We start from the raw sequence: 57671 nt of genomic DNA, 5'->3' as shown, positions 1-57671 counted from the left end.
GAACCCGGCAAGGCTGCGGGCATTGCCGTGCCCATTGGCTGCAGGCTGCTCCATACGACGCCACTCAGGTTTGTTGGTACTGGTCATGATAGACGGCGGATTGGTGAATGCCCGAGTACTCATGGAGGAGGGCTCGTTCATCATGGTTTTCAACAACCGCTGGGCCGACTCATCCCCCATCGTGCCCTTGGTGCGAGCGATATGGGCGACCCGGTAAAACTCGTCATCAGCCAGGCCGACATGAAAGTCCAGCCCCAGCGGCCTGGCGGTGCGCGCCATGATCGACTGGCCCGCACTGCGACCGTCGGCGCGGCGAATCAACTCGCCCACCAGCCAGCCATAGGTGATCGCGGCATAGCCATGACCTTCGCCCGGCGTCCACCAGGGTGCTTCGGCGGCCAGGGCATTGACCATGGTCTGCCATTCATACAAGGCTTCGGCCGGCATCAGTTCACGCAATGCCGGCAAGCCTGCGCGATGGCTCAGCAACTGGCGCAAGGTCACGGCTTCCTTGCCCGCAGCAGCAAACTCGGGCCAGTAGCGAGCCACGGGGGCATCGAGTTCCAGCTTGCCCTCTTCCACCAGTTGCAGCGCGGTGACGGCGGTAAAGGGTTTGGTGCATGAAAACAGATTGGCAATGGTGTCTGTATGCCACGGCTGTTCGCCGTCCTTGTCTGCCGTACCCGCCCACAGGTCGAGTACGGTTTCGCCACCGATCTGGATGCACAGCGCCGCGCCGCGCTCTTGCGGATCATTGAAAAGATCGGCAAATGCCTCGCGCACTGTTTCGAACTTGAGGTCGTGAAAACCCTGAATCTGCACCCGCACCTCCTGGTTAAAGCATGGCTCTACAAGGCGTGCATTGTTCCAGCACCAGTAGGATTTTGAAACAGAGCAACGCGCTCTGGGCGCACAATTTTTGTGCGCTGCGGAGTCGGCGGGCAAAGTATCAGTACGGGAGTGGTTTTTTTGTGAAAAAAGGCAAAACACGCATCGCAACAATCTCGTAGCAGCTGACTCGCGAAGCGAGGCTGCGTTCGGCGGCGCAGCCGTCGTAAAACCTGACTTGCGGGTATAACTGACATACCACAGGGTCTGATTTCGCGACGGCTTCGCCGCCGAACGCAGCCTCGTTCCTACGGCAGCTGCTACTAAGCGTGTGTTTACAGCGCGGCGTAGACCAAAGGCGCCAGTTTCTGCACCCGTGGGTCCATCAGCACATGGCTGCCCATCGTAGTGGTGACGAAGCCGAAGCTCACGTCACGCTCAGGGTCGGCAAAGGAAATCGGCCCACCCAGCCCCACATGGCCAAATGCTTTTGGCCCCATGCGATGGGACGCTCCCGGGTCTGCCGGTTGCTCCATCATGCAGCCCAGGCCATAGCGCATGGGCCGCAGCAGCGTGCGATCCATGTCGTTACTGTGCTCGCGGGTGAATTCTGCGACCAGCTCAGGTGCCACCAGGCGCCCGCCCAGCAACGCGCTGTAAAAACCGGCCAGGCCATGAGCCGTACCGTGGCCATTGACGCCGGGCTGGCGATAGGTCCACCAGCGCGGGACGGCGGTTAGCCGTGAAGAAATGGAAGGGTTGGTAAAGGCCAGGGTCGCCACATGCTCGGGCTCTTCGACCATGACGGCGCGCAAGTCCTGGGCGTACTGGTCGCCTACCCGCCCGTCTGCACGCTCGAAAAAGGCAATGCGGTGGAAGTGCTCGGCATCAACGCCCATATGCACCTCCAGGTTGTTGGGTTCGGAAATTCGCTGGCGAATAAAGGTGCAGGGGTCGCGACCGTCGGCCCGGCGAATCAGCTCGCCAATAATCCAGCCATAGGTGGTAGCGCCGTAGCCGACGTCGGTACCCGGTTCCCACCACAAGGGCTCGGCCGCCACGACGTCGGCCATTGCATCCCAGTCGTACATGATGGGTGTGCGACTGGGCAATCGCAGCGCCGGGATACCGGAGGTATGGCACAACACCTGGCGCAAGGTGATGTGCTGCTTGCCGCCCTGGGCAAATTCCGGCCAATAATGGGCAACGGTCTGGTCCAGCTCCAGCTTGCCCTCTTCCACCAGCATCAGCGCCGCGATGGCGGTGAAGGGTTTGATGCAGCAATAGGTGTTTACCAGCGTGTCATGATGCCAGAGCTTGTTGCCCTCCAGATCCGCCACGCCCGCCCATAAATCGACAACCGTTTCGCCGCCGACCTGCACACAAACCCCGGCTCCACGCTCCTGAGGATCATCAAAGATCGCCTCAAAGGCTTGCTGAACGGCTTCGAACCCACTTGCACACTTTCCTTTCGCTTCCATCTCGAAGACTCCATTCAGTAGGAATGGAAGACCTTAGTTTTAAAGTGGGAATTGAACAGGAAGAACGCCCCGATGGGCGACGAAATACACCGCCGCCTATCGGGTCGGAAAATCAGTGCCCCTTACCGGAGTGACCGCCCGCATGCCCTGTGCCAGAGCGCCCGCCGCTGCCGTCATCGGTTGCATGCACCGGGGCTTTGACTGACTTCTCGGCCTCGGCCTGGGCCTTGGCGGCCTCCTGGCCCAGTTGGTCGAGGGCCTGCACGTTGGCCTTGCGCACGCTGTCGACAAAACCGGTAAACGGCAAATCGGTGATGCCGATCAGGCCGAAGTGACCGTTCTCACCATCGAGCAAGCGCCCGGTGACTGGCTGGTCCAGGTACTGGAACCAGTGAACGCCGACAATTGACGGTTCTGCCACCGCCTGCTTGAGGAATTTGCTGTAGGCAGGACCACGTGCCTCTTCATTGGCCACCTCAGTAACGCCGCCCCAAAACGGGCCGCGGTCTCGGGAGCCGAAGTTGAACTCGGTAATCATCACCGGCTTGTCCAGTTCGCGCAGTTTGGCGAAGTCATAGCCGTCCTGCGGTTGCAGGGTGTAGAAGTTAAAGCTCAGTACATCGCAGTACCTGGCACAAGATGCCACGGCCTCGGGGGTACTGACGGCAAAGCGCCCGCCCAGCAACAAGTGGTTGGGAGCATGCCATTTCAGCGAGTCGGCAATGGTCTTGAAGTAGGCATCGGCGAAGACTTTCTGGAAGTACTGGTAATCCGCTTCGATTTCCGGGTGCTCGGCGTTGGGCAGCGGCCCTTCGAAACCCGGGTCTTCCATCAGTTCCCACGCCGGGATTTCAACACCCCAGGCCCTGGACAGACCCTGCTGGTTGCGATACTTGTCGCGCAGTTGCTTGAGGAAGGCACGCTTGGCGGGTACGTCAGTGGTCATGCGCAAAGTGCCCAGGGCCAACGCATAGCGCGACTTTGCATCATTACCGGGGCCGGCCCAGGCCAGTTCGTTGTCGGCAAAGTAGCCGATCAGCCAGGGGTCATCGCGGTGGTCGCGGGCGGCAATGGCCACGGCGCGCTCGGTGGCCATTGCAAAACGCGGATCAAACGGGTCGGGCATGCCGCCCCACCAGTCGGTACCGGTGCTGATGCTGGTGTAGTCACCGACAATCGACAGCGGCAGGGTGTAAGGGACGCGGTCATTGAGGCCCAGCTCGGGATCGCTCCAGTTGCCGATGGTGTTGAAGCCCCAGGCCTGTAGACGGTCCAGGGTACGAGTTTGCCAACGCTTGGCATCAAAGGCTTGCGCCGCACACGGGCTGGCAGGTTGAGTGGCCGCCCCGGGGGCGGCATCGGCACAGGGGTCGCCGTAAATCCGTTGCAGGTTGGCGCCATAGAAGTCGTACCAGCGCCCGGCATCAAAGCCACGCCCCTGGGTCGAGGCATTGCCGCTGTTGTTGTTCGCCTTGCCGTAATAACTGGCCAGCGGGGCGCCGTCATGGGGCAAATCGGTGAACATCCATTCGCGGCCAGCCACATAGGTCTGGCTGTCATTGGCCGTCACGGCATTCAGGCCCAGGGAGTAGAACGGGTGGCCTTCGGGGGTAATCAGGTTCCAGCGGCCATTGCGCTTTTCCGTGCGGAAAAACCCGGTCGCCTCGAACCCGGCACCCTTGAGCCAGCCGCCGTACTTGTCCTGGTCGGCACGCCCGGCCAGCCAGCCCTTGAGTTGCTGCTGTTCTTTGGCGGCCGCGGCCTTGAGCTGTTCGTCATTGGCAACACGCTCCGGCCACCTGGCGCGGGTCGACTGGCCATAGCCGTCGACGATAGCACCGTACACCGCCTTGATGACGCCCTCACCGTCCTGCACGCCAAAGCGCTCCAGCAGAATGCTTTGCGCAGCGTTCGGCTGCGGTATCGACAGGCTCACCGAGACCACCTGGCTCAGGTCGATTTCACCCTGGCTGCTGGCCAGCAGGATGCGCTGGCCATCAAGCGTCATCGGCATCGGTGGCCCGGCGCGCATGCCCAGGCTATGGGGCGAGTTGGCTTTCAATGGCAACAACAGGGTTTGCGCCGGGCCGGCAGGCAGGTCGACCCGGCTGGTCAGGGTTTTGCCGTTGCTGCTTTGCACGGTCACGTCGAGCGTCAGCGCCCAGTTCATGGCGTTCTGAATACGCAGGGTCATCATCCCCGACTGCGACCAGTCCCACACCCCGGTTTGCGGCGTCAGGCGCAGGCTGGGCGCAACCGCCGGGTTGAAGGTGACGCGACGCAGCACTTCGCCTTCGGCCGTTTGCTCCGCATTGTATTGCGGCAAGCTCGCATCCGTGGTCGCCACTTGCACCACATCGGCGGGGCGAACGAAATTGAACAGGGTTTGTTGGCCAGCCGGCGCCGCCAACAGCGGAGTCGTGACCAGCAACGCAAAAACAGCAGACAGCGAACGGCGAATCATATGGATCTGGTTCTCCCAAACGGCCGAAAACCGGCCTGTGAGGTGGTGAAAGTCAAAGCATAGACAGCAAAGCCGGCGATAACGCCGACTCGCACTTAAGAAATTTCGCGCCGGAACGGCGGCAGCGCATTCAGGATCGCCTTGCCATAGCGCTGGGTGACCAGGCGCCGGTCCAGCAAGGTGATGGTGCCGCGATCCTGTTCGGTACGCAGCAGGCGCCCGCACGCCTGTACCAGCTTGAGCGAGGCATCGGGCACCGAGATCTCCATGAAGGGGTTGCCGCCTCGGGCTTCGATCCACTCGGCCAGCGCCGCTTCAACCGGATCATCGGGCACCGAAAACGGGATCTTGGCAATTACCACATGCTCGCAGTAGGCACCGGGCAAATCCACGCCTTCGGCAAAACTGGCCAGGCCGAACAACACGCTGGACTCCCCGCCATCGACCCGCGCCTTGTGTTTATTGAGGGTTTCCTGCTTGGACAGGTTGCCCTGGATAAACACTTGCTTGCGCCAGTCGCGCTCCAGGCCGTCGAACACGTCCTGCATTTGCTTGCGCGATGAAAACAGTACCAGCGTGCCCCGCGACCCCTCGACCAGGGCGGGCAACTCACGAATGATCGCCGCCGTGTGGGCGGTGGCGTCACGGGGGTCGGCCTTGAGGTCCGGCACCCGCAGCACACCTGCATCGGCATGGTGGAACGGGCTTGGCACCACGGCCGTCACAGCGGCCTTGGGCAGGCCCGCACGCATGCGGAAGCGGTCGAAGGTGCCCAGCGCCGTCAGCGTGGCCGAGGTGACAAGCACGCCGTAGGCCACGTTCCACAAATTGCGACGCAGCATTTCGGCGGCCAGGATGGGGCTGGCGTTGACCTCGATATCAAACAGCGAACCGCTTTCAGCCAGGGTCAGCCAGCGCGCCATCGGCGGGTTGTCCTCCGGGTCTTCAACGGTAAAGGCGGTCCATAACTCCCAGTTGCCCTGGGCACGGGACAGCAAACTGCCAAACAGCGGATACCACTCCTCAGCCTGGTTGCTGGTGATGCCGATATTGACCTCACCGTCCATGCCGTCCTTGAGAATTTCGGTCAGGCGAGTGAACAGGTCAGTCAGGCGCGAGAAGCCTTTTTTCAGCTCGATGCCCATTTCACGCAAGTGATCGGGAATCAGGCCACCAATAAAGCGGTGGCGCGGGCGTTCGCGGCCTTCGGGCTCTTCACCGACCTTGAAGTCGGCAATTTGCTCACAGGCACTGAACATGAACTGTTGCTGGGCCTTGATCTCCTTGGCCAGCTCCGGCACTTGCTCGAGCAAACGCCCCAGATCGCCCGGCAACGGGTGCTGGGCCAGCAGTTTGGTGAGGTTCTTGGCGGTTTGCTCCAGCCAGTCGGCGGTGGAGCGCAAACGGGTGTAATGGGCAAAATGGCCAATGGCCTTGTCTGGCAGGTGATGGCCTTCGTCGAACACATAGACCGTGTCACGGGGGTCGGGCAATACCGCGCCACCGCCCAGGGCAAGGTCAGCCAGGACCATGTCGTGGTTGGTGACGATCACGTCCACCTTGCTCATGCCTTCGCGGGCCTTGTAGAAGGCGCACTGGCCAAAGTTTGGGCAATGGCGGTTGGTACATTGGCTGTGATCGGTGGTCAGGCGCGCCCAGTCCTGATCCTCAAGGGCCTGTGGCCAGCTGTCGCGGTCGCCGTCCCACTTATTGCCGGCCAGTTTCTCGATCATGCTGGTGAACAGCTTCTGGCTGGCTTCATCGACTTCGATCTTGAAGCCTTCTTCTTCGAACAGCTGCGCCGTCGCGGTTTGCGCGTGGCCCTCTTGCAGCAGCATGTCGAGCTTGGACAGGCACATGTAACGCCCGCGCCCCTTGGCCAGGGCAAAGCTGAAGTTCAGCCCGCTGTTGCGCATCAGGTCCGGGAGGTCCTTGTAGACGATCTGCTCCTGCAGGGCGACCGTCGCGGTGGCTACCACCAGCCGCTTGCCTGCGGCCTTGGCCACCGGAATGGCGGCCAGGCAGTAAGCCACGGTCTTGCCGGTGCCGGTGCCCGCTTCTACGGCGACCACAGCCGGGTCGCCACTGCGGTGGTTTTCTTCGTCGGTGTCGATATCGCCCAGCACCTTGGCCACTTCAGCGATCATCAAACGCTGACCGTAACGGGGCTTGAGGCTCTTGGATTCGAGAAAACGCGAGTATGCGCCCTGGATCTGGGTTTTGAGTTCGTTACTAATCATGATTCTTCGGGCGCAAGAAACGCTGGATAAATTTTCAGTGGTTCGAATGGCCGCTATCATACCCCGCTAATTCATCCCGCGCCGAACGGAGTACCCCAATGACCGCTTTTGCCCTCGCCTACAGCCTGCATGTTCTGGCCGCCCTGATCTGGGTGGGCGGCATGTTTTTCGCCTGGATGATCCTGCGCCCGGCCGCTATCACGGCCCTTGAAGGCCCGGCACGGTTAAAACTGTGGGTAGAAGTGTTTCAGCGTTTTTTTGTGTGGGTGTGGATCGCGGTAGTGGTTTTGCCGATCAGCGGTGTGGGTCTTCTGCAAATGCGCTTCAACGGTTTTGAAACGGCGCCACGCTATGTGCAGATCATGATGGGCTTGTACATCGTGATGGTGGCGCTGTTTATCCGCATTCAATCGCTGCAGTTGCCTGAGTTGCGCAAGGCCGTCGAAGCCCAGGAATGGGCGGCGGGTGCAGCGGTGATGGGACGGATTCGCCGGCTGGTGGGGTGCAACCTGATTGTGGGGCTGGCGCTGGTGGCAATTGCGGCGGCACGGCCGAGTTTTTGAGCAGGGCTCGGATTCTATAGGCGCCGCGAAACCTGTGGGAGCTGGCTTGCCTGCGATGGCATCACCACGATTTGTCTATCAGACCGCGTCGCCTGTATCGCGAGCAAGCCCGCTCCCACAAAGAGAGCGAGAAAGCTACAACCGCTGGATAGTCACTGCACCTGCCGTACCCGCTTCCCCCGGCTGCCCGGCCAGGCCAGGCTTGCCGGACTTGCCCCCATCGGTGCGATACACCACACAGCCCTTGGCCTTGCCGCCGGCACCTGCGCGTCCAGCCTCGCCCGGTTTACCACCTGCGCCGCCGTCAACCCGCACACTGACCTGCTCGGCCGGATAGTCGCGAGGCAGTTCAACCCGCACCTGCCCACCTGCCGCACCCGGCTGCCCGTTGCCACCATTGTCGCCATTGGCTCCGGAGCCCGCCGCGCCCCAGGTGCAGCCTGGCTCTTCGCCATTGCCGCCATCAAGCCCGGCAAACCCCGGCGCGCCCGTACCGCCACGCGCGTCGATGGACAACTGCGGCGCTTGCAGTGATTCGATGCGCAGGTTCAGGTCCCGCGCTGGCCGCGCAGGCTTCTCGAAGGTTCCGCTGGCGCCGCGCGCATTGATCTGGCTGCCTTCGCCCAGATCGGCACGCGCCACCCGCAGCTCGATGCCGCGCTCGGCAGGAACAATGGTGATACGGGCTTCACGGCCCAGATGCAACTGGTCGATCTCGACCCGGGTAATGCCGGCCGGAATCAATAACGTGCCGTAGTCGGCCACATCGAGTTTTTCCAGGCGCAATGCACTGGCGTTCGCGGGCAGGCGCATCATCGAGTTGGCTTCAACCGAGACCACCTCGGCGTGAGCAAAAGGGCTGCACAAGGCAGCCAACAAACATAACTTACGCATGGCTGGCATCTCGTTCGTGGGAGGCAGAAAGGCTGTGGGCGTGAAAAAAACCAAACACAAGAATCAACAGACGGTCACGCCAGGGATGGCGACGGCCCTGCAGGCGGGTCGTGTAGAACAGCACCTCAAGCACATGGGTCAGCAGCAACAGGCTGGCAACCAGGTTGACCAACACATCGAACGGGTTGATCAACGGCTGGTACAGATTGCTCAGCACCACGGCCCAAAAAATCAGGGTCAATGCCTTACCCAGCCCCCAGAGCACCTTCATATATCCGCCTTTAGCCTGTTCTTTGAGCGCACATTAACGGCTTGTACAAGCAAGGCGCCATAGACCGTCATAAAAAGATTCGCCGCGATTTCGTCATGCCAGGACAAAACCGCGGCGGCCCCAGGCTCAACGAATGATCAGAATCTCGGTACGCCGGTTCTGGGCGCGGCCCTCGGGGGTCTGGTTGCTGGCCACAGGGTTCGACTCACCGCCACCCTCCACGGCAATAAACTGGCTGCGCGGCACACCGCTGTCGATCAGGTACTCGACCACGGAGTGAGCGCGTTCTTTGGACAGCTTCAGGTTGTAGGCTTCGTTGCCCACGCTGTCGGTGTAGCCGGTAACCTTGAGGCGGGCATTGGCAGCGTCCTTTTTCAGGCGGGCGGCCAGGGCATTGAGTTTGTCCTTGTCGGCAGCCGTCAGGCGGGCGGAATTGAACTCAAAATTCACATCACGCACGACGATGAGTTCTTCCTTGATCACTACCTTTTCAACCACGACCACCGCCACTATCGGACAACCCGTCGCGTCGACTGCCACGCCTTTAGGGGTGTCGGGGCATTTGTCGCGACTGTCCATGACGCCATCGCCATCCGCATCGCCATCACCGTGAACCCAGCAGTACGCCGCCGCCATGCCGGCACCAAACAAGGCCCCGCCCCCGGCCCAGGCCGAGCTGTTTATCGCGCCCAACGCCGCCCCGCCCACGCCGCCGACTGCGGCACAGGTGGGCCAGTCGGTTTTTTGCAACCCGGCACAGCCCGTTAATACACTGGTGAGAACAACCAGAGGTACTGCTGTTCTGATGATGCTCATAAAGGGGTCTCTCCTGAGGGTCGGCGTTTGGCCGATGCAACGCGAAGTAAAGACTGCGCTCAGGGTATGCGCCAGCAAAGTGACCGTAGCGGCAACAGCCCACTAGGCCGCGCGGCTTGCGCAGGCTAGTCTTGGACGCTCCAAGTGAGGACCTTCAATGACCCCCGGTATTTCTACACGCACGCCCCAGCAAGCACTGGCGGCATTGCTTGATCGTTATGCGCCACAGCGCCTGCTCGTGGTCGGTGCCGGCAACTTCCCGGCCCTGGCCGCCTTTGAGGCGGCACACCCCGAGGCGCAGGTGGCCCGCGCCGCGCCCGGCCCGCTGCCCGCAGACCTGGCAGCACAGCGCTTTGACCTGGCACTGGTGATCGACTGCCTGGAACACTTGCCCAAAAACAGCGGGCTGCAATTGCTGGGCGGCATTCGCAACCTCAATGCCAGCCGCCTTGCCGTGCTGGCGGATCTCACAGCCTGCAATTGGAAAGAAACCGACTTTTTCGCCCTTGCCCTACAAAGCAATGAGCGTTTTCAGCGTGACGACCAAGTACTGACACTCTTTACTTATGACTTGCGCGAGTACAAACAAGTACCCGACTGGCTCAATGCCAGGTTTTGGGCCAACCCGGAAAACTTTGGCAAGTATTGGTGGTAACCCGATGAGCACATCCATTTGCCCCTGCGCCAGCGGTAATCTGCTGGACGCCTGTTGCGGCCACTACCATGCAGGGCACCCGGCCCCCAGCGCAGAAACCCTGATGCGCTCACGCTATAGCGCCTATGTACTGGGGCTTGTCGACTACCTGGTGGCCACTACGCTGCCTGTGCAACAAGCCGGGCTGGATCGCCAGGCTATGGCCGACTGGAGTGCGCAAAGCACCTGGCTGGGCTTGACTGTTGAAAGCAGCGAAGTGTTCGGCGGCCAGCCGGAACACGCCTTTGTGACCTTTACGGCGCGCTGGCACGACGCCAATGGCGAGCACAGCCACCGCGAGCGCTCATCCTTTGTGCAAAGCGCCGGGCGCTGGTATTTCATCGACCCCACCGTGCCGCTCAAGGTCGGACGCAACGATGCTTGCCCATGCGCCAGCGGGCTGAAATTCAAAAAATGCTGTGCCGGCTTTTTCGGCCAATAGGCTGAACTCTGAGGGTTAAACAATGGACGCGCGGGCTCGAACAATAAAAACCATCGCCCTGGCCATGCTGCTGACGGTGTCGGGATGCACCTCCTGGTTCGACTCGGCCGACAAGGACCCGGACGTACACCTGGTCAAGGTCGAGCTGGTGCAGGCCAAACTGCTGGAGCAGCGCTTCAAGCTGCACATGCGGGTCGACAACCCCAATGACTCGACACTCACCGTGCGCGGCCTGAGCTATACCGTGTATCTGGGCACCATCAAGCTGACTGAAGGCGAGAATGAGCACTGGTTCAGCGTGCAACCCAAAAGCAGCGCCGACTATGTGATCCCGGTGCGCACCAACCTCTGGCCGCAGGTGCGCCCGCTGGTCAAATTGCTTGAAACACCCGACCAGCCCATCCCCTACCGGCTCGAAGGCACACTGCAAACCGGCCTGTTCTACGGTTACGACGTGCACCTGACGCGCAAAGGCGAGATAATCCCCGGCGATTTTATTCCAGAGTGATTGAGCAATGACCCAACAACCCCACGTTCATGGCCCCGACTGCAACCACGATCATGATCATGGCCACACCCATGACCACGATCACGGTCATGTACATGGCCCGCATTGCGGCCATGCACCTCAGGAGCCTGTGCGCAACGAGCTCAAAAACGTTGGCCGCAACGATCCTTGCCCGTGCGGCAGCAGCAAGAAATTCAAGAAGTGCCACGGCGCCTGATCCCTCGGGACGCTGTGCAAACGCCGCACTTGCCTTGAGCCAGTGCGGCGTTTGTGTTTTTGCTTCATGAAAAAACCGCCTCACAAGCCATGAGCGGCTTTCATCCGACGCGCTTTTGGGAGTAAAACTGACAGCCCACAGTCGACAAGCGCCACTGTTGGCCGTCAGTCGCTGGGTGAACATTCCCTTCTGGAGCCCTTCATGATCGATCTTTATTACTGGACCACGCCCAACGGCCACAAAGTCTCATTGTTTCTTGAAGAAGCTGGCCTGCCCTACAAGGTTCATCCGATCAATATCGGCAAGAACGAACAGTTTGCTCCGGACTTTTTGAAAATAGCCCCCAACAACCGCATCCCGGCCATTGTCGACCAGGCCCCTGCCGACGGCGGCGAGCCGCTGTCCTTGTTCGAATCCGGGGCGATCTTGCTGTACCTCGCGGAAAAAACCGGGCAATTCCTGCCCAAGGACCTGCGCGGTCGGCAAATGGCCCTGCAATGGCTGTTCTGGCAAATGGGCGGCCTGGGGCCAATGGCCGGGCAAAACCATCACTTCAACCGCTTCGCGCCGGAAAAAATCCCGTATGCGATCAAGCGCTACACCGAAGAGACAGCTCGTTTGTATCGTGTGTTGAACAAGCAGCTGGAAGGCCGCGAGTTTGTTGCAGGCGCCGAATACAGCATCGCCGACATGGCAATTTACCCGTGGATCGTGCCCCATGAATGGCAGGGTCAGAACCTGGATGACTTCCCGGCGCTCAAGGCGTGGTTCCAGCGGGTCAAGGCGCGTCCGGCTACAGAGCGTGCCTACGCACTGGTGAATAAAATCAACCCTATGTAGCCCCTGGCGCAGGCTGCGATGGGTCGCGCAGCGGCCCCGGGATTTTAAAGCCCCCGCGGACCTTGTCGCAGCCCGCGACAACGCCTGCAGATAGCGCTTGCACGGTGTCATCGGCCTCACTAACGTAGCGGCTTTCGATGACACCACCCCCGCAGGAGCTTTGCCATGGCCTCGCCAGCCCTTATTCACTATCTACCTCGGTTCGGCGTTGCCGCGGCAATGGTCAGCCTGCTGGGCCTGACCGGTTGCCAGATAAACAATCCTGCTTCTGAAAGCCTGGTGCCAGCCTCCGGCATGCAACCGCTCAAGGGCCTGGCGCAGAATGTATCGGTACGCCGCAACAGCCAGGGCATGCCGCTGATCGAAAGCAGCAGCTTCCATGACGCCCTGTTCACTTTGGGTTATGTGCATGCCGGTGACCGTATCAGCCAGATGGTGCGCTTGCGCTTGCTGGCCCAGGGCCGACTGGCCGAACTCAACGGCGTCGACGCCCTGGAGAGCGACCGGTTGATGCGCACCATCAATCTGAAAAAGAGCGCTGATGAGCTTTATAAAAGCGCATCCCCTCGCCTGAAAAAGTTTTTCGAAGTCTACGCCCGCGGGGTCAACGCCTACCTGTTCCGCTACCGCGACAAACTGCCGGCCGATCTGGCGCAGGCCAGCTACAAGATCGAGTACTGGAAACCCGAGGATTCGGCGCTGATTTTCAGCCTGTTGAACTTCGGCATGTCAGCCAACCTGCAAGAAGAGCTCAACGCCCTGGCACTGGCGCAAAAAGTCGGCACCGACAAACTGCCCTGGCTGATGCCCACCTACCCCAACGAAGCCTTGCCCGCCAGCGAAGCCGACAAGCTCAAGGGCCTGGCCCTGGGCAGCCAGCTGCAAGGCTTGAGCGGCGTGACCCAGGCCCTTGAGCAGGTCAAACAACTGAGCCTGCCAGGCGTTACGGCATCCAGCGACTGGGCTATTGGCCCACAGCGCAGCCGCAGCGGCAAGAGCCTGCTGGCCAACGATATCCATCAGCCCATAGGCGTGCCTTCGGCATGGAGCTATGTGCAGATTCGCGCCCCTAAATACCAGGCGGCCGGGGCAACCATTGCGGGCTTGCCAACCCTGTTTGCCGGCTTTAACGGCAAGGTGGCATGGGGCATGAGCCTGGCGATGGGCGATAACCAGGATGTATTTCTGGAGAAGCTCAAACGCCAGGGCAGCAACCTGTACTACATGGCGAACGGCAAGTGGCTGCCGGCGACAGTGCGCAACGAAACCTTTTTCGTCAAAGGCCAGCGCCCGATTCGTGAAATCGTTTACGAAACCCGCCACGGGCCGTTGCTCAACAGCGCCCTGGGCAGCCCCAATGCCCTGAACAGCAGCCTGGGGCTTGCCCTGCAAACCCCGGACCTGCAAGGCGACAAAACCCTCGACGCGTTTTTTGACCTGTCCCGTGCGCAGAACAGCGAAAAAGCCTCGGATGCCAGCCGCGAAATCCGCGCTGTGGCACTGAACCTGCTGTACGCCGACGCCAGCCATATCGGCTGGCAAGTCACCGGACTGTACCCCAACCGCCGCGAAGGCCTTGGCCTGTTCCCGTCACCGGGCTGGGAGGGTCGTTATGATTGGGAAGGCTACGCCGACCCGATGCTGCATCCCTACGACCAGGATCCGGCCCAGGGCTGGCTGGGTACCGCCAACCAGCGTACAGCCGCTTATGGCTACGGCATGCAGCTGTCCAACTCGTGGCTGTCCCCTGAGCGCAGCGAGCGCCTTGCGCAACTGGCGGGCAGCGGCAAGCAGGACGCCCGCAGCATGATTGCCATGCAGTACGACCAGACCACCCTGTTCGCGGCCAAGCTGAAAACCATGTTCACTGCTCCCGGCATGGCCCAGCCGCTCAAGCAGGCCATCGCTGCCTTGCCCGCAGCAGACCAGGCCAAGGCCCGCGAAGCCCTCGGCCGACTGCTGGGCTTTGACGGCAAACTCAGCCCCGGCTCAGCGGATGCTGCGCTCTATGAACTGTTTTTGCAGGAAAGCACCCGGCAGATTTTCCTTGATGAACTCGGCCCCGAGAACAGCGCCAGCTGGCAGGCCTTTGTGGCCAACAGCAACCTGTCTTACCCGGCCGTGGCCGATCATTTGCTGGGCCGCGAAGACAGCCCTTTCTGGGACGACACCCGCACCGCGCAAAAAGAAGACAAGCCAGCGATTCTGGCTCGCACCCTCGCCGCCGCCATCAGTGCCGGTGACAGCCTGATGGGTAGCGATCACAAGGCCTGGCAGTGGGGCAAACTGCATCAGTACCTGTGGCGCAACGCCAGTGGCCAGACCGTGCGAGGCCCGGTCATGGCCGGCGGCGATCACACCACCCTTAACACGGCGGCCTACAACCTCGCCGGCACAAACTTCGCCGTCACGCAGATCCCGGCCATGCGCATGATCATCGACTTTGGCCAGGTCGAACCGATGATGGGGCAAAACAGCACCGGCCAATCGAGCAACCCGGCCAGCCCGCACTACATCGACGGCATCGACCCGTGGCTTAAAGGGCAGTACATCAGCTTCCCGATGCAGCCGCAAAACTTCGACAAAACCTACGGTAAAACCCGCCTGACCCTGGTTCCAGGCAAGTAAGCGCCAACCACTGGCAGCCCTCTCCTGCACAAAATCGGGAGAGGGATTATGCTTGCTGATACGGCGTAATTCTTTAGTTGCATGACACCCATCATGGGCCTGGATTGGGGCGATGGGCTCGCGCACCACTGCCTGGCCAGCCCTCCTGGCCCACAAGGACGTTTCCATGCAGCGACATCAAATTCACCCCTTGCTGGCACCGGTTCCAGGCACTGAACGGCTGATTCACAGCTTTCATTACGGGCCCGCCCGGCCACGCGGCAAGATCTATATCCAGGCTTCGCTGCATGCCGACGAGTTGCCCGGGATGCTGGTTGCCTGGCACCTCAAGCAGCGCCTTGCAGAACTGGAGGCGGCCGGGCGCTTGCTCAGCGAGATCGTCGTCGTGCCAGTGGCCAACCCGGCTGGCCTCGAGCAGATATTGATGGATATCCCGCTGGGCCGCTACGAACTGCAAAGTGGGCAGAACTTCAACCGCAACTTCCTGGACCTGAGCACGCAGATTGGTGACGCCCTTGAAAGCCAGCTCAGCGACGACCCCGCACACAACCTGCAGTTGATCCGCCGCCAGTTGCGCGAACTGCTCAGCGCCCAAGTGCCTGGCACACAACTGCACTCGCAACGCCTGACCCTGCAAACACTGGCCTGCGATGCCGATATGGTGCTGGACCTGCATTGCGACTACGAAGCCGTCGTCCACCTGTACACCACGCCGCAAGCCTGGTTGCAGGTCGAACCGCTGGCGCGCCACCTGGGCGCCCAGGCCAGCCTGCTGGCCACGGATTCCGGCGGGCTGTCGTTTGATGAGTGTTTCACCCTGCTGTGGTGGCAATTACAGCAACGTTTCGGCCATTGCCACCCTATCCCCCAGGGCAGCTTTTCCGTGACCGTGGAGTTACGCGGCCTGACAGACGTCAACCACAGCCATGCGCAGCACGATTGTGAGGCGCTGATCGATTACCTGATTGATTTTGGCGCGATTGACGCAGAGTCCAGGCCTTTGCCCCCCCTTCTCTACCCTGCAACGCCCCTGGCCGGCGTAGAACCCGTGGCCACGCCTGTGGGCGGGTTGCTGGTCTTCAATGCCAGGCCCGGGGACTATCTCTGCGCTGGCCAACTGATAGCTGAAATCATTGACCCGATCAGCGACAAGCTCACGCCGGTGTATTGCTCCAGCGCAGGGTTGCTCTACGCCCGCTCTCAAAGGCGAATGGCCACCGCCGGCATGGTGATTGCCCATGTGGCAGGCCGTGAGGCCTACCGCAGCGGCTATCTGCTATCGCCTTGAGGCCATGACAGGCTCAGGCCACCGGAGCAGGCGGAGGCTCATCAGGCAGCGTCGGCACGCCCGGTTCGGGTTCGATCGGTTGTGGGGTATCGGGGTCAGGCTGGCCGGGGATGCCACCTGCATGCAACTGGGGAAAGGCCAGCAGGGACCACGCCAGCAGCCCTACCTGGTTGGGCTCAAGGTTTGCCAGTTGGGCGCGGATACTCGGATCAATCTTCATGAGGCACTCCTGAGCGATGATCCGGCTCGCTGGATGCGTAACCGGAAATACACTCCATAGAGTGCATTTTCGCTCAAGAATTCCCGCTGTTCGTCAGGTGCGGGGCAAGGTCACGCCGCGCTGGCCCTGATACTTGCCGCCACGATCCTTGTACGACACTTCACACTCTTCGTCAGATTCGAAGAACAGCATTTGCGCCACACCTTCATTGGCGTAGATCTTGGCCGGCAATGTAGTGGTGTTGGAAAACTCCAGGGTCACATGACCTTCCCACTCAGGCTCAAGCGGCGTCACGTTAACGATGATGCCGCAACGCGCGTAGGTGCTTTTACCCAGGCAGATGGTCAGCACGTTGCGAGGAATACGGAAGTATTCAACGGTGCGCGCCAGGGCGAAGGAGTTGGGCGGAATGATGCACACGTCGCTGGTGACATCGACAAAGCTGCCCGCATCGAAATTCTTCGGATCAACGGTCGCCGAGTTGATATTGGTGAAGACCTTGAACTCGTTTGCGCAACGAACGTCATAGCCGTAGCTCGATACGCCGTAGGAAATCAGACGGTTCTCGCCTTCTTCACGCACCTGACGCTCGACGAAAGGTTCGATCATGCCGTGCTCTTGCGCCATGCGGCGAATCCACTTGTCTGGTTTGATGCTCATGGCGGGTGTCCTGAATAGCGAGGTAGAAAATTCTGTTGGGCATCTTACCGCCCCCCAAGGCCCGGTTCAAAAATCTGCGGCAAAAATATCGAAAATAGCCTTGGATCCCCTGAATACAGGGTGTGAGGGTAACCGTCAGTCACGTTTTTAGAGAAACCTTCGCAAAGACCCTTTGCACGTTCTGAAAAAAGCGTTAAGGTGGCGCCACTGTGTTGCTTGTGTCACTGAGAATCTCTACACGATATGTTGAATTTCGATCCAACCATCTCCAAGAATTTTTCCTGCTCTTTGCACTCAGTCTCGGCCAGGGCTTTTCCTGCGTCGCAGTTATCTTTGTTCAAGGAGTTACACCATGTCTAATCGCCAAACTGGTACCGTTAAGTGGTTCAACGATGAAAAAGGCTTCGGCTTCATCACTCCACAATCCGGTGACGACCTGTTTGTTCACTTCAAAGCAATCCAATCCGACGGCTTCAAAAGCCTGAAAGAAGGCCAACAGGTTTCTTTCATCGCTACTCGCGGTCAGAAAGGCATGCAAGCTGAGGAAGTTCAAGTTATCTAACTTGTACTGATCCAGTAAAAAACCCCGCCCTCAAAAGCGGGGTTTTTTTATGCCTGCACATTTGTAGCAGTTGACGAGCAGTGCGAGGCTACGTCCGAGTGCGAAGCGCTCGCAAAACCATTCAGCCTCGGTGTTTCAGCCATATCCCATGCATCGAATTAACGACTGCTGCGCAGCCGAACGCAGCCTCGCAGAGCTCGTCAGCTGCTACGAGGCCTTGCGCCCTGTTAAATATCAGTCGTCGCTGGTCGTAATGGTCGGCATCGCCTGCGAAGCCGCCTCCTGCAGGACAATACGCGCCCCCACCTGACGGGCCAGCTCCTGATAAATCAAGGCAATCGGGCTGTTCGGATCGGCAACCGCCGTCGGCTTGCCGTTATCGGCCTGCTCGCGGATTTCCATCGACAGCGGCAACGAGGCCAATACCTCAACGCCATATTGCGTCGCCAGCTTCTCCCCCCCCCCCTCGCCAAACAGATGCTCGGCATGACCGCAGTTCGAACAAATATGGACTGCCATGTTCTCCACCACGCCCAACACGGGAATGTTCACCTTGCGGAACATCTCGACACCCTTGCGCGCATCCAGCAAGGCCAGGTCCTGCGGCGTAGTCACAATCACCGAGCCAGTCACCGGGACTTTTTGCGCCAGGGTCAGCTGGATATCGCCAGTGCCCGGCGGCATGTCGATGACCAGGTAATCGAGATCATTCCAGGCCGTCTGCGTAACCAGTTGCAACAATGCCCCCGAGACCATCGGGCCGCGCCAGACCATCGGCGTGTTGTCGTCAGTCAAAAAGGCCATCGACATCACTTCAACACCGTGGGCCTCTATGGGCACGAACCACTTCTGATCACGGATCTTCGGCCGCGTACCTTCGGCAATACCAAACATCACGCCCTGGCTTGGTCCGTAGATGTCTGCATCCAGGATGCCCACCCGCGCGCCTTCACGCGCCAGAGCCAGCGCCAGGTTGGCGGCTGTGGTGGACTTACCGACCCCGCCCTTGCCAGAGGCAACGGCGACGATGTTTTTCACATTCGCCAGGCCCGGAATTTGCGCCTGCGCCTTGTGCGCGGCAATCACGCAGTTGATCTCGACCTTGGCCGAAGTCACGCCATCCATGTTCTCAATGGCCATTTGCAACACTTGCGCCCAACCGCTCTTGAACAGGCCCGCGGCATAACCCAGTTCAAGCTGAACACTGACGCGCTCGCCCTGAACCTCAATGGTGCGCACACACCCGGCGCTGACCGGATCCTGGTTCATGTAAGGGTCGGTGTATTGGCGAAGGACGGCCTCCACCGCTGCGCGATTGACTGCGCTCATGAGCAACTCCCGTAAAGACTGAGTAAAACAGGCCGCTATCGTACCTGTAATAAACCACCCGCAGCAGGCTTTTGAGTCGGTCAAAAACAGCACAAACAATCAGATACACCGCCACGGGGTGAAATATATTGCCCGGCGCTTTATAGTGGCCGACCACCGTCTCATCAAGTAGCCGAGCCCCATGTCCGAGCCACGCAATATCTTAGTCACCAGCGCCCTGCCCTATGCCAATGGTTCCATTCACCTTGGCCATATGCTTGAGTACATCCAGACTGATATGTGGGTGCGCTTCCAGAAACTTCGCGGCAATCAGTGCACTTATGTCTGCGCAGACGACGCCCACGGCTCGGCCATCATGCTGCGCGCCGAGAAAGAAGGCATCACCCCCGAACAGCTGATCGCCAACGTCCAGGCTGAACACAGCGCCGACTTTGCCGATTTCCTGGTCGACTTCGACAACTTCCATTCGACCCACGCCGAAGAAAACCGTGAGCTGTCGAGTGCGATCTACATCAAGCTGCGCGAAGCCGGGCACATTGCCACCCGTTCGATCACCCAGTATTTCGACCCGGAAAAGAAAATGTTCCTGGCCGACCGCTTCATCAAGGGCACCTGCCCGAAATGCGGCACTGAGGATCAGTACGGCGACAACTGCGAAAAATGCGGCGCCACCTACGCGCCAACCGACCTGAAGAACCCGAAGTCGGCGATTTCCGGCGCCACCCCGGTGCTCAAGGATTCCGAACACTTCTTCTTCAAGCTGCCCGACTTCGACGCCATGCTCAAAAGCTGGACGCGCAGCGGTGCCCTGCAAGATGCCGTCGCCAACAAGATCGCCGAATGGCTGGATACCGGCCTGCAACAGTGGGACATCTCCCGCGATGCACCGTACTTCGGCTTCGAGATTCCTGACGCACCCGGCAAATACTTCTATGTCTGGCTGGACGCGCCAATCGGCTACATGGCCAGCTTCAAGAACCTTTGCGCACGCCGTCCTGAACTGGACTTTGACGCGTACTGGGCCAAGGACTCCACCGCCGAGCTGTACCACTTTATCGGCAAGGACATCGTCAACTTCCACGCCCTGTTCTGGCCAGCCATGCTCGAAGGCGCGGGCTATCGCAAGCCGACCGCCATCAACGTTCACGGCTACCTGACCGTTAACGGCCAGAAAATGTCCAAGTCCCGCGGCACGTTCATCAAGGCCCGCACCTACCTGGACCATTTGGCCCCGGAATACCTGCGCTACTACTACGCCTCCAAGCTGGGTCGTGGCGTCGACGACCTGGACCTGAACCTGGAAGACTTCGTTCAGAAGGTCAACTCGGACCTGGTGGGCAAAGTGGTTAACATTGCCAGCCGCTGTGCAGGCTTTATCCACAAGGGCAATGCCGAGGTCATGGTCGAGGGCAATGCGGCTCCCGAACTGACCGAAGCCTTCCTGGCCGCTGCACCCAGCATTGCCGAGGCCTATGAAGCCCGCGACTTTGCCCGGGCCATGCGCGAAATCATGGCTTTGGCCGATCGGGCCAATGCCTGGATCGCCGACAAGGCGCCGTGGGCAATGGCCAAGGTCGAAGGCAAGCAAGCGGAAGTCCAGGCGGTATGCGCCCTGGGCATCAACCTGTTCCGCCAGTTGATCATCTTCCTCAAGCCGGTCCTGCCCGTACTGGCCGCCGACGCAGAAGCGTTCCTGAATGTTGAACCACTGATTTGGGACGACCACAAGACGCTGCTGGCCAATCACTCGCTGAACGCCTTCAAGCCACTGCTGACCCGTATCGACCCGGTCAAGGTCCAGGCTATGACCGACGCTTCCAAAGAAGACCTGGTCGCCAGCCAGACCGACACCGGCAGCGCTGCGCCACAAGGCAATGGCGAACTGGTCAAGGAGCCGCTGGCCGCAGAGATCGAGTTTGATACCTTTGCTGCCGTGGATTTGCGCGTAGCGCTGATCCTCAAGGCTGAAGCGGTTGAAGGCGCCGACAAGCTGCTGCGCCTGACCCTGGATATTGGCGACGAGCAACGCAACGTGTTTTCGGGAATCAAGAGTGCCTACCCGAACCCGGCCGAGCTCGAAGGTCGCCTGACCATGATGATCGCCAACTTGAAGCCACGCAAAATGCGCTTCGGCATGTCTGAAGGCATGGTGATGGCTGCCGGCCCTGGCGGTGAAGAAATTTACCTGCTCAGCCCGGACAGCGGCGCCAAGCCTGGTCAACGCATCAAGTAACACCGCCCCTTTGCACCGTCTGGTGGCCTGCAGGCCACCAGACGCTGTTGATCAGTAGCCGCCCTTCCCGTCATGCCGGATAATCAGCAGCATTACCAAGCTGAATGATCCTGCACGCATGCTTGACCGTAACGCCCCCTATTTATCTCTGCGCATGTTGAGCGTCGCCCGGTTGCGACCCGCTGTAACTGGACTGATCACACCATGAGCCTGATTCAACGTATTGATGCATTATTGCCGCAAACTCAATGCGGAAAATGCGGCCACCCCGGCTGCAAACCTTATGCGCAAGGCATTGCCCAAGGCGAAGCCATCAACAAGTGCCCGCCTGGCGGGGCCGAGACCATCGCTGCACTGGCCAGCTTGCTCAGGGTTCCCGTGCTGCAACTGGACACTGAGCGCGGCCAGGCCCCGGCGCAAGTGGCCTATATTCGCGAGGCCGAATGCATCGGCTGCACCAAATGCATTCAGGCCTGCCCGGTCGATGCCATTCTTGGCGCCGCCAAGCTGATGCACACCGTGATTGTCGATGAATGCACCGGCTGCGACCTCTGCGTAGCGCCCTGCCCGGTGGACTGCATTGAAATGCGCCCGCTGCCTGCCAATGTCACCCCGATTGTCGGTGGCCTCGCTCAAACTGCAGGGCAGTTCAGCGCCCGCAACCAGAAACGCGAGCATGCCCGCAGACGCTATGAGCGGCGCGACGAACGTATGCGCCGCGAAGAGCAACACCGGCAAGCCGAACGCCTTGCCCGTGCCCAGCGCCCACCTGCAGAGGCCATCAGCGGCATGCAAGCCGAAGTCGGCGGGGCAGCCAGTGATACCCCCCATGACGCCGCGCTAAAAAAGGCCAAGGTCACCCTGGCTATGGCCCGCGCGCAACTGAACAAATCGCTCAAGGCATTCGGGCACCCCCCGACCGCCCAGCAGCAATCCCAACTGGTGATACTGCAACAGCAGTTTGAGTCTGCGCAGCAGGCCTTGGCGCAATTGGAGTCAACCCCACAGGCCCTGGCACCCGCGCCGCTCGCCAATACAGCTGAACTCAAGCGCGCCAAAATCCAGCTGGCCATGCGCCGCGCCGAACTCAAAAAAGCCATTAACCAAGCGCTTTCCAGCACCGAGCTGAGCCTTTTGACTGACGCTGTTACTCAGGCAGAGTCCACGCTCAATGCGCTGGACCCTGGCAAGGCTTGAAAAATTCATATAAGCGCCCCACCGTTTAACAGACAGCTCTTCAGGAACGTTTTTAACCATGAACGCCGCAAAGCGCCTTGAAATATTCCGCCGGTTTCACGAAGACAATCCTGAACCTAAAACTGAACTGGCCTACACATCGCCTTTTGAACTGCTTATCGCCGTGATCCTGTCGGCACAGGCCACTGACGTCAGCGTCAACAAGGCAATGGCCAAACTGTTTCCGGTCGCCAATACCCCAGAAGCCATCTACGCTCTGGGAGTGGATGGGCTGTCGCAGTACATCAAGACCATCGGCCTGTATAACAGCAAGGCCAGGAACGTCATTGAAACCTGCCGTTTATTGATTGAACGCCATCACAGCCAGGTCCCACAGACCCGTGAAGAGCTTGAAGCCCTCCCCGGAGTAGGCCGCAAAACAGCAAACGTTGTGCTCAATACCGCGTTCCGGCAACTGGCAATGGCCGTAGACACCCATATATTCAGGGTTAGTAACAGAACCGGTATTGCACCCGGTAAAAATGTGGTGGAGGTCGAAAAAAACCTCATGAAATTCGTTCCAAAACCTTACCTGCTGGACGCCCATCACTGGCTTATCCTGCACGGGCGTTATGTGTGTCAGGCGCGCAAGCCACGCTGCGGCAGCTGCCGCATAGAGGACCTGTGCGATTTCAAAGAAAAAACCTCTGATGATTGAGCGATAGAGATTTTATGGACTGATCGATTGAGAAAAACTTTTTTACCCGCGTCGCGATTATCGCTATAAGGGGCGCCATTGACTGTCTTAGCCTGGAGTGAACTGAATGAGCACTGGCAAAGAAGAACTGGAAGTAGAGGAAGATTTTGCAGTCGTCGATTCGGACGAAGTCGTAGAACCTGTTGTAGAGGTTGCCAAAACCAATTTGGCCAAACGCCGCACCATTGACGCACTGCTGGAAGAAAAACGGCTCAGAAAAGAGCTGGAAGATTATGGATACGACCTGTAACCCGCAGACACAATATTAAAAGCCTCCTGTAGCGGAGGCTTTTATTCTGGAGGGCTTTGGGCATTACATCGTTACGCCCCCCTCTTCACACCAGGCCATTGCGCTGTGCCAGCTCAATCAAATCCACGAGTGAACGGGCATTGAGTTTCAGTAAAAGTCGCGTTTTGTAGGTGCTTACCGTTTTATTGCTCAGAAACATGCCATCGGCAATTTCCTTGTTGCTCTTGCCTCGCGCCAACTGCTGCAACACCATCATTTCTCGCCCAGAAAGGCGATTGACCATATCGGCCTCACTGGCATTCCCCAAGCTTGAACGCACCGAGTGCAAGGCTTGATTGGGGAAATAACTGTAACCAGACAGCACTGCCTTGATTGCACTCAACAGCTCGGTCAGGTCCTGCTGCTTGCAGACATAACCAGCTGCACCCGCCTGCATGCACCGCATGGAAAAATGACCGGGTGCTTGCGAGGTCAATACCAGCACCTTGATAGGCACTGCCGGCGTAGACAACCGTGCTATAACTTCAAGCCCGTCAAGCTTTGGTATCCCTATATCCAGAATTACAATATCCGGCGCATATTCACGCGCTAGTTGCAAAGCATCCACTCCATTATCCGTCTCGGCAATGACCTCGTAGCCATGTCGTTCCATGAGCATACGTACAGCAAGACGAATTACAGGATGATCATCCACGATCAGCACTTTATTCATGGGCCATTCCAATTTATAGCTATTCGAATTATCTGAACCAGCACCATAGCCTAGTCGTAACAGACTGGGCATAGCACCCCCCCCAAGCATTAATAACCAAAGACAATTCCTACAAATATTGAAGATTCAACCTACAGAAATCACCCATATAAACTAAAGATCCATACTTACTCCGCAGTTGAGCCGCTGCATTCAAGGTTGCTCCTGGACCACAAAAACAAACCCCGGCATGCACTAGCACTGTGTTCACCCGACCTGTAAAAAGCGCGCAAAACAAAACCAAAGTAAAGATATAACGCGAACCCATAACTCGCCGAAAACAGATTGATTCAACTACACCACTCACCTCCAATTAGCAAAAATACTACAAAGATCTATCAACCACCATAAAACACATAAAACCACGGCGTCGCACACCAATAGTTGCGCAAACTGAAATCTACTATTTTTCTACGGGAAAATATTACAATTTCATACTTACAGAATAGGACTACAAATCATTAGGAAAATACCCAAACATAAAATCATATCCAAACAAAACCCGGCATTCTCCAGCCAAGTGCAATACACACCAGCCAAAATAATAAGTCGACAGGGGCAGCCACAACCCGCAACTCGCCACACTCGAGCGCTTTATTGACTCACCCCGACTAAAAAACTTACATATACCTACAGAAAAAACTTAACCCTTCATAAAACCCTCTGAAATGGCGACATCTTTCCTACACACAAAGCATTATTAACCAAACAATCGCCAACGCTGTTCATCGGGCAACCTTCAAGCGCCTGCCATTGATTTGCGGGTTCAAAAAAACACGGCTAATTTGAAAAATATTACCCGACACTCACCACACTACCGGTTCAATCGCCAGGCTTGCGTATTGCCAGCAGTGGATTCCTCGATTGCCCTATACCACCACCCACGTCTTTTTCCTGCCCACGCCACCCTTCACTTGCAGGTACGCCCATGATCAAAAACAGCATAAAAGCCAATAACCCACTCACCGTTATCGCGATTTTCTCAATGTTAACGGAGGCTTCTGCGGCAGTATCGTTGCCCTATATCGACAGTGAACATCAAAAAATATATGTCTGGTTTCTTATTGTTTTTCCAACATTGCTGATCATCTTGTTTTTCCTGACCCTGAACTTCAACAACAAAACGCTTTACACCCCTGCAGACCTGTCCAAGGCCGACCACACTCATGGAGGAGCGACACGCGCTTGCAGTCCCCCAGCGGAACAAACCCGCTTGCCTGGGGGCACAGCAATAGCCGCACAGTTTTCTCCCCCCCTCCACTTTTCAGGCATCCCGTATAACGCATATAGCCCGCCAAACTTGTTATTTCTCCCCCAAGGCCACAGAGTTTATGACAGCGACCCACCCCCACTGCCTGGCTCCGAGAAACCCGGTGCAACGCTCGCTGCAAAAAGTCATGCGGTCATGGAAGCAACAGAGTTTAAGAAACTTCATCTTATTGACCTGAATCATCCCCACTTGCGCGCCCCTCAGCAAAGCACCCCCGAACAGGTGCTGCACATTTATTACAAAGCCACCCGCAAGGACAAACACAACCACAAGCATGACGTACTGCTACTGCTCACCAACCAGCACTCCCACATCGCACCGCAGGCCTTTAAACTGGCCATCGACAACTTCAAATATACGTCAATCATTGCCCATACAACCATTATCAGCTACAACACCGACGCCCACAGGCTGGCCATTCTCAACCCTGCCTGAGACGCTCCTCAGTACCGCAATTCCAGGCAAAAAAAACCCCGGCCAATTGGCCGGGGTTTTTCTGTACGGGCGCGAATCAGAACAACTTGCGGCCTTTGTTTGCAGCAATGCGCATGCGCAATGCATTCAACTTGATAAAGCCGGCTGCGTCAGCCTGGTTGTAAGCGCCGCCGTCCTCTTCAAAGGTTGCGATGTTGGCATCAAACAACGATTCATCAGACTTGCGACCGGTAACAATCACGTTACCTTTGTACAACTTGAGGCGAACAACACCGTTAACGTGAACCTGGGAAGCATCAATCATCTGCTGCAGCATGATGCGCTCAGGGCTCCACCAGTAGCCGGTGTAGATCAGGCTGGCGTACTTGGGCATCAACTCGTCTTTCAAGTGAGCCACTTCACGGTCCAGAGTAAGCGACTCAATGGCGCGGTGAGCACGCAGCATGATGGTGCCGCCCGGGGTTTCGTAGCAACCACGGGACTTCATGCCGACATAACGGTTCTCAACGATGTCTAGGCGGCCGATGCCGTGTTCGCCACCAATGCGGTTCAACGTTGCCAGAACAGTCGCAGGTGTCATTTCAACACCGTCCAGCGCAACGATGTCGCCGTTACGGTAGGTCAGTTCCAGGTACTGCGGCTTGTCAGGAGCGTTCTCCGGAGAGACGGTCCACTTCCACATGTCTTCTTCGTGCTCGGTCCAGGTGTCTTCCAGCACACCGCCCTCGTAGGAGATGTGCAGCAAGTTGGCATCCATCGAGTACGGGGATTTTTTCTTGCCGTGACGCTCGATCGGGATTGCATGCTTTTCAGCGTAATCCATCAGCTTTTCACGGGAGAGCAAGTCCCACTCACGCCAAGGAGCAATCACCTTCACCCCTGGTTTCAAGGCATAGGCGCCCAGCTCGAAACGAACCTGGTCATTACCTTTACCCGTTGCACCGTGGGAAATGGCATCTGCGCCTGTTTCGTTGGCGATTTCAATCAGGCGCTTGGCAATCAGCGGACGTGCAATGGAAGTACCCAGCAGGTACTCGCCTTCGTAAACGGTGTTGGCGCGGAACATCGGGAAAACGAAGTCACGAACAAACTCTTCGCGCAGGTCATCAATGTAGATTTCCTTGACGCCCATGGCTTGCGCCTTGGCGCGTGCAGGTTCGACCTCTTCACCCTGACCCAGGTCAGCAGTAAAGGTTACGACTTCACAGTTATAAGTATCCTGCAGCCACTTCAGGATCACCGAAGTGTCCAGGCCGCCCGAATAAGCCAGAACGACCTTGTTTACGTCCGCCATGCCATCACTCCACGGGTTGTTCGAAAAGCCGAACAGTCTACCGCCCATATCCATGAATTTACAGAGGCGCGACAGCTTAAGACGACAAAGCGACAGTTTATATCAAAGACGCGACGAGGCCGTTGCCTCAGGAAATGGCCGCAGGGTTACTGACGCCTACAGAAGGCGCTGCTTTTTCAGGCACTGGTAACCGCTCCAGACGGACGCTAACCCGGCGGTTTTTCGCACGGTTTGCCCGGCTGGTATTCGCCGCCAAGGGGTATTGCTCACCGTGGAAGCGCACCGTGATCTGCGATTCCTGCAGGCCGTTCTGCTTGAAATACTCCATAACCGCCAATGCCCGGCGTCGTGACAGTTCACGATTGGTCAGGCGATTGCCCTGGTTATCGGAATACCCGTCGAGAATGACATGATTGACACCAGGATCTGCCTTCAAATAGTCGACCATGACCTGCAAGCTGGCCCGGGCCTGCGCATCCAGTTCGGTCCCGCCCCCGGGGAAACCGATCTGGCTTTGTCTGACCTGTTCAAAGTTTTTCGGTAACAGTTTGGCGGTACAGGCCTCGTAATCGCCGTAAGCCTGGCGAAACCTGGCAGGCAGCAGGCGTACTTCCGAGACATTACCCTCACGGGAGTAATGCCTGACCAAAGGGCTGCGCCCCTCAATCAAGCCGCGAAACAAATTGGCGGCCTGGGCCTGTGAACTGTTGAAAAGCACTTGCCCACGACCAATGCGCACCGAGCCCAGGTCAATATCGCCACGGCCCGGTTGCCAGGGCGCGGCGGCGGCCAAGAGCTTGGCAGAGCCCTCGCCCAACATGCCGTTGTAGGTATTAAGACGAAACACAGCCTGTTCGCCTGCACGCCTTACAAAAGCGCCAGAACCAAAATCGGTGATGGGCTGAATCAGACGGCACTCGAACTTGTCACCTTCCACTTTCCATTCGATATTCTCCAGCCGCGTCTGAAAAGTCAGGGCCGTGGCCGGCAAGCTGGCAAACATACTGAGCAGGATGAGATAACACTGGCGCACGGGAGGCTCCACAGGCTTGTACTGCAAAAAAACAGGCCACAGATTTACGGCATACTCATCAGCTATCGGTCAGCAATCACAAAACTTGATAGCGAGTGCCTGACAGAGTCTTTTCCGGTAGCATTCACTTCAGTTCGACCCGCCTGGAATCCCCAATGTCTGACCGCCTGACCCTGCTGCGTCCCGACGACTGGCATATACATCTTCGCGATGGTGCCGTGTTGCCTCACACTGTCGCGGATGTAGCGCGCACTTTTGGCCGCGCCATCATCATGCCAAACCTGGTACCTCCGGTGCGTAATGCTGCCGAGGCCGACGCTTATCGCCAGCGCATCCTGGCTGCCCGCCCCGCCGGCAGCCGCTTCGAGCCGCTGATGGTGCTGTACCTCACCGACCGTACCCAGCCAGAAGACATTCGCACGGCCAAGGCCAGCGGATTCGTCCATGCTGCCAAGCTGTATCCGGCAGGGGCAACGACCAACTCCGACTCCGGTGTAACCAGCATCGATGCGATCTTCCCGGTTCTGGAGGTCATGGCTGAAGTCGGCATGCCTTTGCTGATCCACGGTGAAGTCACCCGCGCTGGCGTAGACGTCTTTGACCGCGAAAAGATCTTCATCGACGAGCACATGCGCCGCGTTGTAGAGCGTTTCCCAACACTGAAAGTCGTGTTTGAGCACATCACCACCGCGGACGCGGTGCAGTTCGTCAACGAGGCCTCGGCCAACGTCGGCGCAACCATTACCGCTCATCACCTGCTGTACAACCGCAATCACATGCTGGTTGGCGGCATTCGTCCGCACTTCTACTGCCTGCCGATCCTCAAGCGCAACACCCACCAGGAAGCCCTGCTGGATGCGGCCACCAGCGGCAGCGAGAAGTTCTTCCTGGGCACCGACTCGGCACCTCACGCCCAGCATGCCAAGGAAGCCGCGTGCGGTTGCGCCGGTTGCTATACCGCCTACGCCGCCATCGAGATGTACGCCGAAGCTTTCGAACAGCGCAACGCGCTGGACAAGCTGGAAGCTTTCGCCAGCCTCAACGGCCCGCGCTTCTATGGACTGCCTCCCAGCACCGAACACATCACCCTGGTTCGCCAGGAGTGGACTGCCCCAACCAGCCTGCCTTTCGGCGCGCTGACCGTAATTCCGCTGCGCGCCGGTGAAACACTGCGCTGGCGCCTGCTGGAGGAACAGCTGTGAGTGACGACCATTATGATGACGAACACGAAGGCGGCCACGGCGGCGGACCACGCCACCCGATGGCAGAGCGCTTTCGCGGTTATCTGCCGGTCGTAATCGATGTTGAAACCGGCGGTTTCAACAGCGCTACCGATGCCTTGCTGGAAATTGCTGCCGTCACGATCGGCATGGACGAAAGAGGCTTCGTGTTCCCCGAGCACACCTACTTCCACCGTGTAGAGCCGTTTGAAGGCGCCAATATCGAAGCCGCCGCCCTGGAGTTCACCGGGATCAAGCTCGACCACCCGCTGCGCATGGCCGTCAGTGAAGAGACCGCCCTGACCGATATCTTCCGCGGTGTACGCAAGGCCCTTAAAGCCAATGGCTGCAAACGCGCCATCCTGGTGGGCCATAACAGCAGCTTCGACCTGGGCTTCCTGAATGCCGCTGTCGCGCGCCTGGACATGAAGCGCAACCCGTTCCACCCGTTCTCCAGCTTCGACACCGCGACCCTGGCTGGCCTGGCCTATGGCCAGACCGTCCTGGCAAAAGCCTGCCAGGCCGCCGACATCGATTTTGATGGGCGTGAGGCACACTCGGCACGTTATGACACCGAGAAAACTGCCGAGCTGTTCTGTGGCATCGTTAACAGCTGGAAACAAATGGGCGGCTGGAAAGACTTCAACGACTGATCCTGTCGTAAAGCCTTACTGCGCAGCATAAAAAAACCGGACACTGGGTCCGGTTTTTTTATGCCTGAAACTGACGATTACAGCTGGTCAGCATTCTCGGTCAGGTAAGCAGCAACGCCTGCAGTCGAAGCAGTCATGCCCTTGTCACCTTTTTTCCAGTTGGCCGGGCACACTTCACCGTGCTCTTCGTGGAATTGCAGGGCGTCAACCAGACGCAGCAGCTCGTCCATGTTGCGGCCCAGTGGCAGGTCATTGACGATCTGCGAGCGTACAACGCCCTTGTCGTCGATCAGGAACGCGCCGCGCAGTGCAACGCCGCCTTCGGTTTCAACGTCGTAAGCCTTGCAGATGGCGTGGTTGATGTCGGCAGCCATGGTGTATTTCACCTGGCCGATGCCGCCATTGTTCACCGGGGTGTTGCGCCATGCGTTGTGAGTGAAATGGGAGTCGATGGACACGGCAACCACTTCAACGTTACGCGCCTGGAAATCAGGGATGCGGTGATCCAGAGCGATCAGCTCGGACGGGCAAACGAAAGTGAAGTCCAGCGGGTAGAAGAACACCAGGCCATATTTGCCTTTGATGGCGGTGGACAGCGTGAAGCCGTCAACGATTTCGCCATTGCCAAGTACGGCGGCGACGGTGAAGTCTGGGGCTTGTTTGCCTACGAGTACGCTCATTGGATATCTCCTGGTGTGCTGCATGAAAATGACCGGCCATCATACACCGCTCGTCGGATCGGGCCTTAACCCTTTTTCAGGGTCCAAAAGCCCGACACCCCAGACCGTTCGTCAGCACAGTGCGCAAGACCCTCAATTGAGACTCAAGGTACTTTGACAATCATTCTCGTTAACATTAAGATCTGCTCATTGAATCCCAACCAGCGATGGTTCTTATTTATGTACGTTTGCCTTTGCACTGGCGTCACCGATGGAAAAATCCGCGACGCAATCTATGACGGTTGCTGCAGCTACCGGGAAGTGCGCGAAGCGACAGGTGTTGCCAGCCAATGCGGCAAATGTGCCTGCCTGGCCAAGCAAGTGGTTCGTGAAACCCTCTCCTCGCTGCAAGCCAGCCAGGCCGTGATGAGTTTCCCGGCAGAATTTTCAGTCGCCTGATTAACAAATTCCAAAGAACCGGACATAGCGTCCGGTTTTTTTATGCCCAAAATTCAAGTGCTTAGCTTCAAGACGCGGAACACAAACATTCTTATTCCGATTAATTTTCATTTATTATTCAACTACTTAGGTTTGACAGTCTGCCAGGTGCGGATCAAACTCTGCCCTATATACAGTTAATTAAGGCAGGCCCCAGCCATGAAAGGCGACATTTCGGTTATTCAGCACCTCAACAAAATTCTCGGCAACGAACTGGTGGCAATCAACCAATACTTCCTGCATGCCCGCATGTATCAGGATTGGGGCCTGGAGAAGTTGGGCGCGCATGAGTACCACGAGTCCATCGACGAGATGAAGCACGCGGACAAGCTGATCAAACGCATCCTGTTCCTGGAAGGCCTGCCAAACGTACAGGACCTGGGCAAGCTGCATATCGGCGAGCACACCAAGGAAATGCTGGAGTGTGACCTGCGCATCGAGAAGACCGGCCACGCCGACCTCAAGGCCGCCATTGCTCATTGTGAAGTTGTCGGTGATTTTGGCAGCCGCGAAATGCTTGAAGATATTCTGGAATCGGAAGAAGAACATATCGACTGGCTGGAAACTCAATTGGGCCTGATCGACAAAGTGGGTATTGAGAATTACCTGCAATCGCAAATGGGTGAGTAACTAATACCCATTAAAAAGCCCCGCCCTGTTTATCACAGAGGCGGGGCTTTTTTATGCGTGTTACATAACCACTGTAACGACGCGACTGATATCAGGCTTCAGTCTTGTTTGCAGCCGCTTTCTCGACAGCTTCTTTAATCAAAGCCTGCAAAGAACCATCGGCGGCCATTTCAGCCATGATGTCGCTACCGCCAACCAACTCACCACCTACCCACAGTTGCGGGAACGTTGGCCAGTTGGCGTACTTTGGCAGGTTGGCGCGGATTTCCGGGTTCTGCAGGATGTCCACGTAAGCGAACTTCTCGCCACAGCCCATCACTGCCTGAGCAGCTTTAGCCGAAAAGCCGCACTGCGGGGCATTCGGGGAGCCTTTCATGTAGAGCAGAATGGTGTTGTTGGCAATCTGGTCTTTAATAGTTTCGATGATATCCATGGAGCACCTCGGCTGAACTTTCCGACGCAGATGTCGGCACGGTGGCGCATTGTAACGGAAAGCCGAGCGTCACGCTCGGTCTCCCCGACAGACAATAGTCTGCCCCCGCCCCTTCCACAGAGTCTGTAGTCGCTGCCGAGGAACGAAGGCTGCGAGCAGCTAAACCCCGCCTAATGATTGGAATGCTGCCAACATCATCGCAGCCAGCGTTCCTCGGCAGCGACTACAAATACGACAACCCCGCCCCCTCGCAATTGCCAAGCAGCGCTGCGGCAGTGTACAAATGGGCAGCTGAGGTAAGGCAAATTGCCTGATGTGGCTGATGCAGCGCAAGACCCGCTCACACCTCTCTACACATGACCCTTGTTGGCAAGACGCGACATTTCCTTATAAGATCGCGCCTTCCCCTATTTCGTCGCCCCGTGCGGCTTTCGCCGCAGGTCTCGCCCGTTTTTCCGAAAACCCCGGCTTTGAGCATCTGCGATCGTTGCAATAAAAGGTAGTTAATGATGAGCGCAAGGCACTTTCTCTCCCTGATGGATTGCACTCCCGAAGAGCTAGTCAGCGTGATTCGTCGCGGTATCGAGCTGAAGGACCTGCGCCAGCGCAGCGTTCTGTTCGAACCTCTGAAAGGTCGCGTACTGGGCATGATTTTCGAAAAATCATCAACCCGTACCCGCCTGTCATTTGAAGCCGGCATGATCCAGCTCGGTGGCCAGGCCATTTTCCTCTCGCCTCGCGATACCCAACTGGGTCGTGGCGAGCCGATCGGCGACTGCGCCATCGTGATGTCGCGCATGCTCGACGCCGTCATGATCCGCACCTTCGCCCACAGCACCCTGACCGAGTTTGCGGCCAATTCCCGCGTACCGGTTATCAATGGTCTGTCGGATGACCTGCACCCCTGCCAGTTGCTGGCTGATATGCAGACCTTCCTTGAGCACCGCGGATCGATCAAGGGCAAAACCGTTGCCTGGATCGGCGACGGCAACAACATGTGCAACAGCTATATAGAGGCCGCCATCCAGTTTGACTTCAAACTGCGTGTGGCCTGCCCCGAAGGCTATGAGCCCAACCCCGAATTCGTGGCCCTGGCAGGTGATCGCGTAACCATCGTGCGCGACCCGCGTGATGCCGTGATAGGCGCCCACCTGGTCAGCACCGACGTATGGACGTCGATGGGTCAGGAAGAAGAAACCGCCAAGCGCCTTGAGTTGTTCGCTCCCTACCAGGTCAACCGCGCCCTGCTCGACCTGGCGGCCGACGATGTGCTGTTCATGCACTGCCTGCCGGCTCACCGTGGCGAAGAGATCAGCCTCGACCTGCTGGACGACCCACGCTCCGTGGCTTGGGATCAAGCTGAAAACCGCCTGCATGCGCAAAAAGCGCTGCTCGAATTCCTTGTCCAACCGGCGTACCAACCCGCATGAGTCAGCCGCTATTGCTTAACCTTCGTGATCTGGCCTGTGGGTATCAGGGTCAGAGCGTGGTGCAGAACCTCAACCTGCACCTCAATGCCGGCGATATCGGCTGCCTGCTGGGCTCGTCGGGCTGTGGCAAAACCACCACATTGCGCGCTATTGCCGGCTTTGAACCCGTACACCAGGGCGAAATCAGCCTGGCAGGCGAGGTGATCTCCAGCGCCGGTTTCACCTTGGCACCCGAGAAACGCCGCATCGGCATGGTGTTTCAGGACTACGCCCTGTTCCCGCACCTGAGCGTGGCTGACAACATTGCCTTCGGCATTCGCAAGCACCCGAACAAAGACCGGGTGACCGAAGAGCTGCTTGAGCTGGTCAACCTCAAAAACCTCGGCAAGCGCTTCCCCCACGAGTTATCCGGTGGCCAGCAACAACGCGTTGCCCTCGCCCGCGCCCTGGCGCCCGAGCCGCAACTGCTGCTGCTGGATGAGCCGTTCTCTAACCTGGATGGCGAGCTGCGCCGCAAGCTCAGCCATGAAGTGCGCGATATCCTGAAAGCCCGTGGTACCAGTGCCATTTTGGTGACCCACGATCAGGAAGAAGCCTTCGCTGTCAGCGACCATGTTGGCGTGTTCAAGGAAGGCCGCCTTGAGCAGTGGGATACCCCCTACAACCTCTACCACGAACCTCAGACGCCCTTTGTGGCGAGCTTTATCGGCCAGGGCTACTTTATTCGCGGTCAGTTGCTCACACCCGAGTCGGTACAAACTGAACTGGGTGTCTTGCGCGGCAACCGTGCCTACACCTGGCCAACAGGCGGTGCCGTGGATGTATTGCTGCGCCCGGACGATATCGTCTACGCACCCGACAGCGATTTGAAAGCGCGGATCATCGGCAAGACCTTCCTCGGCGCGTCGACCCTGTATCGCCTGCAACTGCCCACAGGCAGCCAGCTGGAGTCGATCTTCCCGAGCCATGCCGACCACTTGCCGGGAACGGACGTAGGCATTCGCGTGGCCGCCGAGCATCTGGTCATGTTTCAAACCAGCGGCAGTATCGCGGCGCAAATTCCTCAATCCGAATCAGGTGTAAGGCGTTTCAGCGCAGCGCACTAAAAACCTGTGGCAGCGCTTACGCCCTGCCTACTTCTGCGAACGTTGCCTGCGTGTGCTCTGCCAGCACCGCAGGTGCCAGTTCCACCTCCAGCCCGCGTCGTCCGGCGCTGACATAAATAGTCGAAAAACCCTCGGCACTATTATCAATAAAAGTACGCAGGCGCTTCTTTTGCCCCAGCGGGCTGATCCCGCCCAGCAGATACCCGGTTGCTCGCTGAGCAGCAGCAGGGTCGGCCATTTCGACTTTCTTCACCCCGGCAGCCTGGGCCAGCGCTTTCAAATCAAGACTTCCGACGACCGGTACAACTGCCACCAGCAACTCGCCCTTTTCACTGCTGGCCAACAGCGTCTTGAACACCTGTGCCGGCTCCAGCCCGAGCTTCTCTGCAGCCTCAAGGCCATAGGAAGCCGCCTTGGGGTCATGTTCATAGCTATGTACCCGATGTTCGGCGCGAACTTTTTTCAGCAGATCCAGCGCGGGCGTCATGGCAGCTCCAGTCTTGAATGAGTGTAGGAAAACCGATGGCCAATTTTAGGCTATTAACCGGTAAAAAGGCGCTGGTACGGGGCTTTGCGGCGTATTTTTAGCTGAAACGTTGCAAGTACACCTACCAATTTGTAGTGTTTTCTTACATAAAAACCAATACCAATTCACGCGTCTGTAGTCAGAATATGAATACCCGTTCACTTTCGACCTTTGACAGCAGTGTTTCTTGTCTATATTTTTTCGAATCTGAATATACTCACACGACTTTGCCTGACCGCATAAAATGCAAAAACGCAACGTACGGTCCTGGCTCAGACGCACTGCCACCCTGATTGATGACGTCAAAAAACAACAATAACGAGGTTTTACATGTCGACTGCATCGCAGCACCCCACACTTTCAGGCCAGTGCCTGGCCGAGTTTCTCGGCACCGCACTTTTGATCTTCTTCGGTACCGGTTGCGTTGCGGCCCTCAAGGTCGCGGGCGCAAGTTTTGGCTTATGGGAAATCAGCATCATCTGGGGCATTGGCGTCAGCATGGCGATTTACCTGACGGCAGGCGTTTCCGGGGCACACCTGAACCCGGCAGTCAGCATCGCGCTGTGCCTGTTCACCGACTTTGAAAAACGCAAACTGCCTTTCTACATCCTCGCCCAGGTCGCAGGAGCCTTCTGCGCCGCGGCGTTGGTTTACACGCTCTACAGCAACCTGTTCTTCGATTACGAACAAGCCCACCAAATGGTTCGCGGCAGTCAGGAAAGTCTGGAATTGGCGTCGGTATTCTCCACCTACCCGCACCCATCGCTGACAACCCTGCAGGCCTTCCTCGTCGAAGTGGTGATTACCGCTATCCTTATGGGCGTCATCATGGCCCTGACCGATGACAAGAACGGCTTGCCGCGCGGCGCCCTGGCGCCGTTGCTGATCGGCTTGCTGATCGCGGTCATCGGCAGCTCGATGGGGCCACTGACCGGTTTTGCGATGAACCCTGCGCGTGATTTCGGCCCCAAGCTGATGACTTTCTTCGCTGGCTGGGGTCAAGTTTCGTTCACCGGCGGGCGCGATATTCCTTATTTCCTGATTCCGATTTTTGCACCGATTGTTGGCGCCTGCCTGGGCGCAGCGATCTATCGCGGGCTGATTGCCCGCCACTTGCCTGATGTAGCCCCTGCGGCTGCAGCCACCGAGGCTGCAGCACAGGTGAAAACCCAGGCATCCTGACACCCGATCATGAAACGGGGCGCCCAAGACCTACTGCCCGTTACTTGTCGGGCGCCCGCAACCTCCCTCATTCTGCAAGGCACTTCCAAATGACCGATATTCAGAATAAGAACTACATCATTGCGCTGGACCAAGGCACCACCAGTTCGCGAGCGATCATCTTTGATCGTGACGCCAACGTGGTGTGTACGGCGCAACGCGAATTCCAGCAGCACTACCCGCAACCGGGCTGGGTCGAACACGACCCGATGGAAATCTTCGCCACCCAAAGTGCGGTCATGGTCGAAGCCCTCGCCCAGGCCGGCCTGCATCACGACCAGGTTGCCGCCATCGGCATTACCAACCAGCGTGAGACCACTGTGGTCTGGGACAAGGAAAGCGGTCGCCCGATCTACAACGCCATCGTCTGGCAGTGCCGTCGCAGTACCGAAATTTGCGAACAGCTCAAGCGCGACGGCCACGAGCAATACATCAGCGACACCACAGGCCTGGTAACCGACCCGTACTTCTCCGGCACCAAACTGAAGTGGATTCTCGACAACGTCGAAGGCAGCCGCGAGCGCGCACGCAAGGGCGAATTGCTGTTCGGTACCGTCGACAGCTGGCTGATCTGGAAGTTTACCGGCGGCAAAACCCACGTTACCGACTACACCAACGCTTCACGCACCATGCTCTTCAACATCCACACCCTGGAGTGGGATGCCAAGATGCTGGAGGTGCTGGATATCCCGCGCGAAATGCTGCCGGAGGTGAAGTCGTCTTCCGAAATCTACGGCCGTACCAAAAGCGGTATCGCCATTGGCGGTATTGCCGGCGACCAGCAGGCTGCACTGTTTGGCCAGATGTGCGTCGAGCCGGGCCAGGCCAAAAACACCTACGGCACTGGCTGCTTCCTGCTGATGAACACTGGCGCCAATGCCGTCAAATCGACCCACGGCATGCTGACCACCATCGCCTGCGGCCCACGCGGCGAAGTTGCCTACGCCCTGGAAGGCGCCGTGTTCAACGGCGGTTCCACCGTGCAATGGCTGCGTGACGAACTGAAGATCATCAACGACGCCCACGACACCGAGTACTTCGCCAACAAAGTCAAAGACAGTAACGGCGTGTATCTGGTACCGGCCTTCACCGGCCTCGGCGCCCCGTACTGGGACCCGTATGCCCGTGGCGCACTGTTCGGCCTGACTCGTGGCGTACGCGTTGATCACATTATTCGTGCAGCACTGGAGTCGATTGCCTACCAGACCCGCGACGTACTGGACGCCATGCAACAGGATTCCGGTGAACGCCTCAAAGCCCTGCGTGTGGACGGTGGCGCCGTGGCCAACAACTTCCTGATGCAATTCCAGGCCGACATCCTCGGCACTCAGGTTGAGCGCCCACAAATGCGTGAAACCACAGCATTGGGTGCTGCATACCTGGCCGGTCTGGCCTGCGGTTTCTGGGGCAGCCTGGATGAATTGCGCGGCAAGGCGGTCGTTGAGCGCGAATTCGAACCTGCACTCGACGAAGCCAGCAAAGAGAAGCTCTATGCCGGCTGGAAGAAGGCCGTGAGCCGTACCCGCGACTGGGAACCCCACGAAGAAAGCAACTAAGTACGTGCAATGACAACTGCGGGCGCCCTGGGCGCCCGCAGTGGCTTGAGGCACCTGCGAGTAGCAGGCGGCGCATTCCTGCGGCATCATGGGTGAATTTGCTTCGCCGCCCAAAGGAAACTCCATGAATCTGCCTCCACGCCAACAGCAGATCCTCGAACTCGTACGCGAGCGCGGTTATGTCAGCATCGAGGAAATGGCCCAGTTGTTCGTTGTCACGCCGCAGACCATTCGCCGAGACATCAACCAACTGGCAGAAGCCGACCTGTTGCGCCGTTACCACGGTGGGGCGGCCTATGACTCCAGCGTTGAAAACACCGCCTACGCCATGCGCGCCGACCAGATGCGCGATGAAAAACGCCGTATCGGCGAAGCCATCGCCGCCCAGATTCCTGACCACGCCTCGATCTTCATCAATATCGGCACCACCACCGAGTCGATTGCCCGGGCGCTGCTCAACCATAGCCACCTGAAAATCATCACCAACAACCTGCATGTTGCGTCGATCCTGAGCGCAAAAGACGATTTCGAAGTGCTGATCGCCGGCGGCAATGTACGCCGTGATGGTGGCATCGTGGGTCAGGCCAGCGTCGACTTTATCAACCAGTTCAAGTTCGATTTCGCTCTGGTGGGTATTAGCGGTATCGATTCTGACGGCAGCCTGCTGGACTTTGACTACCAGGAAGTCCGGGTTTCCCAGGCGATTATCGCCAATGCCCGACAAACCATCCTGGCAGCGGACTCCAGCAAGTTTGGCCGCAATGCGATGGTGCGTCTTGGCCCGATCACCCTGATCGACTGCCTGGTCACCGACCAGCCGCCCGTGCCGGAGCTGGCGCAACTGCTGGCCCAAAACAAGATCCGCCTGGAAGTGGTCTAACTGCACTCAGCTATTGATGCGGGTTCAGATTCTGTGGGAGCGGGCTTGCTCGCGATGCAGGCGCTGCGATTCACCGGTCAGATTGCGCTGATGCCATCGCGAGCAAGCCCGCTCCCACAAAATCACCGCGCTCGTACTAAAATGTTCGAAATTATTCCTTTAACCCCCCTTCGATGAGTTTTTTCAATCGAAGGGTGCTGGCTGTGCGCGCCTTAATCCGCTAATATTTTCGAAAATGAACATTAATGTTCACATTCAAATATGCGTAAAGAACGCGAGGCCACTCCATGCCCCTGACCACCTTGCCTGCCACTCCCCTCGCTGAGGTCTACGACGTTGCCGTTATTGGCGGCGGAATCAATGGCGTCGGGATTGCGGCAGACGCAGCAGGTCGCGGCCTGTCTGTGTTCCTTTGCGAAAAGGACGACCTGGCCAGCCACACGTCCTCGGCCAGCAGCAAGCTGATCCACGGTGGCCTGCGTTACCTTGAGCATTACGAATTTCGCCTGGTGCGCGAAGCCCTGGCCGAGCGCGAAGTGCTGTTGGCCAAGGCCCCGCATATCGTCAAGCCGATGCGTTTTGTCCTGCCGCACCGCCCGCACCTGCGCCCGGCGTGGATGATCCGTGCCGGCCTGTTCCTTTATGACCACCTGGGCAAGCGCGAAAAACTCGCAGGCTCCACCAGCCTCAAGTTCGGCGCCGACAGCCCGCTGAAAGCAGAAATCACCAAAGGCTTTGAATACTCCGATTGCTGGGTCGATGACGCACGCCTGGTGGTACTCAACGCAATGGCTGCGCGAGAAAAAGGCGCCCATGTTCACACCCAGACGCGCTGCGTCGGTGCGCGTCGTAACAAAGGGCTGTGGGAATTGAATCTGGAGCGCGCTGATGGCAGCCTGTTTTCGATTCGCAGCAAAGCCCTGGTCAATGCTGCCGGCCCTTGGGTCGCCAAGTTCATCAAGGACGACCTGAAGCTGGATTCGCCTTACGGTATCCGCCTGATCCAGGGCAGCCACCTGATCGTGCCCAAACTGTATGACGCACCCAATGCCTTTATCCTGCAGAACGAAGACCAGCGGATTGTGTTCACCATTCCGTATATGGATCAGTTCACCATCATCGGCACGACCGACCGCGAGTACACCGGCGACCCGGCCAAGGTCAGCATCACCGAAGAAGAAACCGACTACCTGCTCAATGTGGTCAATGCCCACTTCAAGCAGCAAGTGAGCCGCAGCGACATTCTGCGCACCTACTCCGGTGTGCGCCCGCTGTGCAATGACGAATCCGACAACCCTTCGGCCGTAACCCGCGACTACACCCTGGCCTTGTCTGGCGCACAGGGCGAAGCCCCACTGCTGTCGGTGTTTGGTGGCAAGCTGACCACCTACCGCAAGCTGGCCGAGTCGGCCATGGCCCAACTGACGCCGTACTTTACCCAGATCAAGCCAAGCTGGACCGCCAGCGCCACCCTGCCGGGCGGCGAGAACATGACCACGCCAAAAGCCCTGGGCGAGGCCCTTGTCAGCAAGTACAGCTGGCTGGATGCCGCAATTGCCAAACGCTGGGCAATCACCTATGGCAACCGCTCCTGGAGCTTGCTGGAGGGTGCGCAAGGCCTGAGCGATCTGGGTGAGCACATCGGCAGCGGCCTCTATAGCCGTGAAGTCGACTACCTGTGCAATCAGGAATGGGCACTGGATGCACAGGACATCCTGTGGCGCCGCACCAAGTTGGGCCTGTTCACCACCGCAGAAGAACAGGCGCATTTGAGCCAGTACATGGCTACCCTTGACCTGAAACACCGCAAGGTACACGCCGCTTAATCCGCGTTTAATGGCCTGCAGGCGTGAACCCGCTCCTGCAGGCCTGAATTACCCCCCCGCATTTCATTCGGTTTTCCGAACGCACTACCCCTCAATGATTCGGCTTTCCGGCCCGCGCCTATCATCGCGCCCCTGGTTTAAAAAATTAAATCCTTAAAAATCATCAGCTTAGACTTAAGTTTCGGGTCTGGCACGACTCATGCTCTACACTCTAAGCCGAATGCTTAAACAGAGCGTTTAGCCTGTTGAGACGTTCTGAGTACAAAAGGGCCCACAAACGGGTTCAATAAAAAAAACAATGTCGAGGAAACATCGATGCGCATCGTTCCGCAACTTTTGGGCGCAGCAATTGCTGCAGCTCTGATTAGCACTCCAGTTTTTGCAGCCGAATTGACCGGCACACTGAAGAAAATCAAAGAATCCGGCACCATCACCCTTGGGCATCGTGACTCCTCCATTCCGTTCTCCTACATCGCGGACGCTTCCGGCAAGCCGGTTGGCTACTCCCACGATGTACAGCTGGCAATCGTTGAAGGGCTGAAAAAACAGCTCGACATGCCGGACCTGAAAATCAAGTACAACCTGGTCACCTCCCAGACCCGCATCCCGCTCGTGCAGAACGGCACCGTTGACGTTGAGTGCGGCTCAACCACCAACAACGTTGAACGCCAGCAACAGGTCGACTTCTCGGTCGGCATCTTCGAGATCGGCACACGCCTGCTGTCCAAAAAGGACTCGCCTTACAAGGACTTCGCTGACCTGAAAGGCAAGAACGTCGTGACCACCGCCGGCACCACCTCCGAGCGCATCCTCAAGGCGATGAACGCTGACAAGCAGATGGGCATGAACGTGATCTCGGCAAAAGACCACGGTGAAGCCTTCAACATGCTGGAGTCGGGCCGTGCTGTCGCGTTCATGATGGACGACGCCCTGCTGGCAGGTGAAATGGCCAAGGCCAAGAAGCCAACCGACTGGGCCGTGACCGGCACTCCACAGTCCTACGAAATCTACGGTTGCATGCTGCGCAAAGGCGACCCGGACTTCAAAAAGGCCGTGGATGACGCCATCGTTGCCTATTACAAGTCGGGCAAGATCAACGACACCTACAAAACCTGGTTTGAGTCGCCAATCCCGCCAAAAGGCCTGAACCTGATGTTCCCGATGAGCGATGAGCTCAAGGCGTTGATTGCCAACCCTACCGACAAGGCAGCAGACGACAAGCCGGCTGAAGAAAAGAAATCCTGATTTCAGCCGTCTGAAACTCCCGGGCGCGAGCCATTGCGCCCGGGGGTGTCGACCACCTTTGGACTAAGCTTCTTATTGCATTAGAGAGCACTCGAACCGCTGGTTATCGAGCGGGTTTTGTGTGCCCGGCGACCCTGCCGGGTGAGAACGGATTCCCTGCAGCAAGTGCTTGTTTATAGACCCACCTGAGGGGAGACCCTGCATGAATTACAACTGGGACTGGAGCGTGTTCTTCAAGTCCACCGGCGTAGGCAGCGAGACGTATCTCGACTGGTTTATTTCCGGCCTGGGCTGGACCATCGCTATTGCTGTTGTCGCCTGGATTGTCGCGCTGATCCTGGGTTCGCTGCTGGGCGTGATGCGCACCCTGCCGAACCGCTTTATCGCGGGCATTGCCACGGTTTATGTCGAAATTTTCCGTAACGTTCCGCTGCTGGTGCAGCTGTTTATCTGGTACTTCCTGGTGCCCGATCTGCTGCCGCCCAACCTGCAGGAATGGTACAAACAGGACCTCAACCCGACCACCTCGGCCTACCTGAGCGTTGTCGTGTGCCTGGGCCTGTTCACCGCCGCACGGGTTTGCGAGCAGGTACGCACCGGTATCGAGGCCCTGCCGCGCGGCCAGGAAGCGGCGGCCCGCGCTATGGGTTTCAGCATGGCGCAGATCTACTGGAACGTGCTGCTGCCCCAGGCCTACCGGATCATCATCCCGCCGCTCACCTCCGAGTTCCTCAACGTGTTCAAGAACTCGTCCGTGGCCTCGCTGATCGGCTTGATGGAACTGCTGGCACAAACCAAGCAGACGGCCGAGTTTTCCGCCAACCTGTTTGAAGCCTTCACCCTGGCCACACTGATCTACTTCACCTTGAACATGAGCCTGATGTTACTGATGCGCCTGATCGAGAAAAAAGTAGCCGTACCCGGCCTTATGTCTCTGGGGGGCAAATAATGGACTTCTTCGATTTCAGCGGGATTGTCCCTGCCCTGCCTGGCCTGTGGAACGGCATGGTCATGACCCTCAAGCTGATGGTCATGGGTGTAGTCGGTGGTGTGGCGCTGGGTACCGTACTGGCCCTGATGCGCTTGTCGTCAAGCAAGTGGATGGCCAACCTGGCCGGCGCTTACGTCAACTACTTCCGTTCGATTCCGCTGCTGCTGGTGATTACCTGGTTCTACCTGGCGGTGCCGTTCGTGCTGCGCTGGATCACCGGCAAGGACACCCCGATCGGGGCTTTCGAGTCGTGCCTGGTCGCTTTCGTGATGTTCGAAGCGGCGTACTTCTGCGAAATCGTTCGAGCGGGCGTACAGGCCATCCCGAAAGGCCAGATGGGTGCCGCCAAGGCCCTGGGCATGAGCTATGGCCAGGCCATGCGCCTGATCATCCTGCCCCAGGCCTTTCGCAAAATGACCCCGTTGCTGCTGCAACAGAGCATCATCCTGTTCCAGGACACCTCGCTGGTGTACACCGTAGGCCTGGTGGATTTCCTCAATGCCTCGCGTTCCAGTGGCGACATCATCGGCCGCTCCAATGAGTTCCTGATCTTCGCCGGTCTGGTGTATTTCATCATCAGCTTTTCCGCCTCGCTGCTGGTCAAGCGTCTGCAAAAAAGGTTTGCCGTATGATCTCGATCAAGAACATCAACAAGTGGTACGGGGACTTCCAGGTACTGACCGATTGCAGTACCGAAGTCAAAAAAGGCGAAGTGGTTGTAGTCTGCGGGCCGTCCGGCTCCGGCAAATCGACCCTGATCAAGTGCGTCAACGCCCTTGAACCGTTCCAGAAAGGCGACATCGTGGTTGACGGCACCTCCATTGCCGACCCGAAGACCAACTTGCCGAAGCTGCGCTCGCGGGTTGGCATGGTGTTCCAGCACTTCGAACTGTTCCCGCACATGACCATCACCGAAAACCTGACCATTGCCCAGGTCAAGGTATTGGGCCGCAGCAAGGCCGAAGCCACCAAAAAAGGCCTCGAACTGCTGGAGCGCGTCGGTCTGTCGGCCCATGCCCACAAGCACCCTGGCCAGCTTTCCGGTGGTCAGCAGCAGCGTGTAGCGATTGCCCGCGCCCTGGCTATGGACCCGATTGTCATGCTGTTTGACGAACCGACCTCGGCCCTCGACCCGGAAATGGTCAACGAAGTGCTCGACGTGATGGTGCAACTGGCCAACGAAGGCATGACCATGATGTGCGTGACCCACGAAATGGGATTTGCGCGCAAGGTGGCCAACCGGGTGATCTTTATGGACCAGGGCAAAATCGTCGAAGACTGTGAGAAAGAAGAGTTCTTCGGTGATGTATCGGCCCGCTCCGAGCGTGCCCAGCACTTCCTCGCCAAGATCCTGCAGCACTAAATACCCGCTCAGCTCCCACCGGCTTGGGTGGGAGCGGGCTTGCTCGCGATGGCAGCGATCCTGTTTAACCGATGAAACGCGCCGCTCCCATCGCGAGCAAGCCCGCTCCCACAGTGGATCTCCGTGAACGGTCAACCACTGCACAGTGGTTGACCCAAGGCATCTGTGATGAAATGCGACCCCACTCTTTATCGCGGTGCTCCGCCCTCACTTGCCGTGAAACCCCGTCTGCTCCGTCATTTCCTGCTGCCGCTGCTGATCATCCTGCTGACGATCGGCCTGGGCTATGCGGGCTATCGCATCAGTGAACACTTCGGTATTCGCACCCTGAGCGAAACCGGCGAACGCCAGCTGGAACTGCATGCCCGCACCGTGGAGAGTGAACTGGGCAAATACACCTACCTGCCCAGCCTGCTGGAGCTGGAATCCAGCGTCTCGCGCTTGCTGGCCGACCCCTCCGTGCAAAATCGGATCACCGTCAATCAATACCTCGAAGGCCTCAACCGCCGCAGCCGCAGCCGGGCCATCTATGTGCTCGACACCACTGGCCGAGTAATGGCCACCAGCAACTGGCGGGATACCGACAGTTACCTGGGGGAAGACCTGTCATTTCGCGCCTACTTCCAGGATGCCGTGCGCGGCCAGCCCGGACGTTTCTATGGCATCGGCAGTACCTCGGGCGAACCCGGCTATTACCTGGCCCACGGCCTTGAAGAGCAGGGCAAGATCATTGGCGTGGCCGTGATCAAGGTGCGCCTCGAAGCCCTTGAAGAGCGCTGGCAACGCGCCCGTCTCGAAGCCTACGTCAGCGACGAGAACGGCATCATCATTCTGTCCAGCGACCCGACCCGGCGGCTCAAGTCAATCCGCCCGCTCAGCGCCGACACCAAGGAGCGCCTGGCCCGCAGCCTGCAGTACTACTGGTGGCCACTTAACGAGCTGGAGCCGCTGGAGCGGGAAAACCTGGCCGAGGGTGTCGAAAAAGTCACCTTCGCCAGCAGCCGCGAAGTGGTGACCGACCACCAGGAAGTCAGCTACCTGGCGCAAACCCGCAGGCTTAACGACACCCCCTGGGACATCACCCTGCTCACCCCCCTGCAGGACCTGCGCCGGGAAGCGGCGAATCAGGGCACGCTGGTGGCGGTGGCCTTTGCCTTGCTGGCCTTTTTGCTGATTGCCTGGAACGAGCGGCGCAAAGTGATCGCCACCCGCCTGGCCGCACGCGAAGCCCTGCAAGAGGCCAACAACCAGCTGGAACGCAAGATCACCGAACGCACCACCCACCTGCGCGCCAGCAACGAACGGCTCAAGGGCCAGATTCGCGAACGGCGCCAGGCTGAAGACACGCTGCGCCGTGCCCAGGACGAACTGGTACAGGCAGGCAAACTGGCCGCCATCGGGCAAATGTCCACCAGCATTGCCCATGAACTGAACCAGCCGCTGGCGGCCTTGCGCACGCTGTCAGGCAACACCGTACGCTTTCTTGAACGGGGCGATCTCAAGGTTGCGGCAGACAACCTCAGCACCATCAACAATCTGGTCGACCGCATGGGGCGTATCACCGCCAACCTGCGCTCATTTGCCCGCCGTGGCGATGATCAAGGCCAGGCCAGCCTGGGCAAGGCTGTCGACGCCGCCCTGCAACTGCTTGCCAGTCGCCTGGAAGAGCTGGGTGTACAACAGCATCGCGACTTCACTGATGTGCAGCTAAAAATTGATCAGACCCGGCTTGAGCAGATTCTGGTCAACCTGATTGGCAATGCCCTGGACGCCATGCAGGGCCAGGCTACGCCGCCGCAACTGTGGCTGACGGGAGAGTTCAGCGACGCCAAATACCGCCTGCGTGTGCGCGATAACGGCCCCGGCATCGAGCCGCACGCGCGCAAGCATCTTTTCGAACCGTTCTTCACCACCAAACCCGGCGAACAGGGCCTTGGCCTTGGCCTGACCTTGTCGGCCAGCCTGGCCGCTGCTGCCGGCGGCAGCCTGAGCGTTGAGTTTCCGGTCATTGGTGGTGTCGCTTTTGTCCTTCTTTTACCGCTGGCGCAACCCGCCAAGGCCGAGCCGATATGAATAACGACCTGACCGTCCTGATTGTTGAAGACGATCCCCATGTTCTGCTCGGCTGCCAGCAGGCGCTGGCACTCGAAGATATTCGCAGCGAAGGCGTCGGCAGTGCCGAACAGGCCCTGGCGATGGTGGGCGATAACTTTCCCGGCATCGTTATCAGTGATATTCGCTTGCCAGGGATGGACGGCCTTGAGTTGCTCAAGCAGCTCAAGGGCCGCGACCGCACCCTGCCGGTGGTACTGATTACCGGGCACGGCGACATTTCCATGGCCGTGGGGGCCATGCGTGATGGCGCCTATGACTTCATGGAAAAACCGTTTTCCCCCGAGCGCCTGGTGGACGTGGCCCGGCGCGCGCTGGAACAACGCAGCCTGGCACGGGAAGTCTGGTCGCTGCGCCGTCAGCTGGCCGAGCGCGACTCCCTGGAGGGGCGCATCATCGGCCGCTCGCCAGCCATGCAGCAATTGCGCGAATTGATCGCCAACGTCGCCGATACCTCGGCCAACGTGCTGATTGAAGGCGAAACCGGCACCGGCAAGGAGCTGGTTGCCCGCTGCCTGCACGACTTCAGCCGCCGCCAGCCCCAGCAGTTTGTCGCCCTGAACTGCGGTGGCCTGCCGGAAAACCTGTTTGAAAGCGAAATTTTCGGCCACGAAGCCAACGCCTTCACCGGTGCCGGTAAACGCCGTATCGGCAAGATCGAACACGCCCATGGCGGTACGCTGTTTCTCGACGAAGTCGAAAGCATGCCCCTCAACCTGCAGATCAAACTGCTGCGGGTATTGCAGGAGCGCACCCTGGAGCGCCTGGGCTCCAACCAGAGCATCGACGTTGACTGCAGGGTGATCGCGGCCACCAAGTCCGACCTCGACCAACTGAGCAAGGCCAGCCAGTTTCGCAGTGACCTGTATTACCGCCTGAACGTGGTCACACTGGAGCTGCCACCGTTGCGCGAACGTCGCGAAGACATCCTGCAACTGTTCGAGTACTTCCTGCAGCAATCGTCCCTGCGATTCGACCGCACCGCCCCTGAGCTGGACAACCAGACGGTCTCCAGCCTGATGAGCCATGACTGGCCGGGCAATGTGCGCGAACTGCGCAACGTGGCCGAACGCTTCGCCCTGGGCCTGCCTGCATTCAAGAAATCGGGGAGCAACGTAGCCCAGGGGCTGGGATTTTCCGAAGCGGTTGAGGCCTTTGAACGCAACCTGCTCACCGACGCCCTGCAACGCAGCGGCGGCAACCTGACCCAGGCCAGCCAGGAACTGGGCATGGCCAAGACCACCCTTTTCGACAAAGTCAAAAAATACGGGCTGACACACTAATGGACCTGATACTCAAAGCAGCCCTGGGCGCTGGCGTGGTGATCATTCTGGCAATGCTGGCCAAGACCAAAAACTACTACATTGCCGGCCTTGTGCCGCTGTTCCCGACCTTTGCCCTGATTGCCCACTACATAGTCGGCAAAGGCCGATCGGTGGACGACCTGAAAACCACCATTGTCTTCGGCATGTGGTCGATCATTCCCTACTTTGTTTACCTTGCCGCGCTGTATGTACTGGTCGACCGCATGCGCCTTGAAGCCTCATTGGCGCTGGCCGCGGTGGCCTGGTTGATGGCGGCGACGGTACTGGTCAGTGTGTGGGTGCGCTTGCACTGACAGCCCCCCATCGCCTGCGGGGCAGCGTTAGAACTTGTAACTCACTGCCGTCTGTACTGCCCCCTGATTCACCTCCCCGACCTCTTTGACAATGCTGCTCTGCGCCGCCGAACCCAGCAGATGGGTCAAGCCGGCGCTGGCCACCAATGACCAGTGTGGCGCCAACGGGATTTCAACGTTCTGGGTCAGGGTCAAACTCTGAAAGCCCCCTGCCGCCTTGCAGGCTGAAATACCCGACGCTTGCGCCTCAGTGTCACTCACCGCAAAGAATGTCGACATCTGCCGCCCATCCGCAAAGTGCGCGGCCAACTGGCTGCTGCCGACAATGCCCCGCCCCAACGGGTAGCCCAACTCCCCGCCCACCTGCCCCAACACCCCGCCCTGGCCGCCTGCCCCCCCCACTGCCTGGCCAAGCTGCGCGTACACACGCCAATACTCGGCCGGGCTGTACTGCACAAAGCCGCCGACCTGCGCCATGTCCGGCACATCACGCAACCCGCGCAACGAGCCATTGCCATTGCGTCCCGACAGGTAGTTAAGAAACGCCCCCGCGCTCCAGCCATCAGCCTTCAGGGCGCTCCAGGTCAAGCCATCATCGGTGTCGAGGCTGACATCCCCCCAGTCCACATCGAAGTACGGCAGCGGCACTGTCTGATAGCGACTGCCACTGGGATCGTAGGGCTGATAGCCAAGCCCCACACCCACCTCACCACGCGGACCATCCGCAGCCTGGGCGCCGGCCCCCAACACTACGAGCAGCAAAAAAGCACAGACAGAGGTTTTCATGGCCAGGGTTCCACAGGGATTCATGCGCGCATCAATCCCTTTTTCATACCCTTTGCGCAAGCACTGATGTTGTTTGTAGCAAGCTACAAATTTTGTAGCTTCACCCGCCGAAATATTCGTGAAACCCCGTAAACAGGGGGCCTGGCCGATTGGCACAGTCAATGCAATGACCTGTCGCAAGCGCAAAAAGGCGCGTCTTTTCGACAGGACAATGCAGATGATGCAATGGCATATCGTGTGTGATTTCGACGGGACCATTACCCGCACCGACGTCATCGACAACATTCTTCAACGCTTCGCCGCCCCCGACTGGGAAGCGATCGAAGAACAATGGCTGCAGGGTGAAATCGGCTCGCGGGAATGCCTCAGCCGCCAGCTGGCGCTGGTCAAGGCCACGCCGGCCGAGCTGCTGGCCTATTTCGACACGGTCGAAATTGACCCCGACTTCCCGGATTTCGTGGACCACGTTATTGGCCTGGGCGCCTCCCTCGAGGTGGTCAGCGACGGCATCGAGCAAGGTATCGCCCGCATCCTGGCCCGCAACTATGTGAGCCTGTTGCCGATCCTGGCCAATCGCCTGCGCCAGGTCGACCACAACAGCTGGCGCATCGACTTCCCCTACTCCAGCGACGCCTGCCGCGCGGCCTCGGGCAACTGCAAATGCAAATCCACCCCCGGCGGCAAACGCGTGCTGGTGATTGGCGATGGCCGCTCCGACATGTGCGTGGCCGCCAGTGCCGATTTCGTCTTTGCCAAGGACAGCCTGGCCGAGCACTGCGAGCGCAATGGCATCCCTTACGCGCGCTTTGACTCATTCGCCGAACTCCCGGCCCTGCTCGCCAAATTGCCGAGCCACGCCGCCAACGCTCCCCACTATTCTCGTGAACAGCAGGAACTCTTCAATCATGTCTGATATTCGAATCGCTACCCCTGAAGACCAGATTCTTCTGGAAAAAGAAGCCAAGTACTGCTCCTACGGCGACACCGTTCACTACATCGAACCGCCGCGTATTTTCAGCCGCTGCGAAGGCTCCTACGTCTGGGACACCGAAGACCAGGCCTACCTCGACCTGCAAATGTGGTACTCGGCGGTCAACTTCGGCTACTCCAACCCGCGCCTGAACAACGCCCTGAAACAACAGATCGACACCCTGCCGCAGATCGCCAGCCAGTATCTGCACAAGGGCAAGATCGAGCTGTCGGAGCGCATCGCGGTCGACGCCAAGAACAAGTTCGGCCTCGACGGTCGCGTGCATTTCAACGTCGGCGGCTCGCAGTCCATCGAAGACTCGCTCAAGGTGGTGCGTAACGCCAGCAACGGTAAAAGCCTGATGTTCGCCTTCGAAGGCGGCTACCACGGCCGTACCCTCGGTGCCTCGTCGATCACCTCCAGCTACCGCTACCGTCGGCGCTACGGCCACTTTGGCGAACGCGCCAACTTTATCCCGTTCCCGTACCACTTCCGCGGGCCAAAAGGCATGACCAAGGAAGAATACGGCAGCCACTGCGTGCAGCAATTCGCCCGCCTGTTCGAGACCGAATACAACGGTGTGTGGGACCCGAAAGTCGGCCAGAGCGAATACGCCGCGTTTTACGTCGAACCGATCCAGGGCACCGGCGGCTATGTGATCCCACCGATGAACTTTTACAGCGAACTCAAGCAAGTGCTGGATCAGCACGGCATCCTGATGGTGGTCGATGAAATCCAGATGGGCTTCTGGCGCACTGGCAAGCTGTGGTCGATCGAGCACTTCGACGTCAAGCCCGACGTGATCGTGTTCGGCAAGGCGCTGACCAACGGCCTCAACCCGCTGGGCGGCATCTGGGCCCGTGAAGAACTGATCAACCCGAAAGTGTTCCCGCCAGGCTCGACCCACTCCACCTTTGCCTCCAACCCGCTGGGCACCGCTGTGGGCCTGGAAATGTTCAAGATGACCAGCGAAGTCGACTACGGCGCGATGGTCATGGCCAAGGGCAAGTACTTCCTTGACGGCCTGCAAGACCTGCAAAAACGCTACCCGATCATTGGCGACGTCGACGGTCTGGGCCTGGCCCTGCGCTGCGAGATCTGCGGCCCGGACGGTTTCACCCCGGACAAGGCGACCCTTGATTTCATGGTTGAAGAAGGCATGAAGGGCGACATCGAAATCGACGGCAAGCGCCTGGGCCTGATTCTGGACGTGGGCGGCTATTACAAAAACGTGATCACCCTGGCACCGTCGCTGGAAATCAGCTACGCCGAAATCGACCTGGGCATCGCCCTGCTCGATCGCCTGCTGGCCCGGGCCATGAAACGATGAGCAGTGCTGAGATCGATCTGGGCGAAGGCGACGCCGGTTTCGTTCTCGGCACGGGTGAGGTCGGGGTCCTGTTGATCCACGGCCTCACCGGCACCCCGACGGAATTACGCCGGGTGGCCCAGGGCCTGGCCAGGGACGGGACATGTACGGTGTACGTCCCCACCCTGGCCGGGCACTGCGGTGACAACAGCGACCTGCAAGCCACCGGCTGGCTGGACTGGTATGAGGGGGTGCGCAAAACCTTTGCCGGGATCCGCCAGCGTCATCAGCAGGTCTTTGTCGGCGGTTTGTCGATGGGTGCGGTCATGTCGATGTATCTGGCATCCGAACACCCGGGCCAGGTCGCCGGGTTGCTGATGTACTCCACCACCTTGCGTTACGACGGCTGGAGCATCAACAAACTGGCCTTTATGACCCCGCTGCTGATGAAGATCCCCTTTGGTGTACACCTGTGCAGTTTTGAGGAAAAACCGCCGTACGGTATTAAAAACCAGCGATTAAGAGCCATTGTCGAACGCCAGATGAAAGCCGGTGAAAGCAGCAATGCCGGGTTGTTGACGATGGAAGGCGTCACCGTGCGCGAATTGCACCGGATGAACGCGGTGGTAAAAAAACGCATGCCGTCCATCACCACCCCGGCATTGGTGGTGCACTCCATCGAGGATGACATCACCAGCCGCTGGAACGCTGATTACGTCGAACGCCATCTGGGCGGGCCCGTGATCAAGGTGCTGCTCGACAACTGCTACCACATGATCACCGTCGACCTGCAATACCGCCGCGTGATCGAATTGAGCGATGCCTTTATCAAGAACAACAGCAGCACCGCCGCTTGCCGCCTACCGGGCATTGCCCATGCGGTCTAGACTCGACGGGCACCTGCGGATCAATACACACTGTTGATCCGTCCTTGCGGCTGCACCCAGAGATCATTGATGCCCAATACCCCAGACCCATCACGCCAGCCCCACCCCTTCAAAGTGTCGCGCTGGACCGTACAGCGCAAACTGGTGCTGGCGTTCTGGCTGGTCAGCGTGATCCCGACCATGATCGCCGCCGAACTGGCGGCGACCACCCTGTCGCAGATTTTCGACAGCAACGTGCGGGTCTGGCTGCAGGAGTCGACCAAAATCGTCAAGGACGAGATCAGCGAGATCCTTGCCGATAACGCCCGTGCCGCCAAGTTGTTTCTGCGATACACCCACCCGCCATCCTCAAGCAAAGCCGTGCGCCATGACCGGCTGAGCACAGATATTGCCGACGCCATGGGCATCGACGTAGTGGCACTGATTCGCGACAGCGACCACAAGGTGGTGTACAGCACCGTCAGCGACAATATTGTCGGGCAGATCAGCCTTGCACCCAACGCCGTACTGCAAACCATCGATGTGGACGGCGTACCTACCGGCACCGTGGTATCAACCTTTGCCACCCGCCAGGATGGCGAGGACTATCAACTGCTGGTCGCCACCTACATGGACAGCAGCTTCCTGACCAGCGTGGCTGACGTGCATTCCCTCGACTTGCGCCTGTACCTGTCCAACGCCAAGGGCTTTGCCGAAATATTCTCCAGCCAGCGCTTCGAGGACCGCCAGCCCTTGGTGCCCCATGCCATCGAGCAAATCCTGCGCACCACGCGCCAGCCCAGCGAGCAGTTCACCAGCCGCTACAGCGGCTTGTACTGGCCGATTCTCAACGACACCGGCGAGCTGCAAGGCGTGATCTACAGCGGTTTGCTACGCCATACCAGCCTGGTGGGGCTGGTCAACCAGACCAACCTGTTCGCGCTGATCTTCCTGCTCGGCTCGGTGCTGTCCCTGACGGTTGGCTGGCTGGTCTCCGAGCGCCTTACCCGGCCATTGCGCGGCCTGTCCGAAGGCGTGCGCGCGGTGATTGCCGGGGACTACAACCAGCGCGTGGCGGTGTCGGGCAACGACGAACTGGCCGAACTGAGCAACACCTTCAACCACATGACGGCGCGTCTGGGCCAACTGCATCATCTTGAAGCCCAACTGCGCCGCCGCGACCGCCTGCATGCCCTGGGCGAAGTGGCTATGGGCCTGGCCCATGAAATCCGCAATCCGCTGGGCATTATCAAAACCGCGACCCAACTGCTGCACCGTCGTGCCGACCTGGGCGAAACCGACAAACGCCATCTGGAATATGTGGTCAGCGAAGTCACCCGTATCAACGACCTGATTACCGAGTTTCTCGACTTCGCCAAACCCAGCGCCCCGGTGCGTGCGCAACAGGCCGCACGGCCTCTGGTGGAAGACATCCTGGGCTTCTGCAAACCGGAGCTGGAAAGCCACAGCATCGAGGCCCATATCGACGATCAGGCACCCGGCGCCACCCTGTATGCCGATGCCGGCCAGTTGAAACAGGCGTGCCTGAACCTGATCCTGAACGCCATCGACGCCATGCCCGACGGCGGGCACCTGACCGTACGCATCAACCGCGAAGATGACTACACGATCATTGGTATTGCCGACACTGGAGAAGGGATCGCAGCCGATATGCTTGAACGTATTTTCACGCCCTTTGTAACCACCAAAGCCTCAGGCACAGGCTTGGGGCTGGCCAAGGTCTTTTCCATCATGGACAGCCACGATGGCCGTATCGAATGCATCAGCGAAAAAGGCGCCGGCGCTACCTTCAACCTGTATATCCCGGCCCACGGAGAGGATCTGACATGAGTCATAACGTGCTGGTGGTCGACGACGAGCCGAAACTCTGCGACCTGCTCAGTTCGGCACTGAGCCAGAACGAGATCGAGGTTTTCACCGCAGGCAACGGTTTACAGGCACTGGCCATTCTGGAGCAGGAAGCTATCGACCTGGTGATCAGCGACTGGCGCATGCCTGGCATGGATGGCCCGCAGCTGCTGGCCGAGGTCAAGCTGCGTTACCCCCATGTGCCAGTGATCGTAATGACAGCCTACAGCACGGTCAAAAACGCCGTGCAGTCCATGCGTAACGGTGCCTACGACTACATATCCAAACCCTTTGATATCGACGAACTGGATATCACCGTCAGCAAGGCCCTGCAGTTTCGCGACATCCTGTGCGACAACGCGCGCATGCGCGCCGAACTGGACGAGCATCAGCATATCGACAGCCTGGTGGGCGACAGCGCCAGCTTTCGTCGGGTGCTGCAGGCCATCGACTCGGTGCGCGAGAGCAATGCCACCATCCTGCTGACCGGCGAAAGCGGCACCGGCAAAGAGATGGTCGCCCGCGCCATCCACAAACACGGCAGCCGCGCCGACAAGCCTTTTGTCGCGGTCAACTGTGCGGCCATTCCTGAAGGGCTGCTGGAAAGCGAGATGTTCGGCCATCGCAAAGGCGCGTTTACCGGCGCCGTAGCGGACCGCGTCGGGCGCTTTATGCAGGCCGACAAGGGTACGCTGTTTCTCGATGAGGTCGGCGACATGCCCTTGGCGTTGCAGGCCAAGATCCTGCGGGCGCTGCAAGAGCGGGTGATCGAACCCGTGGGCGACCCGCGTGAGCGCAAGGTGGATGTGCGGGTGATCGCGGCCACCAACAAAAACCTGCTGCAGGCGGTGGCCAACAAAGAGTTTCGCGAAGACTTGTACTACCGCCTGAACGTATTCCCCATCCCTCTGCCCGCCTTGCGCGAGCGGGTCGAAGACATCACCCCGCTGGCGCGGCACTTTGCCCACAACCTGGGGGCGACTGCGGGCAAGCGCATCAGCGGCTTCAGCCCCAGCGCCTTGCGGGCGATGGCCCAATACCACTGGCCGGGCAATATTCGCGAACTGCAAAACTGCGTCGAACGCGCCATTATCGTAGCCACCAGCAGCACCATCCAGGACAGCGATCTGCCGCCTTACCTGTTCAGTACCCAGCCTGGCCAGGGCAGTGCCCTGCTCGCCCCGGGGCCGGGCGTTCCCCCCGATCTGGAAGCAGCCCTGGCCGAAGTCGAAAAAGCCTACATTTTAAGCGCCCTGCAACAAGCCAATGGCGTACAGGCGGCGGCAGCGCAACTGATCGGGATTTCAGAACGCAGCTTCTGGTATCGCCTGAAAAAGCTCGATATCCATGTGGATAAAATCGTGCGCTAAACCCAAAAAGAGTGGGAGCGAGCCTGCTGGCGAAAAGCTCGCCGCGGTTATCTGGTTGAACCGCGGCGTTCCCATCGCGAGCAAGCCCGCTCCCACATGAACAGCGTTTACACCCCTTGCCCTCCTGTATTTGCGGTTAACGAATCGTGTAATTAATGTGCAGAATAATGTCGTTCAAACTGAGCAACATCGCATTCTGGCTACTGTGAGCATTTGGAAATATCAGAGAAAACGTGCCGGTCTCTATCGGCAAGCCTTCAAACGGCAGGTACTGCCCATCGTTGAAGTCCAGCTGGAACTGCCCGCTGTCATCCAGTCCATGGGACAACGCCACCGCCTTGCAGCCTTTTGCCAACTCTTTGCTGCTGTTGTAACGCAACAGCGCCTGCACGTTTTCATAAGGGCCCAGCAGCGCTGGCAGGGATACACTGATGCTCTTGATCAATCGGCTATTGCCCAGGTTGAGGCTCACGGGATAGTCGGCCTGAATGTTCAGGTCTTCAAGCTTGAAGGTCAGCACCAGGTTATTGTTGCTGTCCCGTTCAACCACCACAGACTGTGCGGTTTCTTCAGCGGCCATGCTGGCCACACTATCAGACGTCAGCAATTGTTTGATGGTGTCGATCAACGTGGGTTCCAGGGTGCGCAGCGAAGCCGTTTTGCGCACTTGCAGCGCACGCTGATCCCAACTCAGGTAGGCCGCTTCCATCTGTTGCAGGCTAAGTAACAGGCTCTCGCCTGCCAGCAAGCCTTGATACAGGTCGCTCCAGTTGCCGGGGCGCAGGTATTGACGGTTGTCACCGGTTTCCCAGCCATAACTTGTTTGGGCCTGTGAGCACAGCGAGGACACCGTGTCGTAAAGCTGGTAATACAGCGTGGACATACGCCCGGCCTGCCAGTTGAACAGTGCCTGACCAGTGAAGCGGGTGGTCATTACTTCAAGCACCGCATCGTTGCAGGCTTGTTCCATTTCGGTTTGCTGGCGCTGTTTATCAGCCATGGTGATCTGCTCGTTGAGCGAGTCGATCTGAGTGCTGATGACTTCACCTTCACGCCGCGCCTGGTCGCGCTGCAAGTCCCATTCCTGCCGCCGGCGACGGTACATCTCGGATGCATCTATCTTGGTCGCCTGGCCCTGATTCATGCCTGCCTTTACACGCAACACATCGCTGTAGGCATCAACAAGGCCACCCATTTCGCCCCATCCGAAGGCCATCCCGGCCACATTGGGCAGCAGATTCAGCCCCCCGGCGACTACCCGCAAGACGCCCGCAGAGTCCTCGAGGAATGCCGCCTGACTGCGCAAATCCATTGCCAGCTGCTCTTGCACGGAAATATTTTCCAGGTACAGCGCATCATAATGTTGCTGACGCGCCAGTGTCGTGGCTTGGGTGTTTTGCAACCCGCTCAGGGTGTGTTGCAGCGAGGCCAGATTGGCTGAATGGGCTTCGCCCATCAAGGCCAGCAAGCCGCCCTGCTGGGTTTGTTGAAGCACGCTCAAGGCATCGGCGTCGCGGCGCTCAAGTACACCCTGCAAATTGGAGCCAAACTGGATCACCTGCTGCACCGCATTACGCGCGCGCTCGAGCAACACCATAAAGCGTTGCGGCCACAGGGCCTGTGTACCGCCTGCCTGCAGGCCACCTGCGCCATCTCCGGCCTGACGTGCCAGTTGCAGCGCTTTGGGGTCCGCAGGGGCCTCGAATAACTCCAGCGCCAACGGTTGACCATCAATGGACAGATGACGCCGCAAGTTGTAGAGCCGCCCTTCAAAACGATCCCAGTAGGCCAGCACCGCAGTATCGACCGGTGGACGAAATGGCCCGTTGGTAATGGCTATCTGCCGGGGGGAAGCGGGGGCAAGGACAGCCAGTTGCTCTTCGGCCACGCCTTCCAGATCAAGCAGTTGCACATTGGACGTAGTGCTTGCTGCCTGCAGTGTCGGTGCGTTCCATGCCTGCGCCAACGGCAACTCCGGACGCGGACCGAGCAATTGCAGGGCCTGCACGTACCACATTTTGGTCTCGCTCAGGCTGTCACGGGTTTGCTGGCGATACAGCTGGTCACCGCGTGCTGCCAACAGCTCCAGTCCGCGCAGGAACACCGCCAATTTGTAATTCATCGGGTCGGCTGTAGCGATCGCGTCTGGGTCATCGGTATCGATCGGGGATGACGAGCCCCAGGCCACGTCGTTTTGCAACGGCTCTACATTCCAATAGCGCGTCTTATTGCTAACTTTTTGCAATACACCGTCAGCGTTTCGATAACCCGCCGGGTCGAAAATACGCTTGAACCAGAGATCGGCCTCGTCGAAGCGCTGTTCGGCCAATAGGCGGTTGGCTATCAGAAACGGCGCATGGAAGAACAGCTCCCAAGTATAAAGACCCACC

General features: G+C 58.7%; 54 protein-coding genes (2 of these 54 running past the window's edge). 36 read left to right on the top strand and 18 right to left on the bottom strand.

All coding sequences use genetic code 11. The features are described from left to right. The 4 genes from BFC21_RS24120 to dinG all read right to left on the bottom strand — a co-directional run. Nucleotides 1–822: the 5' portion of a serine hydrolase domain-containing protein gene (locus BFC21_RS24120; protein ID WP_088379131.1), read on the bottom strand. Its footprint begins 324 nt before the window's first position; 822 of the gene's 1146 nt are visible here — the first part of the coding sequence; the start codon lies at nt 820–822; the stop codon falls past the left edge of the window. 341 nt (nt 823–1163) lie between these two features. After that, nucleotides 1164–2309, bottom strand: coding sequence for a serine hydrolase domain-containing protein (locus BFC21_RS24115; protein WP_088379130.1), 1146 nt, complete (start codon nt 2307–2309; stop codon nt 1164–1166). A gap of 112 nt (nt 2310–2421) precedes the next feature. After that, nucleotides 2422–4773, bottom strand: a complete 2352-nt coding sequence (locus BFC21_RS24110; RefSeq protein ID WP_120266582.1) for a beta-galactosidase — start codon at nt 4771–4773, stop codon at nt 2422–2424. A 95-nt stretch (nt 4774–4868) separates the two neighbouring features. Next, on the bottom strand, nt 4869–7013 hold the full coding sequence (gene dinG / locus BFC21_RS24105) for an ATP-dependent DNA helicase DinG (protein WP_088379128.1): 2145 nt from the start codon (nt 7011–7013) through the stop codon (nt 4869–4871). 98 nt (nt 7014–7111) lie between these two features. On the opposite strand from dinG, the gene BFC21_RS24100 reads away from it, so the two are divergent. Continuing rightward, on the top strand, nt 7112–7576 hold the full coding sequence (locus tag BFC21_RS24100; RefSeq protein ID WP_088379127.1) for a CopD family protein: 465 nt from the start codon (nt 7112–7114) through the stop codon (nt 7574–7576). Nucleotides 7577–7711: 135 nt separating this feature from the next. Here BFC21_RS24100 and BFC21_RS24095 read toward each other — a convergent pair whose 3' ends face one another. The 3 genes from BFC21_RS24095 to BFC21_RS24085 form a co-directional block, all read right to left on the bottom strand. Next, nucleotides 7712–8470 carry a hypothetical protein gene (locus tag BFC21_RS24095; RefSeq protein WP_016779718.1) on the bottom strand — a complete coding sequence of 253 codons (759 nt, stop codon included), beginning with the start codon at nt 8468–8470 and terminating at the stop codon, nt 7712–7714. Then, complete coding sequence (locus BFC21_RS24090) at nt 8463–8741, bottom strand: DUF1145 domain-containing protein (RefSeq protein ID WP_016779717.1); 279 nt, start codon at nt 8739–8741, stop codon at nt 8463–8465. The genes BFC21_RS24095 and BFC21_RS24090 overlap by 8 nt, the downstream gene beginning before the upstream one ends. Nucleotides 8742–8867: 126 nt before the next feature. Further along, nucleotides 8868–9557 carry an OmpA family protein gene (locus tag BFC21_RS24085; RefSeq protein ID WP_016779716.1) on the bottom strand — a complete coding sequence of 230 codons (690 nt, stop codon included), beginning with the start codon at nt 9555–9557 and terminating at the stop codon, nt 8868–8870. A 157-nt stretch (nt 9558–9714) separates the two neighbouring features. Between BFC21_RS24085 and BFC21_RS24080 the strand changes: the two genes are divergently transcribed. The 7 genes from BFC21_RS24080 (at nt 9715) to BFC21_RS24050 (ending at nt 16174) form a co-directional block, all read left to right on the top strand. Further along, on the top strand, nt 9715–10212 hold the full coding sequence (locus BFC21_RS24080; RefSeq protein ID WP_088379126.1) for a DUF6231 family protein: 498 nt from the start codon (nt 9715–9717) through the stop codon (nt 10210–10212). A gap of 4 nt (nt 10213–10216) precedes the next feature. Continuing rightward, entirely contained in the window at nt 10217–10693 is a 477-nt protein-coding gene (locus tag BFC21_RS24075; protein WP_016779714.1) for a YchJ family protein, read from the top strand. Between the two features lie 22 nt (nt 10694–10715). Further along, nucleotides 10716–11201 carry an LEA type 2 family protein gene (locus tag BFC21_RS24070; RefSeq protein WP_088379125.1) on the top strand — a complete coding sequence of 162 codons (486 nt, stop codon included), beginning with the start codon at nt 10716–10718 and terminating at the stop codon, nt 11199–11201. Nucleotides 11202–11208: 7 nt separating this feature from the next. After that, a complete protein-coding gene (locus BFC21_RS24065; RefSeq protein ID WP_120266581.1) occupies nt 11209–11418 on the top strand; it encodes an SEC-C metal-binding domain-containing protein in 210 nt (69 codons plus the stop codon). Nucleotides 11419–11619: 201 nt separating this feature from the next. Then, complete coding sequence (locus BFC21_RS24060) at nt 11620–12258, top strand: glutathione binding-like protein (protein WP_086795964.1); 639 nt, start codon at nt 11620–11622, stop codon at nt 12256–12258. Between the two features lie 165 nt (nt 12259–12423). After that, nucleotides 12424–14886, top strand: a complete 2463-nt coding sequence (locus BFC21_RS24055; RefSeq protein WP_088379123.1) for a penicillin acylase family protein — start codon at nt 12424–12426, stop codon at nt 14884–14886. A 166-nt stretch (nt 14887–15052) separates the two neighbouring features. Next, the gene (locus BFC21_RS24050) at nt 15053–16174 is read left to right on the top strand and encodes a succinylglutamate desuccinylase/aspartoacylase family protein (protein WP_088379586.1); all 1122 of its coding nucleotides are present in this window, start codon (nt 15053–15055) and stop codon (nt 16172–16174) included. 13 nt (nt 16175–16187) lie between these two features. Here BFC21_RS24050 and BFC21_RS24045 read toward each other — a convergent pair whose 3' ends face one another. Both BFC21_RS24045 and dcd read right to left on the bottom strand, forming a co-directional pair. Further along, complete coding sequence (locus BFC21_RS24045) at nt 16188–16394, bottom strand: hypothetical protein (RefSeq protein WP_016779708.1); 207 nt, start codon at nt 16392–16394, stop codon at nt 16188–16190. A 93-nt stretch (nt 16395–16487) separates the two neighbouring features. Then, nucleotides 16488–17054, bottom strand: a complete 567-nt coding sequence (dcd, locus tag BFC21_RS24040; RefSeq protein ID WP_016779707.1) for a dCTP deaminase — start codon at nt 17052–17054, stop codon at nt 16488–16490. 352 nt (nt 17055–17406) lie between these two features. Here dcd and BFC21_RS24035 point away from each other — a divergent pair, with 352 nt between their 5' ends. Then, nucleotides 17407–17616: a cold-shock protein gene (locus BFC21_RS24035; RefSeq protein ID WP_002554837.1), complete on the top strand. Its 210-nt coding sequence runs from the start codon at nt 17407–17409 to the stop codon at nt 17614–17616. A 234-nt stretch (nt 17617–17850) separates the two neighbouring features. Here the strand turns inward: BFC21_RS24035 and apbC are convergent, their stop codons facing one another. Next, the gene (gene apbC, locus BFC21_RS24030; protein ID WP_088379122.1) at nt 17851–18945 is read right to left on the bottom strand and encodes an iron-sulfur cluster carrier protein ApbC; all 1095 of its coding nucleotides are present in this window, start codon (nt 18943–18945) and stop codon (nt 17851–17853) included. Between the two features lie 181 nt (nt 18946–19126). Here apbC and metG point away from each other — a divergent pair, with 181 nt between their 5' ends. The 4 genes from metG (at nt 19127) to BFC21_RS24010 (ending at nt 23361) form a co-directional block, all read left to right on the top strand. Continuing rightward, entirely contained in the window at nt 19127–21178 is a 2052-nt protein-coding gene (gene metG / locus BFC21_RS24025) for a methionine--tRNA ligase (protein WP_088379121.1), read from the top strand. Between the two features lie 204 nt (nt 21179–21382). Further along, nucleotides 21383–22375, top strand: coding sequence for an electron transport complex subunit RsxB (gene rsxB / locus BFC21_RS24020; protein ID WP_088379120.1), 993 nt, complete (start codon nt 21383–21385; stop codon nt 22373–22375). Between the two features lie 58 nt (nt 22376–22433). Then, nucleotides 22434–23072 (top strand): endonuclease III, encoded by a 639-nt coding sequence (gene nth, locus BFC21_RS24015; RefSeq protein ID WP_016779703.1) that lies wholly within the window; start codon nt 22434–22436, stop codon nt 23070–23072. 106 nt (nt 23073–23178) lie between these two features. Then, nucleotides 23179–23361, top strand: a complete 183-nt coding sequence (locus BFC21_RS24010) for a PA3496 family putative envelope integrity protein (protein ID WP_016779702.1) — start codon at nt 23179–23181, stop codon at nt 23359–23361. A gap of 85 nt (nt 23362–23446) precedes the next feature. Here the strand turns inward: BFC21_RS24010 and BFC21_RS24005 are convergent, their stop codons facing one another. Continuing rightward, nucleotides 23447–24073: a response regulator transcription factor gene (locus tag BFC21_RS24005; RefSeq protein ID WP_029611271.1), complete on the bottom strand. Its 627-nt coding sequence runs from the start codon at nt 24071–24073 to the stop codon at nt 23447–23449. Nucleotides 24074–25040: 967 nt separating this feature from the next. Between BFC21_RS24005 and BFC21_RS27345 the strand changes: the two genes are divergently transcribed. Further along, entirely contained in the window at nt 25041–25817 is a 777-nt protein-coding gene (locus tag BFC21_RS27345; protein WP_157700501.1) for a hypothetical protein, read from the top strand. 76 nt (nt 25818–25893) lie between these two features. Here BFC21_RS27345 and BFC21_RS23995 read toward each other — a convergent pair whose 3' ends face one another. Both BFC21_RS23995 and BFC21_RS23990 read right to left on the bottom strand, forming a co-directional pair. Next, nucleotides 25894–27111: an argininosuccinate synthase gene (locus BFC21_RS23995; protein ID WP_088379118.1), complete on the bottom strand. Its 1218-nt coding sequence runs from the start codon at nt 27109–27111 to the stop codon at nt 25894–25896. Between the two features lie 127 nt (nt 27112–27238). Beyond that, nucleotides 27239–28144: an OmpA family protein gene (locus BFC21_RS23990; protein WP_088379117.1), complete on the bottom strand. Its 906-nt coding sequence runs from the start codon at nt 28142–28144 to the stop codon at nt 27239–27241. A gap of 155 nt (nt 28145–28299) precedes the next feature. Between BFC21_RS23990 and pyrC the strand changes: the two genes are divergently transcribed. Beyond that, complete coding sequence (pyrC, locus tag BFC21_RS23985) at nt 28300–29346, top strand: dihydroorotase (protein ID WP_120266580.1); 1047 nt, start codon at nt 28300–28302, stop codon at nt 29344–29346. Beyond that, the gene (gene rnt / locus BFC21_RS23980) at nt 29343–30017 is read left to right on the top strand and encodes a ribonuclease T (RefSeq protein WP_016779695.1); all 675 of its coding nucleotides are present in this window, start codon (nt 29343–29345) and stop codon (nt 30015–30017) included. The genes pyrC and rnt overlap by 4 nt, the downstream gene beginning before the upstream one ends. Nucleotides 30018–30094: 77 nt before the next feature. Here the strand turns inward: rnt and BFC21_RS23975 are convergent, their stop codons facing one another. After that, on the bottom strand, nt 30095–30697 hold the full coding sequence (locus BFC21_RS23975) for a peroxiredoxin (RefSeq protein WP_016779694.1): 603 nt from the start codon (nt 30695–30697) through the stop codon (nt 30095–30097). Nucleotides 30698–30916: 219 nt separating this feature from the next. Between BFC21_RS23975 and BFC21_RS23970 the strand changes: the two genes are divergently transcribed. Then, nucleotides 30917–31135 carry a bacterioferritin-associated ferredoxin gene (locus tag BFC21_RS23970; protein WP_016779693.1) on the top strand — a complete coding sequence of 73 codons (219 nt, stop codon included), beginning with the start codon at nt 30917–30919 and terminating at the stop codon, nt 31133–31135. A 198-nt stretch (nt 31136–31333) separates the two neighbouring features. Further along, complete coding sequence (gene bfr / locus BFC21_RS23965) at nt 31334–31804, top strand: bacterioferritin (RefSeq protein WP_016779692.1); 471 nt, start codon at nt 31334–31336, stop codon at nt 31802–31804. Nucleotides 31805–31895: 91 nt separating this feature from the next. On the opposite strand, the gene grxD is transcribed toward bfr, so the two are convergent. Then, entirely contained in the window at nt 31896–32237 is a 342-nt protein-coding gene (gene grxD, locus BFC21_RS23960; protein ID WP_016779691.1) for a Grx4 family monothiol glutaredoxin, read from the bottom strand. Nucleotides 32238–32746: 509 nt separating this feature from the next. Here grxD and argF point away from each other — a divergent pair. Both argF and BFC21_RS23950 read left to right on the top strand, forming a co-directional pair. Beyond that, nucleotides 32747–33667, top strand: a complete 921-nt coding sequence (gene argF / locus BFC21_RS23955) for an ornithine carbamoyltransferase (protein ID WP_088379115.1) — start codon at nt 32747–32749, stop codon at nt 33665–33667. Further along, nucleotides 33664–34773, top strand: coding sequence for an ABC transporter ATP-binding protein (locus BFC21_RS23950; protein ID WP_083369802.1), 1110 nt, complete (start codon nt 33664–33666; stop codon nt 34771–34773). Before argF ends, BFC21_RS23950 begins: the two co-directional genes overlap by 4 nt. Before the next feature lie 16 nt (nt 34774–34789). Here BFC21_RS23950 and ybaK read toward each other — a convergent pair whose 3' ends face one another. Then, nucleotides 34790–35260, bottom strand: a complete 471-nt coding sequence (ybaK, locus tag BFC21_RS23945; protein ID WP_088379114.1) for a Cys-tRNA(Pro) deacylase — start codon at nt 35258–35260, stop codon at nt 34790–34792. A 369-nt stretch (nt 35261–35629) separates the two neighbouring features. On the opposite strand from ybaK, the gene BFC21_RS23940 reads away from it, so the two are divergent. The 11 genes from BFC21_RS23940 (at nt 35630) to BFC21_RS23890 (ending at nt 48111) form a co-directional block, all read left to right on the top strand. Beyond that, nucleotides 35630–36481 carry an MIP/aquaporin family protein gene (locus tag BFC21_RS23940; RefSeq protein WP_088379113.1) on the top strand — a complete coding sequence of 284 codons (852 nt, stop codon included), beginning with the start codon at nt 35630–35632 and terminating at the stop codon, nt 36479–36481. 89 nt (nt 36482–36570) lie between these two features. Further along, the gene (gene glpK / locus BFC21_RS23935) at nt 36571–38076 is read left to right on the top strand and encodes a glycerol kinase GlpK (RefSeq protein WP_016779687.1); all 1506 of its coding nucleotides are present in this window, start codon (nt 36571–36573) and stop codon (nt 38074–38076) included. A 124-nt stretch (nt 38077–38200) separates the two neighbouring features. After that, complete coding sequence (locus tag BFC21_RS23930) at nt 38201–38956, top strand: DeoR family transcriptional regulator (RefSeq protein ID WP_088379585.1); 756 nt, start codon at nt 38201–38203, stop codon at nt 38954–38956. A 287-nt stretch (nt 38957–39243) separates the two neighbouring features. Further along, nucleotides 39244–40782: a glycerol-3-phosphate dehydrogenase gene (gene glpD / locus BFC21_RS23925; protein WP_088379112.1), complete on the top strand. Its 1539-nt coding sequence runs from the start codon at nt 39244–39246 to the stop codon at nt 40780–40782. A gap of 315 nt (nt 40783–41097) precedes the next feature. Then, nucleotides 41098–42027 (top strand): glutamate/aspartate ABC transporter substrate-binding protein, encoded by a 930-nt coding sequence (locus BFC21_RS23920; protein ID WP_016779684.1) that lies wholly within the window; start codon nt 41098–41100, stop codon nt 42025–42027. A gap of 202 nt (nt 42028–42229) precedes the next feature. Next, complete coding sequence (locus BFC21_RS23915) at nt 42230–42976, top strand: amino acid ABC transporter permease (protein ID WP_016779683.1); 747 nt, start codon at nt 42230–42232, stop codon at nt 42974–42976. Further along, complete coding sequence (locus BFC21_RS23910) at nt 42976–43650, top strand: amino acid ABC transporter permease (protein ID WP_016779682.1); 675 nt, start codon at nt 42976–42978, stop codon at nt 43648–43650. Before BFC21_RS23915 ends, BFC21_RS23910 begins: the two co-directional genes overlap by 1 nt. Beyond that, nucleotides 43647–44381, top strand: a complete 735-nt coding sequence (locus tag BFC21_RS23905; protein WP_016779681.1) for an amino acid ABC transporter ATP-binding protein — start codon at nt 43647–43649, stop codon at nt 44379–44381. The genes BFC21_RS23910 and BFC21_RS23905 overlap by 4 nt, the downstream gene beginning before the upstream one ends. A gap of 168 nt (nt 44382–44549) precedes the next feature. After that, nucleotides 44550–46454: an ATP-binding protein gene (locus tag BFC21_RS23900; protein ID WP_120266579.1), complete on the top strand. Its 1905-nt coding sequence runs from the start codon at nt 44550–44552 to the stop codon at nt 46452–46454. Beyond that, nucleotides 46451–47776 carry a sigma-54 dependent transcriptional regulator gene (locus tag BFC21_RS23895; RefSeq protein ID WP_088379110.1) on the top strand — a complete coding sequence of 442 codons (1326 nt, stop codon included), beginning with the start codon at nt 46451–46453 and terminating at the stop codon, nt 47774–47776. Before BFC21_RS23900 ends, BFC21_RS23895 begins: the two co-directional genes overlap by 4 nt. Before the next feature lie 8 nt (nt 47777–47784). Further along, a complete protein-coding gene (locus BFC21_RS23890; protein WP_169844883.1) occupies nt 47785–48111 on the top strand; it encodes a GlpM family protein in 327 nt (108 codons plus the stop codon). 27 nt (nt 48112–48138) lie between these two features. Here the strand turns inward: BFC21_RS23890 and BFC21_RS23885 are convergent, their stop codons facing one another. Then, entirely contained in the window at nt 48139–48897 is a 759-nt protein-coding gene (locus BFC21_RS23885) for a MipA/OmpV family protein (protein WP_120266578.1), read from the bottom strand. A gap of 217 nt (nt 48898–49114) precedes the next feature. On the opposite strand from BFC21_RS23885, the gene BFC21_RS23880 reads away from it, so the two are divergent. From BFC21_RS23880 to BFC21_RS23860, 5 genes are all read left to right on the top strand, one after another. Next, nucleotides 49115–49810, top strand: a complete 696-nt coding sequence (locus BFC21_RS23880; RefSeq protein ID WP_086799554.1) for an MtnX-like HAD-IB family phosphatase — start codon at nt 49115–49117, stop codon at nt 49808–49810. After that, nucleotides 49803–51197 (top strand): aspartate aminotransferase family protein, encoded by a 1395-nt coding sequence (locus tag BFC21_RS23875; RefSeq protein ID WP_088379108.1) that lies wholly within the window; start codon nt 49803–49805, stop codon nt 51195–51197. Before BFC21_RS23880 ends, BFC21_RS23875 begins: the two co-directional genes overlap by 8 nt. After that, entirely contained in the window at nt 51194–52063 is an 870-nt protein-coding gene (locus BFC21_RS23870; protein WP_095004964.1) for a carboxylesterase, read from the top strand. The genes BFC21_RS23875 and BFC21_RS23870 overlap by 4 nt, the downstream gene beginning before the upstream one ends. A gap of 69 nt (nt 52064–52132) precedes the next feature. Beyond that, nucleotides 52133–53893, top strand: a complete 1761-nt coding sequence (locus BFC21_RS23865) for a HAMP domain-containing sensor histidine kinase (protein WP_088379106.1) — start codon at nt 52133–52135, stop codon at nt 53891–53893. Beyond that, entirely contained in the window at nt 53890–55281 is a 1392-nt protein-coding gene (locus BFC21_RS23860) for a sigma-54 dependent transcriptional regulator (protein ID WP_088379105.1), read from the top strand. Before BFC21_RS23865 ends, BFC21_RS23860 begins: the two co-directional genes overlap by 4 nt. Before the next feature lie 136 nt (nt 55282–55417). Here BFC21_RS23860 and BFC21_RS23855 read toward each other — a convergent pair whose 3' ends face one another. Next, nucleotides 55418–57671 carry the 3' portion of a hypothetical protein gene (locus tag BFC21_RS23855; RefSeq protein WP_256557602.1) on the bottom strand. It continues 569 nt past the right edge of the window, so the window shows 2254 of its 2823 coding nt (coding positions 570–2823); its start codon lies beyond the right edge, outside the window; the stop codon is at nt 55418–55420.

It is taken from the genome of Pseudomonas sp. TMW 2.1634 (assembly GCF_001703595.1).
GTDB lineage: Bacteria > Pseudomonadota > Gammaproteobacteria > Pseudomonadales > Pseudomonadaceae > Aquipseudomonas > Aquipseudomonas fragi.
Note: the sequence above shows the minus strand (reverse complement) of the source record. Positions and strands in the feature narration are given on the sequence as shown.

Bases quoted from the DNA above. Each gene is read 5' to 3' on its own strand.
- BFC21_RS24115 (WP_088379130.1), bottom strand. From the start codon at position 2,309: ATGGAAGCGAAAGGAAAGTGTGCAAGTGGGTTCGAAGCCGTTCAGCAA.
- BFC21_RS24110 (WP_120266582.1), bottom strand. From the start codon at position 4,773: ATGATTCGCCGTTCGCTGTCTGCTGTTTTTGCGTTGCTGGTCACGACT.
- dinG (WP_088379128.1), bottom strand. From the start codon at position 7,013: ATGATTAGTAACGAACTCAAAACCCAGATCCAGGGCGCATACTCGCGT.
- BFC21_RS24100 (WP_088379127.1), top strand. From the start codon at position 7,112: ATGACCGCTTTTGCCCTCGCCTACAGCCTGCATGTTCTGGCCGCCCTG.
- BFC21_RS24095 (WP_016779718.1), bottom strand. From the start codon at position 8,470: ATGCGTAAGTTATGTTTGTTGGCTGCCTTGTGCAGCCCTTTTGCTCAC.
- BFC21_RS24090 (WP_016779717.1), bottom strand. From the start codon at position 8,741: ATGAAGGTGCTCTGGGGGCTGGGTAAGGCATTGACCCTGATTTTTTGG.
- BFC21_RS24085 (WP_016779716.1), bottom strand. From the start codon at position 9,557: ATGAGCATCATCAGAACAGCAGTACCTCTGGTTGTTCTCACCAGTGTA.
- BFC21_RS24080 (WP_088379126.1), top strand. From the start codon at position 9,715: ATGACCCCCGGTATTTCTACACGCACGCCCCAGCAAGCACTGGCGGCA.
- BFC21_RS24075 (WP_016779714.1), top strand. From the start codon at position 10,217: ATGAGCACATCCATTTGCCCCTGCGCCAGCGGTAATCTGCTGGACGCC.
- BFC21_RS24070 (WP_088379125.1), top strand. From the start codon at position 10,716: ATGGACGCGCGGGCTCGAACAATAAAAACCATCGCCCTGGCCATGCTG.
- BFC21_RS24065 (WP_120266581.1), top strand. From the start codon at position 11,209: ATGACCCAACAACCCCACGTTCATGGCCCCGACTGCAACCACGATCAT.
- BFC21_RS24060 (WP_086795964.1), top strand. From the start codon at position 11,620: ATGATCGATCTTTATTACTGGACCACGCCCAACGGCCACAAAGTCTCA.
- BFC21_RS24055 (WP_088379123.1), top strand. From the start codon at position 12,424: ATGGCCTCGCCAGCCCTTATTCACTATCTACCTCGGTTCGGCGTTGCC.
- BFC21_RS24050 (WP_088379586.1), top strand. From the start codon at position 15,053: ATGCAGCGACATCAAATTCACCCCTTGCTGGCACCGGTTCCAGGCACT.
- BFC21_RS24045 (WP_016779708.1), bottom strand. From the start codon at position 16,394: ATGAAGATTGATCCGAGTATCCGCGCCCAACTGGCAAACCTTGAGCCC.
- dcd (WP_016779707.1), bottom strand. From the start codon at position 17,054: ATGAGCATCAAACCAGACAAGTGGATTCGCCGCATGGCGCAAGAGCAC.
- BFC21_RS24035 (WP_002554837.1), top strand. From the start codon at position 17,407: ATGTCTAATCGCCAAACTGGTACCGTTAAGTGGTTCAACGATGAAAAA.
- apbC (WP_088379122.1), bottom strand. From the start codon at position 18,945: ATGAGCGCAGTCAATCGCGCAGCGGTGGAGGCCGTCCTTCGCCAATAC.
- metG (WP_088379121.1), top strand. From the start codon at position 19,127: ATGTCCGAGCCACGCAATATCTTAGTCACCAGCGCCCTGCCCTATGCC.
- rsxB (WP_088379120.1), top strand. From the start codon at position 21,383: ATGAGCCTGATTCAACGTATTGATGCATTATTGCCGCAAACTCAATGC.
- nth (WP_016779703.1), top strand. From the start codon at position 22,434: ATGAACGCCGCAAAGCGCCTTGAAATATTCCGCCGGTTTCACGAAGAC.
- BFC21_RS24010 (WP_016779702.1), top strand. From the start codon at position 23,179: ATGAGCACTGGCAAAGAAGAACTGGAAGTAGAGGAAGATTTTGCAGTC.
- BFC21_RS24005 (WP_029611271.1), bottom strand. From the start codon at position 24,073: ATGAATAAAGTGCTGATCGTGGATGATCATCCTGTAATTCGTCTTGCT.
- BFC21_RS27345 (WP_157700501.1), top strand. From the start codon at position 25,041: ATGATCAAAAACAGCATAAAAGCCAATAACCCACTCACCGTTATCGCG.
- BFC21_RS23995 (WP_088379118.1), bottom strand. From the start codon at position 27,111: ATGGCGGACGTAAACAAGGTCGTTCTGGCTTATTCGGGCGGCCTGGAC.
- pyrC (WP_120266580.1), top strand. From the start codon at position 28,300: ATGTCTGACCGCCTGACCCTGCTGCGTCCCGACGACTGGCATATACAT.
- BFC21_RS23975 (WP_016779694.1), bottom strand. From the start codon at position 30,697: ATGAGCGTACTCGTAGGCAAACAAGCCCCAGACTTCACCGTCGCCGCC.
- BFC21_RS23970 (WP_016779693.1), top strand. From the start codon at position 30,917: ATGTACGTTTGCCTTTGCACTGGCGTCACCGATGGAAAAATCCGCGAC.
- bfr (WP_016779692.1), top strand. From the start codon at position 31,334: ATGAAAGGCGACATTTCGGTTATTCAGCACCTCAACAAAATTCTCGGC.
- grxD (WP_016779691.1), bottom strand. From the start codon at position 32,237: ATGGATATCATCGAAACTATTAAAGACCAGATTGCCAACAACACCATT.
- argF (WP_088379115.1), top strand. From the start codon at position 32,747: ATGAGCGCAAGGCACTTTCTCTCCCTGATGGATTGCACTCCCGAAGAG.
- BFC21_RS23950 (WP_083369802.1), top strand. From the start codon at position 33,664: ATGAGTCAGCCGCTATTGCTTAACCTTCGTGATCTGGCCTGTGGGTAT.
- ybaK (WP_088379114.1), bottom strand. From the start codon at position 35,260: ATGACGCCCGCGCTGGATCTGCTGAAAAAAGTTCGCGCCGAACATCGG.
- BFC21_RS23940 (WP_088379113.1), top strand. From the start codon at position 35,630: ATGTCGACTGCATCGCAGCACCCCACACTTTCAGGCCAGTGCCTGGCC.
- glpK (WP_016779687.1), top strand. From the start codon at position 36,571: ATGACCGATATTCAGAATAAGAACTACATCATTGCGCTGGACCAAGGC.
- BFC21_RS23930 (WP_088379585.1), top strand. From the start codon at position 38,201: ATGAATCTGCCTCCACGCCAACAGCAGATCCTCGAACTCGTACGCGAG.
- glpD (WP_088379112.1), top strand. From the start codon at position 39,244: ATGCCCCTGACCACCTTGCCTGCCACTCCCCTCGCTGAGGTCTACGAC.
- BFC21_RS23920 (WP_016779684.1), top strand. From the start codon at position 41,098: ATGCGCATCGTTCCGCAACTTTTGGGCGCAGCAATTGCTGCAGCTCTG.
- BFC21_RS23915 (WP_016779683.1), top strand. From the start codon at position 42,230: ATGAATTACAACTGGGACTGGAGCGTGTTCTTCAAGTCCACCGGCGTA.
- BFC21_RS23910 (WP_016779682.1), top strand. From the start codon at position 42,976: ATGGACTTCTTCGATTTCAGCGGGATTGTCCCTGCCCTGCCTGGCCTG.
- BFC21_RS23905 (WP_016779681.1), top strand. From the start codon at position 43,647: ATGATCTCGATCAAGAACATCAACAAGTGGTACGGGGACTTCCAGGTA.
- BFC21_RS23900 (WP_120266579.1), top strand. From the start codon at position 44,550: ATGAAATGCGACCCCACTCTTTATCGCGGTGCTCCGCCCTCACTTGCC.
- BFC21_RS23895 (WP_088379110.1), top strand. From the start codon at position 46,451: ATGAATAACGACCTGACCGTCCTGATTGTTGAAGACGATCCCCATGTT.
- BFC21_RS23885 (WP_120266578.1), bottom strand. From the start codon at position 48,897: ATGAAAACCTCTGTCTGTGCTTTTTTGCTGCTCGTAGTGTTGGGGGCC.
- BFC21_RS23880 (WP_086799554.1), top strand. From the start codon at position 49,115: ATGATGCAATGGCATATCGTGTGTGATTTCGACGGGACCATTACCCGC.
- BFC21_RS23875 (WP_088379108.1), top strand. From the start codon at position 49,803: ATGTCTGATATTCGAATCGCTACCCCTGAAGACCAGATTCTTCTGGAA.
- BFC21_RS23870 (WP_095004964.1), top strand. From the start codon at position 51,194: ATGAGCAGTGCTGAGATCGATCTGGGCGAAGGCGACGCCGGTTTCGTT.
- BFC21_RS23865 (WP_088379106.1), top strand. From the start codon at position 52,133: ATGCCCAATACCCCAGACCCATCACGCCAGCCCCACCCCTTCAAAGTG.
- BFC21_RS23860 (WP_088379105.1), top strand. From the start codon at position 53,890: ATGAGTCATAACGTGCTGGTGGTCGACGACGAGCCGAAACTCTGCGAC.